Annotated in this window: 63 protein-coding genes and 2 tRNA genes (2 of these 65 cut by a window edge); 31 read left to right on the top strand and 34 right to left on the bottom strand. The window is 72.1% G+C overall.

Annotated elements, in window-relative coordinates; all coding sequences use genetic code 11:
* The 4 genes from U5911_RS06630 to U5911_RS06615 all read right to left on the bottom strand — a co-directional run.
* Window positions 1-163, bottom strand: partial view of a DMT family transporter gene (locus tag U5911_RS06630; RefSeq protein WP_336036168.1) — the start only. Its footprint begins 713 nt before the window's first position; the window shows 163 of its 876 coding nt (coding positions 1-163); it begins with the start codon at window positions 161-163; the stop codon falls past the left edge of the window.
* A 125-nt stretch (window positions 164-288) separates the two neighbouring features.
* On the bottom strand, window positions 289-882 hold the full coding sequence (locus U5911_RS06625) for a DUF7411 family protein (RefSeq protein ID WP_336036167.1): 594 nt from the start codon (window positions 880-882) through the stop codon (window positions 289-291).
* Window positions 883-884: 2 nt separating this feature from the next.
* On the bottom strand, window positions 885-1,238 hold the full coding sequence (locus U5911_RS06620; RefSeq protein WP_336036166.1) for a DNA-binding protein: 354 nt from the start codon (window positions 1,236-1,238) through the stop codon (window positions 885-887).
* Between the two features lie 101 nt (window positions 1,239-1,339).
* Window positions 1,340-1,795 carry a 30S ribosomal protein S19e gene (locus tag U5911_RS06615; RefSeq protein WP_336036165.1) on the bottom strand — a complete coding sequence of 152 codons (456 nt, stop codon included), beginning with the start codon at window positions 1,793-1,795 and terminating at the stop codon, window positions 1,340-1,342.
* Between the two features lie 199 nt (window positions 1,796-1,994).
* Between U5911_RS06615 and thiL the strand changes: the two genes are divergently transcribed.
* Window positions 1,995-2,855, top strand: a complete 861-nt coding sequence (thiL, locus tag U5911_RS06610; RefSeq protein WP_336036164.1) for a thiamine-phosphate kinase — start codon at window positions 1,995-1,997, stop codon at window positions 2,853-2,855.
* Between the two features lie 57 nt (window positions 2,856-2,912).
* Here the strand turns inward: thiL and U5911_RS06605 are convergent, their stop codons facing one another.
* From U5911_RS06605 to U5911_RS06595, 3 genes are all read right to left on the bottom strand, one after another.
* Window positions 2,913-4,022, bottom strand: coding sequence for a site-2 protease family protein (locus U5911_RS06605; RefSeq protein WP_336036163.1), 1,110 nt, complete (start codon window positions 4,020-4,022; stop codon window positions 2,913-2,915).
* Between the two features lie 263 nt (window positions 4,023-4,285).
* Window positions 4,286-4,537, bottom strand: a complete 252-nt coding sequence (locus U5911_RS06600; RefSeq protein WP_336036162.1) for a DUF7123 family protein — start codon at window positions 4,535-4,537, stop codon at window positions 4,286-4,288.
* Between the two features lie 270 nt (window positions 4,538-4,807).
* Entirely contained in the window at window positions 4,808-5,575 is a 768-nt protein-coding gene (locus U5911_RS06595) for a molybdopterin synthase (RefSeq protein WP_336036161.1), read from the bottom strand.
* 132 nt (window positions 5,576-5,707) lie between these two features.
* Between U5911_RS06595 and pyrH the strand changes: the two genes are divergently transcribed.
* The 3 genes from pyrH (at window position 5,708) to U5911_RS06580 (ending at window position 10,013) form a co-directional block, all read left to right on the top strand.
* A complete protein-coding gene (pyrH, locus tag U5911_RS06590; RefSeq protein ID WP_336036160.1) occupies window positions 5,708-6,454 on the top strand; it encodes a UMP kinase in 747 nt (248 codons plus the stop codon).
* Window positions 6,455-8,095 (top strand): lysine--tRNA ligase, encoded by a 1,641-nt coding sequence (lysS, locus tag U5911_RS06585; protein WP_336036159.1) that lies wholly within the window; start codon window positions 6,455-6,457, stop codon window positions 8,093-8,095. It abuts the gene before it with no gap.
* Window positions 8,096-8,219: 124 nt separating this feature from the next.
* Window positions 8,220-10,013: a site-2 protease family protein gene (locus U5911_RS06580; RefSeq protein WP_336036158.1), complete on the top strand. Its 1,794-nt coding sequence runs from the start codon at window positions 8,220-8,222 to the stop codon at window positions 10,011-10,013.
* Here U5911_RS06580 and U5911_RS06575 read toward each other — a convergent pair whose 3' ends face one another.
* Window positions 10,014-10,538 carry a PadR family transcriptional regulator gene (locus U5911_RS06575; RefSeq protein ID WP_336036157.1) on the bottom strand — a complete coding sequence of 175 codons (525 nt, stop codon included), beginning with the start codon at window positions 10,536-10,538 and terminating at the stop codon, window positions 10,014-10,016.
* Between the two features lie 102 nt (window positions 10,539-10,640).
* Here U5911_RS06575 and U5911_RS06570 point away from each other — a divergent pair, with 102 nt between their 5' ends.
* Together U5911_RS06570 and U5911_RS06565 are read left to right on the top strand one after the other, a co-directional pair.
* Window positions 10,641-12,179 (top strand): heme-binding protein, encoded by a 1,539-nt coding sequence (locus U5911_RS06570; RefSeq protein WP_336036156.1) that lies wholly within the window; start codon window positions 10,641-10,643, stop codon window positions 12,177-12,179.
* 234 nt (window positions 12,180-12,413) lie between these two features.
* Window positions 12,414-13,433, top strand: coding sequence for a mechanosensitive ion channel family protein (locus tag U5911_RS06565; protein WP_336036155.1), 1,020 nt, complete (start codon window positions 12,414-12,416; stop codon window positions 13,431-13,433).
* Between the two features lie 44 nt (window positions 13,434-13,477).
* Here U5911_RS06565 and U5911_RS06560 read toward each other — a convergent pair whose 3' ends face one another.
* Window positions 13,478-14,281 (bottom strand): CPBP family intramembrane glutamic endopeptidase, encoded by an 804-nt coding sequence (locus tag U5911_RS06560; protein WP_336036154.1) that lies wholly within the window; start codon window positions 14,279-14,281, stop codon window positions 13,478-13,480.
* A gap of 66 nt (window positions 14,282-14,347) precedes the next feature.
* Window positions 14,348-15,406 carry an aldo/keto reductase gene (locus U5911_RS06555; RefSeq protein WP_336036153.1) on the bottom strand — a complete coding sequence of 353 codons (1,059 nt, stop codon included), beginning with the start codon at window positions 15,404-15,406 and terminating at the stop codon, window positions 14,348-14,350.
* A 105-nt stretch (window positions 15,407-15,511) separates the two neighbouring features.
* Between U5911_RS06555 and U5911_RS06550 the strand changes: the two genes are divergently transcribed.
* The 3 genes from U5911_RS06550 (at window position 15,512) to U5911_RS06540 (ending at window position 17,468) form a co-directional block, all read left to right on the top strand.
* Window positions 15,512-16,423: an acyltransferase gene (locus U5911_RS06550; RefSeq protein ID WP_336036152.1), complete on the top strand. Its 912-nt coding sequence runs from the start codon at window positions 15,512-15,514 to the stop codon at window positions 16,421-16,423.
* Window positions 16,424-16,497: 74 nt separating this feature from the next.
* Window positions 16,498-16,755, top strand: coding sequence for a DUF7577 domain-containing protein (locus U5911_RS06545; protein WP_336036151.1), 258 nt, complete (start codon window positions 16,498-16,500; stop codon window positions 16,753-16,755).
* A complete protein-coding gene (locus U5911_RS06540) occupies window positions 16,752-17,468 on the top strand; it encodes an Nmad3 family putative nucleotide modification protein (protein WP_336036150.1) in 717 nt (238 codons plus the stop codon). Before U5911_RS06545 ends, U5911_RS06540 begins: the two co-directional genes overlap by 4 nt.
* Before the next feature lie 87 nt (window positions 17,469-17,555).
* Here U5911_RS06540 and U5911_RS06535 read toward each other — a convergent pair whose 3' ends face one another.
* Window positions 17,556-17,960, bottom strand: a complete 405-nt coding sequence (locus tag U5911_RS06535; protein WP_336036149.1) for a DUF7988 family protein — start codon at window positions 17,958-17,960, stop codon at window positions 17,556-17,558.
* Window positions 17,961-18,053: 93 nt separating this feature from the next.
* Between U5911_RS06535 and U5911_RS06530 the strand changes: the two genes are divergently transcribed.
* Window positions 18,054-18,533, top strand: a complete 480-nt coding sequence (locus U5911_RS06530; protein ID WP_336036148.1) for a hypothetical protein — start codon at window positions 18,054-18,056, stop codon at window positions 18,531-18,533.
* 202 nt (window positions 18,534-18,735) lie between these two features.
* Here the strand turns inward: U5911_RS06530 and U5911_RS06525 are convergent.
* Window positions 18,736-18,806: transfer RNA gene (locus tag U5911_RS06525), tRNA-Gly, on the bottom strand.
* Window positions 18,807-18,924: 118 nt separating this feature from the next.
* Here U5911_RS06525 and U5911_RS06520 point away from each other — a divergent pair.
* Window positions 18,925-19,731 (top strand): NAD+ synthase, encoded by an 807-nt coding sequence (locus U5911_RS06520; protein WP_336036147.1) that lies wholly within the window; start codon window positions 18,925-18,927, stop codon window positions 19,729-19,731.
* Window positions 19,732-19,764: 33 nt separating this feature from the next.
* Here the strand turns inward: U5911_RS06520 and U5911_RS06515 are convergent, their stop codons facing one another.
* Complete coding sequence (locus U5911_RS06515) at window positions 19,765-20,448, bottom strand: enoyl-CoA hydratase/isomerase family protein (RefSeq protein ID WP_336036146.1); 684 nt, start codon at window positions 20,446-20,448, stop codon at window positions 19,765-19,767.
* 59 nt (window positions 20,449-20,507) lie between these two features.
* Between U5911_RS06515 and U5911_RS06510 the strand changes: the two genes are divergently transcribed.
* From U5911_RS06510 to U5911_RS06475, 8 genes are all read left to right on the top strand, one after another.
* Complete coding sequence (locus U5911_RS06510; protein ID WP_336036145.1) at window positions 20,508-21,170, top strand: DUF7114 family protein; 663 nt, start codon at window positions 20,508-20,510, stop codon at window positions 21,168-21,170.
* A 44-nt stretch (window positions 21,171-21,214) separates the two neighbouring features.
* Window positions 21,215-21,286, top strand: a tRNA-Thr gene (locus U5911_RS06505).
* Window positions 21,287-21,452: 166 nt separating this feature from the next.
* Window positions 21,453-22,592: a site-2 protease family protein gene (locus U5911_RS06500; protein WP_336036144.1), complete on the top strand. Its 1,140-nt coding sequence runs from the start codon at window positions 21,453-21,455 to the stop codon at window positions 22,590-22,592.
* A 92-nt stretch (window positions 22,593-22,684) separates the two neighbouring features.
* The gene (locus U5911_RS06495) at window positions 22,685-22,861 is read left to right on the top strand and encodes a DUF7501 family protein (protein WP_336036143.1); all 177 of its coding nucleotides are present in this window, start codon (window positions 22,685-22,687) and stop codon (window positions 22,859-22,861) included.
* 410 nt (window positions 22,862-23,271) lie between these two features.
* Complete coding sequence (locus tag U5911_RS06490) at window positions 23,272-24,144, top strand: dihydrodipicolinate synthase family protein (protein WP_336036142.1); 873 nt, start codon at window positions 23,272-23,274, stop codon at window positions 24,142-24,144.
* A gap of 95 nt (window positions 24,145-24,239) precedes the next feature.
* Window positions 24,240-25,007 (top strand): DUF6517 family protein, encoded by a 768-nt coding sequence (locus tag U5911_RS06485; protein ID WP_336036141.1) that lies wholly within the window; start codon window positions 24,240-24,242, stop codon window positions 25,005-25,007.
* Window positions 25,004-25,156 (top strand): hypothetical protein, encoded by a 153-nt coding sequence (locus U5911_RS06480; RefSeq protein WP_336036140.1) that lies wholly within the window; start codon window positions 25,004-25,006, stop codon window positions 25,154-25,156. Before U5911_RS06485 ends, U5911_RS06480 begins: the two co-directional genes overlap by 4 nt.
* Window positions 25,149-25,619, top strand: coding sequence for a DUF7384 family protein (locus tag U5911_RS06475; protein WP_336036139.1), 471 nt, complete (start codon window positions 25,149-25,151; stop codon window positions 25,617-25,619). The genes U5911_RS06480 and U5911_RS06475 overlap by 8 nt, the downstream gene beginning before the upstream one ends.
* Before the next feature lie 17 nt (window positions 25,620-25,636).
* On the opposite strand, the gene rdgB is transcribed toward U5911_RS06475, so the two are convergent.
* From rdgB to U5911_RS06425, 10 genes are all read right to left on the bottom strand, one after another.
* Entirely contained in the window at window positions 25,637-26,191 is a 555-nt protein-coding gene (gene rdgB / locus U5911_RS06470; RefSeq protein WP_336036138.1) for an RdgB/HAM1 family non-canonical purine NTP pyrophosphatase, read from the bottom strand.
* Between the two features lie 43 nt (window positions 26,192-26,234).
* The gene (locus tag U5911_RS06465; protein ID WP_336036137.1) at window positions 26,235-26,507 is read right to left on the bottom strand and encodes a DUF5808 domain-containing protein; all 273 of its coding nucleotides are present in this window, start codon (window positions 26,505-26,507) and stop codon (window positions 26,235-26,237) included.
* 78 nt (window positions 26,508-26,585) lie between these two features.
* Window positions 26,586-28,163, bottom strand: a complete 1,578-nt coding sequence (locus U5911_RS06460) for a bifunctional N(6)-L-threonylcarbamoyladenine synthase/serine/threonine protein kinase (protein ID WP_336036136.1) — start codon at window positions 28,161-28,163, stop codon at window positions 26,586-26,588.
* A gap of 8 nt (window positions 28,164-28,171) precedes the next feature.
* The gene (locus U5911_RS06455) at window positions 28,172-28,306 is read right to left on the bottom strand and encodes a 30S ribosomal protein S27ae (protein ID WP_336036135.1); all 135 of its coding nucleotides are present in this window, start codon (window positions 28,304-28,306) and stop codon (window positions 28,172-28,174) included.
* A complete protein-coding gene (locus U5911_RS06450; protein WP_336036134.1) occupies window positions 28,306-28,629 on the bottom strand; it encodes a 30S ribosomal protein S24e in 324 nt (107 codons plus the stop codon). The genes U5911_RS06455 and U5911_RS06450 overlap by 1 nt, the downstream gene beginning before the upstream one ends.
* Window positions 28,630-28,733: 104 nt before the next feature.
* The gene (locus U5911_RS06445) at window positions 28,734-29,267 is read right to left on the bottom strand and encodes a GTP-dependent dephospho-CoA kinase family protein (protein WP_336036133.1); all 534 of its coding nucleotides are present in this window, start codon (window positions 29,265-29,267) and stop codon (window positions 28,734-28,736) included.
* Window position 29,268: 1 nt separating this feature from the next.
* On the bottom strand, window positions 29,269-29,466 hold the full coding sequence (spt4, locus tag U5911_RS06440) for a transcription elongation factor subunit Spt4 (RefSeq protein ID WP_336036132.1): 198 nt from the start codon (window positions 29,464-29,466) through the stop codon (window positions 29,269-29,271).
* Complete coding sequence (locus U5911_RS06435; protein ID WP_336036131.1) at window positions 29,467-30,045, bottom strand: DNA-directed RNA polymerase; 579 nt, start codon at window positions 30,043-30,045, stop codon at window positions 29,467-29,469.
* Window positions 30,046-30,411: a DUF188 domain-containing protein gene (locus U5911_RS06430; protein ID WP_418771527.1), complete on the bottom strand. Its 366-nt coding sequence runs from the start codon at window positions 30,409-30,411 to the stop codon at window positions 30,046-30,048. It lies immediately after the preceding gene.
* 11 nt (window positions 30,412-30,422) lie between these two features.
* Complete coding sequence (locus U5911_RS06425; protein ID WP_336036129.1) at window positions 30,423-31,661, bottom strand: translation initiation factor IF-2 subunit gamma; 1,239 nt, start codon at window positions 31,659-31,661, stop codon at window positions 30,423-30,425.
* A gap of 182 nt (window positions 31,662-31,843) precedes the next feature.
* Between U5911_RS06425 and U5911_RS06420 the strand changes: the two genes are divergently transcribed.
* The gene (locus U5911_RS06420) at window positions 31,844-32,830 is read left to right on the top strand and encodes a DUF5787 family protein (protein WP_336036128.1); all 987 of its coding nucleotides are present in this window, start codon (window positions 31,844-31,846) and stop codon (window positions 32,828-32,830) included.
* 1 nt (window position 32,831) lies between these two features.
* Here U5911_RS06420 and U5911_RS06415 read toward each other — a convergent pair whose 3' ends face one another.
* The 3 genes from U5911_RS06415 to U5911_RS06405 form a co-directional block, all read right to left on the bottom strand.
* Complete coding sequence (locus U5911_RS06415) at window positions 32,832-33,650, bottom strand: MBL fold metallo-hydrolase (protein WP_336036127.1); 819 nt, start codon at window positions 33,648-33,650, stop codon at window positions 32,832-32,834.
* Window positions 33,647-35,038, bottom strand: coding sequence for an ATP-binding protein (locus U5911_RS06410; protein ID WP_336036126.1), 1,392 nt, complete (start codon window positions 35,036-35,038; stop codon window positions 33,647-33,649). Before U5911_RS06410 ends, U5911_RS06415 begins: the two co-directional genes overlap by 4 nt.
* A gap of 143 nt (window positions 35,039-35,181) precedes the next feature.
* Entirely contained in the window at window positions 35,182-36,861 is a 1,680-nt protein-coding gene (locus U5911_RS06405; RefSeq protein WP_336036125.1) for a flippase activity-associated protein Agl23, read from the bottom strand.
* Window positions 36,862-36,992: 131 nt separating this feature from the next.
* On the opposite strand from U5911_RS06405, the gene U5911_RS06400 reads away from it, so the two are divergent.
* The 3 genes from U5911_RS06400 (at window position 36,993) to U5911_RS06390 (ending at window position 39,461) form a co-directional block, all read left to right on the top strand.
* Window positions 36,993-38,135: a thiolase family protein gene (locus tag U5911_RS06400; RefSeq protein ID WP_336036124.1), complete on the top strand. Its 1,143-nt coding sequence runs from the start codon at window positions 36,993-36,995 to the stop codon at window positions 38,133-38,135.
* A 79-nt stretch (window positions 38,136-38,214) separates the two neighbouring features.
* Entirely contained in the window at window positions 38,215-38,979 is a 765-nt protein-coding gene (locus U5911_RS06395; protein ID WP_336036123.1) for a glycosyltransferase, read from the top strand.
* Window positions 38,976-39,461: a GtrA family protein gene (locus U5911_RS06390; protein WP_336036122.1), complete on the top strand. Its 486-nt coding sequence runs from the start codon at window positions 38,976-38,978 to the stop codon at window positions 39,459-39,461. Before U5911_RS06395 ends, U5911_RS06390 begins: the two co-directional genes overlap by 4 nt.
* Before the next feature lie 132 nt (window positions 39,462-39,593).
* Here the strand turns inward: U5911_RS06390 and U5911_RS06385 are convergent, their stop codons facing one another.
* The 3 genes from U5911_RS06385 to U5911_RS06375 all read right to left on the bottom strand — a co-directional run bounded on the left by U5911_RS06385 (window position 39,594) and on the right by U5911_RS06375 (window position 44,480).
* Window positions 39,594-41,456, bottom strand: a complete 1,863-nt coding sequence (locus U5911_RS06385; protein ID WP_336036121.1) for a cation:proton antiporter domain-containing protein — start codon at window positions 41,454-41,456, stop codon at window positions 39,594-39,596.
* A 163-nt stretch (window positions 41,457-41,619) separates the two neighbouring features.
* A complete protein-coding gene (locus tag U5911_RS06380; RefSeq protein ID WP_336036120.1) occupies window positions 41,620-43,560 on the bottom strand; it encodes an AMP-dependent synthetase/ligase in 1,941 nt (646 codons plus the stop codon).
* Window positions 43,561-43,565: 5 nt separating this feature from the next.
* Complete coding sequence (locus U5911_RS06375) at window positions 43,566-44,480, bottom strand: MBL fold metallo-hydrolase (RefSeq protein ID WP_336036119.1); 915 nt, start codon at window positions 44,478-44,480, stop codon at window positions 43,566-43,568.
* A 259-nt stretch (window positions 44,481-44,739) separates the two neighbouring features.
* On the opposite strand from U5911_RS06375, the gene U5911_RS06370 reads away from it, so the two are divergent.
* Both U5911_RS06370 and serS read left to right on the top strand, forming a co-directional pair.
* Window positions 44,740-45,795: an inorganic phosphate transporter gene (locus tag U5911_RS06370; RefSeq protein ID WP_336036118.1), complete on the top strand. Its 1,056-nt coding sequence runs from the start codon at window positions 44,740-44,742 to the stop codon at window positions 45,793-45,795.
* A 54-nt stretch (window positions 45,796-45,849) separates the two neighbouring features.
* Window positions 45,850-47,229, top strand: a complete 1,380-nt coding sequence (gene serS, locus U5911_RS06365) for a serine--tRNA ligase (protein WP_336036117.1) — start codon at window positions 45,850-45,852, stop codon at window positions 47,227-47,229.
* On the opposite strand, the gene U5911_RS06360 is transcribed toward serS, so the two are convergent.
* Complete coding sequence (locus U5911_RS06360) at window positions 47,230-47,778, bottom strand: hypothetical protein (protein WP_336036116.1); 549 nt, start codon at window positions 47,776-47,778, stop codon at window positions 47,230-47,232.
* 89 nt (window positions 47,779-47,867) lie between these two features.
* Window positions 47,868-48,218, bottom strand: a complete 351-nt coding sequence (locus U5911_RS06355) for a nuclear transport factor 2 family protein (RefSeq protein WP_336036115.1) — start codon at window positions 48,216-48,218, stop codon at window positions 47,868-47,870.
* Window positions 48,219-48,306: 88 nt separating this feature from the next.
* Between U5911_RS06355 and U5911_RS06350 the strand changes: the two genes are divergently transcribed.
* The 3 genes from U5911_RS06350 (at window position 48,307) to U5911_RS06340 (ending at window position 49,512) form a co-directional block, all read left to right on the top strand.
* Complete coding sequence (locus U5911_RS06350) at window positions 48,307-48,855, top strand: DUF367 family protein (protein WP_336036114.1); 549 nt, start codon at window positions 48,307-48,309, stop codon at window positions 48,853-48,855.
* Window positions 48,852-49,286: a DUF488 family protein, N3 subclade gene (locus U5911_RS06345; RefSeq protein WP_336036113.1), complete on the top strand. Its 435-nt coding sequence runs from the start codon at window positions 48,852-48,854 to the stop codon at window positions 49,284-49,286. Before U5911_RS06350 ends, U5911_RS06345 begins: the two co-directional genes overlap by 4 nt.
* A gap of 82 nt (window positions 49,287-49,368) precedes the next feature.
* Window positions 49,369-49,512, top strand: a complete 144-nt coding sequence (locus U5911_RS06340; protein WP_336036112.1) for a 50S ribosomal protein L40e — start codon at window positions 49,369-49,371, stop codon at window positions 49,510-49,512.
* A gap of 10 nt (window positions 49,513-49,522) precedes the next feature.
* On the opposite strand, the gene U5911_RS06335 is transcribed toward U5911_RS06340, so the two are convergent.
* Together U5911_RS06335 and U5911_RS06330 are read right to left on the bottom strand one after the other, a co-directional pair.
* A complete protein-coding gene (locus U5911_RS06335; protein ID WP_336036111.1) occupies window positions 49,523-50,059 on the bottom strand; it encodes a GNAT family N-acetyltransferase in 537 nt (178 codons plus the stop codon).
* Between the two features lie 115 nt (window positions 50,060-50,174).
* Window positions 50,175-50,786 carry an MBL fold metallo-hydrolase gene (locus U5911_RS06330; protein ID WP_336036110.1) on the bottom strand — a complete coding sequence of 204 codons (612 nt, stop codon included), beginning with the start codon at window positions 50,784-50,786 and terminating at the stop codon, window positions 50,175-50,177.
* Window positions 50,787-50,894: 108 nt separating this feature from the next.
* On the opposite strand from U5911_RS06330, the gene U5911_RS06325 reads away from it, so the two are divergent.
* The 3 genes from U5911_RS06325 (at window position 50,895) to U5911_RS06315 (ending at window position 52,314) form a co-directional block, all read left to right on the top strand.
* A complete protein-coding gene (locus U5911_RS06325; protein ID WP_336036109.1) occupies window positions 50,895-51,074 on the top strand; it encodes a DUF5786 family protein in 180 nt (59 codons plus the stop codon).
* Between the two features lie 25 nt (window positions 51,075-51,099).
* Window positions 51,100-51,648 (top strand): endonuclease dU, encoded by a 549-nt coding sequence (locus U5911_RS06320; protein WP_336036108.1) that lies wholly within the window; start codon window positions 51,100-51,102, stop codon window positions 51,646-51,648.
* 69 nt (window positions 51,649-51,717) lie between these two features.
* Window positions 51,718-52,314, top strand: a complete 597-nt coding sequence (locus U5911_RS06315) for a uracil-DNA glycosylase (protein WP_336036107.1) — start codon at window positions 51,718-51,720, stop codon at window positions 52,312-52,314.
* Here the strand turns inward: U5911_RS06315 and U5911_RS06310 are convergent.
* On the bottom strand, window positions 52,311-52,970 hold the 3' portion of the coding sequence (locus U5911_RS06310) for a PhnE/PtxC family ABC transporter permease (protein ID WP_336036106.1). Its footprint extends 360 nt past the window's final position; only the last 660 of its 1,020 coding nucleotides appear in the window; its start codon lies off the right edge, out of view; its stop codon occupies window positions 52,311-52,313. The genes U5911_RS06315 and U5911_RS06310 overlap by 4 nt on opposite strands.

Here is a 52,970-nt window from a genome sequence, read left to right as displayed (position 1 = left end):
GACGGGTCGCCGCCGCGAACGGCACGTACCACGCGATGGCCGAGCAGTTCACGAAGAACGTGAGCACGGCGGCGTGCACGCCGTCGAAGTACCGCTTCAGCGCGAACAGCCACCCGCCCCAGATGCCGGCCGCCGCCAGCGCGTACGCGACACCGGGTTCCATCTACTCGGACCGAGACGCCGCCGCGAGAAGAGTGGTTCGAATCCGGCAGGCGTCCGGGGTGGGGCGTCGCCGCTGGTCGGCGGGTCGCGCTCCCCGCGGAGCCCGTGGACGGCCGATGGGTCGCGCTACTCGCGGAGCCCGTGGACGTACGTCTGGTCGTGGTCCGGGAACACGTCGCGGATGGCGTCCTCGCCGTGCTCCTCGCGGAGGACCGCGCGCAGCTCCGCCTCGTAGTCCGCGCGCGGGATCTCCTCGCTCGGCCCGACCTCCACGTCGAGTTCGGCGTCCACGAGCTTGTCGACGGCGCTCCGGCCGAACCCCACGAGCGGCGACAGGTAGTCGACGCCGTGGCGGTCCTCGAGGCTCTGGGCCTGCGCCCGCGAGACCGTCGGCACGCGGTCGTCGCGGCGCGTGCCGTCCGCGACCGCGTCGAAGTCCAGGTCCGCGACCGCCTCCAGGGCCTGCTCGTGGACGTGCTGGATGCCGTTGCGCGGGTAGCCGTCCTCGCGCATCTTCGCGACCGCCGTCTCGGCGACCTCGCGGTCGAGCTCCAGCGCCGTGAACGCGAAGCCCGCCGCGTCCGCGGCGCGCGCGGCGTGCTCGTACTCGTCGGTGACGCCGAAGTGCGCGGTCACGAGGGTCACGTCGTAGAACCGCTCGAGGACGAGCGCCGCGAGCGTGGAGTCCTTCCCGCCGCTGTAGAGCAACCCCGCCCGCATGCCTACCGGCGGCGGACGTTGAAGCTCTTGGAGTCGGGCGTGAGTTCGCTGAGCAGCTTCTTCATCTGCTCCTCGTCGATCTTGTCGCTCAGCCGCCCGGACTGCGCGAGCGCGAGGATCTGCTGTTCGGCCTGCTCGGCGAACTCCGGCTTGCTCATCTTGATGGTGTTCAGGCGCTTGCGCGCGCCGTCGGTGAGGTGCTGGCGGAGCAGCGCCTGCTTTTGCTGTTCGACCTGCTCGCGCTGGGCCTCGCGGGCGGCCTCCGCGTCGCCGCCGCCCTGTTTGCGCTCCTTGAGTTCCTCCATCTTCTGCTGGCGGAGCTCCTCGATTCGGTCGTCGTCGGGGCTGCCACTCATGGTACGTGAGCGTTGTCGGCGAAACCGGTTAATTGTAACGCACTACCACGGTAGCGCCGGCGCTGTCCGGTCGGGAGCGCGGAGAAGACAGCGGGCGGCGACTACGCGTAGCGCTCGAGGTCGGGGCGGTCGAGGTTCTCGAGGACGTCGCTGGCGGTGTCGTCGAGGAGGCTGCGGCCCTCCGCGGTGACGACGCGGCCGCGGTCGTGTTGCTGTTCGACGAGGCCCTCCTCCTCGAGCTGCTGGAGGACGGTGCGGACGACGTTCCGGGAGCTCGAGGTGCTCTTCGGCGGCGAGACCGTGTAGCGGTTGGAGCCGTCGCGGGTGTCGCCGTACGCGGTCGCGAGCCGCTTCACGCCGATGGGGCCGTCGACGGCGACCTTCCGCAGGACGCTGGCCGCGCGGCGCGCCCAGAAGTCGTCCTGCTCGGGGGGGAGTTCGCGGCCGGCGCCGGTCTTCGCGAACTGCGCCCAGTCGGGTTCGTCGAGTCGCTCCTCGAGGTCCGCGGCGAGCTCGTCGATGAGCTCGTCCGCGGGGGCGTCGTAGAGGGTTGCCATTGGGCGGATTTCACGTCGGATTCGTTTAAAGCCATCGTTAGGCGCTCGTTCCGGAGCCCAGCGGCGCGACGGACTCCGACGCACAGCGCTGGCACGCACCGGGTGGACCCTCGCAGTAGTGCGACAGTCGCGGCGATGCAGCAGTCGCGGCGACGCGGCAGTCGCGGCGTTTTTGCCGTCGGCCGCGAATCGTCCCTGCATGAACGAACGGGCGGCGCTGGACGTGGTCGGCGGCCTGGTGACGAACGCCGGCGACGACGCCGCGGTCGTCGGTGACACGGTGTTCACCATCGACATGCTCCACGACGACACGGACTTCCCGGCGGGGACGACGCGGTACACGGCGGGCTGGCGGTCGGTCGGCGCGTCGCTGTCCGACGTCGCGGCGATGGGCGCGGCGGCGACGGCGGCGGTCGGCGTCTACGGCGCGCCGACGTTCGACGAGGACGAGCTCGCGGCCTTCGTGACGGGCGCGCTGGACGTCTGCGAGGACGCGGGCGCCGAGTACGTCGGCGGGGACCTGGACGGCCACGACGAGTTCACGGTCGCGTCCGCGGCGATCGGCGAGACCGCCGACCCCGTCTACCGGCGCGGCGCGAGCCCGGGCGAGCGCGTGGTCGTCACCGGCGCGCTCGGCCGGACGGCGGCCGCCGTCGAGCTGTTCGACCGCGGCGACGCCGAGCGCGCGAACGACCTGTTCCGGTTCCGGCCGCGGGTGCGGGCGGGCCGCGCGCTCGCCGGCCACGCCACCGCGATGATGGACTCCAGCGACGGCCTCGCGCGGTCGCTACACCAGCTCGCGGAGGCCAGCGACTGCGGGTTCGCGGTCGACGGCGCCAGCGTCCCGGTCGCCGAGGACCTCCGCGGGCTCGTCGACGACCCGCTGGACGCGGCGGTGACCTACGGCGAGGACTTCGAACTCGTCGCGACCCTGCCCGGGGACGCGGTCGACGCGGTCCGGGACGCGACGGACGTGCCGGTCTCGGTCGTGGGCGAGGTCACCGACGACGGCGTCTCGATGGACGGCGACGCGCTCGCGGACCGCGGCTGGACGCACTGACGCGCCGTCTTCCGGTCGCGCTTCCGGAATCCGGCGGCGGTCCGGGAGTCCGGGGCGCTATCCGGCGATCTGGATGGGGACGGGCATGAAACAGAGCGCGCCGAGCACGAACGTGAGGACGCCGACGGCGACGCGGCGGCGGTCGACGGCGGCGTCGTCGACGGGCTGGGCGGTCCCGGCGAAGCTCACGACCGTCGTGAGGACGCCCCACAGCACCCAGATGCCGGCGGCGTCGCCGGCGTCGGCGACCAGCCACTGGTAGCCGGCGAGCGCGAACAGCGCGGTCGGGACCAGGGGCGCGACGCGCTCGGCGCGCTCGCCGACCAGCGCGCGGAGGACGTGGCCGCCGTCCAGTTGGCCGACCGGGATGAGGTTCAGGAACGTGATGAACATCCCGATCCAGCCGCCCATCACGACCGGGTTGATAGACTTCGACGGGTCGCTGTACGACAGCGGCTCGCCGACGGCGGTCGCGACGGCCTGCAGCAGCGGCGGGTACGCGAACCGGACTTCGACGGCGGACGGCGAGTCGACGATCGCCGGCGGCACCGTCACGGGCGGCAGCCAGAGGCCGACCGCGGAGACCGCGACGGCGGCGACGAGGCCGGCGATGGGGCCGGCGACGCCGATGTCGAAGAGCGCGTCCCGGTCGGGGATCTGGCCGCGCATGCGGATGACCGCGCCCATCGTCCCGAACAGCGACGGGAACGGGATGAAGTACGGGAGGGTGGCGTCGACGTCGTGGTACCGGCTGAGGACGTAGTGGCCGAGTTCGTGGGTGCCGATGACGCCCATCACGGCGAGGGTGAACGGGAGCGCGCGCACGATCTCCGGGGAGAACGGGTCGACGTAGTACCAGGTCGCGCCGACGTACAGCGTGGAGGCGAGCGTCGCGACGAACAGCGCGACGTTCGTCCACGGCACGCCGTCCTCGCCGGTCTCGTGGGGTTCCGCGACGAGGACGGTCTCGCCGGTGCGGCGGGCGAGCCTGACGTCGTAGCCGGACTCGCGGAACGCCGGCCAGACGGCCTCCATGAGCGTCTGCCGGTCGGTCACGGGGTCGCCGAAGTACAGGACCGCGTCGTCCCGCTGGCGGACCTCGTAGACGTCGAACACCGACGCGAAGGAGTCCGGGTTCGGGGCGCCGTCGGGCGGCTGAGCCGACATCACCGCGTGGTTACGGCCGCAGCCGTTTAAGCGCTTAGTCGTCGGCGGGACGGGCCGCGCGCCGGCGGTGGCTGGGCGGCGCGGCGAGCGCAGGAAGCGGGGGCCGGGCGGCGGCCCGTCGGGGGAGCGTGCGGTAGCGGGCGGTGCGGCGGTTTGGCGGGCGGTGCGGCGGTTTGGCGGGCGGTGCGGCGGTTTGGCGGGCGGTGCGGCGGTTTGGCGGGCGGTGCGGCGGGCGGGGATCGGGCGCGGACGTGGTCGGGCGGTCAGGCCGGCTGGACGCGCCACGTGGTGGCGCTCGTGTACGACCACTTCTCGATGTCCAGGTCGGTGGCGGACTGCGAGAGTTTCACCATGAGCGCGCCGATCTCCTTCGGGGAGAGGCCGACGTCGTCGGCGATGAACTTGCTCTTGAAGTAGAGCTCGCCGTCTTCGGCCTTCTCGCGGAGGTACGCCTTGAGGCGCGTCTCCTTGTCCGTCGGTTCCGAGTCGGCGGAGGGGGACTGGGTTGCGCTCATCTTCGAGTTCCCCTACCGACTCCGGGAGGTTATAAAGGGGTGAACGTTCGGGCAGATTCGCGACGTTTCACCCGGATATCGGTTTTGTCGGACGTTTTACGACTGTTTTAGAGACGATTAGACGTTTTATCGAGCTCTCTCGAACTTCGTTCCAGTTATTTTAATTCGGCACTAATGTCGGACGTGCGGCGGGCGGAACCGGTCGCGCACCGGCCGAAAACGGGGGTCGGACGCCCCTGAAATGAATCGTATCCGACACGACCGGCGGCGTCACTGCCGCTCGTGCTTCCAGAACTCGTCGGCGACGGTGACCTCCTTCTTGAAGATGGGGACGTCCTCCTTCAGGCGGTCGATTCCGTCCTCGACGGCGGCGAACGCCTCGCGGCGGTGGCCGGCGAGCACGGCCACGAAGACGATGTCCTCGCCGGCCTCGACGCGGCCGACGCGGTGGTGGAGGCGGACGTCGTAGACGCCGTCACGGGACTCGAGGGCCTCGCGGATGGCCTCGCGGCGGTCGGCGGCGACGCCCTCGTACTTCTCGAAGGTCAGCGACTCCGTGCGGTCGTCGTCCTCGTCCTCCAGTGCGCGGACGCGACCGGTGAACGTCGCGATGGCGCCCGCGTACTGCTCGCGGGGCGACGCCTTCAGGTCGGCGACGAGCGACGACAGCGTCTCGAACGGCTCCGCGGCCGCCACGGCGTCGACGGCGGCGTCGAGGTCCGGGTCCCCGGGGTCGAGGTCCAGCACCGCGTCCTCGACGTCGGCGTCGCCGACCGCCAGCTGGGGGACGCGGTTCGCGTCCGGGAACCCCACGAGGAGGGCGTAGTCGTGGTCGCGCGCGAGCTCGTCGAGCACGTCGTCCACCGAGCGGTCGCCGCCGACGCCCGTCCAGCCGTCGCCGACCACGTACGCGGTCCACTCCGGCGCGTCCGTCTCGCCGCGCCGCACGACGGCCGTGCGGCCGCGCTCGGTCAGGCGCTCCGCGAGCAGGTCCGCGACGCCGTCGGCGCGCGGTCCGACGATGCCGTGCAGTTGCATGCGTCGTACTCGGGCGCCCCGGCGCTTGTAGGTGTCGCCGGCCGGCGCGGACGGGACCGCGGCGGCGCGTCGCGACCGCGCGGCCGGCACTTGGCAACCCTTAAGGACGCTACAGGGCTACCTCGCTGTAGTATGCGTGTCGTGGTTTCTATCGGCGGCAGCGTCCTCGCGCCCGACCTCGCCCACGAGCGGGTGCAGGCACACGCCGCCGCCATCGAACGGCTGACCGACGCCGGCTGCGAGGTCGGCGCCGTGGTCGGCGGCGGGGGAGTCGCGCGGGACTACATCACGACGGCCCGGGAGCTCGGCGCGAACGAGATCGAGCTCGACGACATCGGCATCGACGTCACGCGCCTGAACGCGCGGCTGCTCATCGCCGCGCTCGGCGGCGAGGCCGCGCCCAGCCCCGCCGAGAACTACGAGACGGCCGGCGAGGCGATCCGGCGCGGCGACGTCGCCGTGATGGGCGGCGTCGTCGCCGGCCAGACGACCGACGCCGTCAGCGCGGCGCTCGCGGAGTACACGGACGCCGACCTCCTGCTGTACGCGACCAGCGTCCCGGGCGTGTTCAGCGCCGACCCCAACGAGGACGCCGACGCCGTCCACTACGAGGAGATGACGGCGGGCGACCTCGTGGACATCATCGCGGACATCGAGATGTCCGCGGGGTCGTCGGCGCCCGTCGACCTGCTCGCCGCGAAGCTCATCGAGCGCTCGGGCGTGCGCACCATCGTCCTCGACGGCACCGAACCCGAGCGCATCGTCGACGCCGTGCTGTACGGCGAACACGACGGCACCGACGTGATCCCGGAGGGCACCGCCGACCAGATGACGTACTGGGTGGACGGCGACGGCGCCGCGCTCGGCGACACCGAATAGATGCACCCCGACGACGACCCCTACATCCTCGGCGGCGAACACGGCTTCTGGGCGGACGTCGCCGCGGACCGCGTCCTCGAACGCGACCCCGAGGAGCCGATCGTCATCAAGGGCGGCATCTCGCCGTCCGGCGTCCCCCACCTCGGGAACATGAACGAGATCGTGCGCGGCTACCTCGTCGCGGCGGTCCTGCGCGAGCGCGGCTACGAGGTCCGGCAGGTGTTCACGAGCGACGACCGCGACCCGCTGCGGAAGCTCCCCCGGAAGCTCGCGGACCTCGACGGGAACGTCGTCGACCTCGGGGACGTCGACGCGGGCGCGCTCGGCCGGAACCTCGGCGCGCCCTACACCGCGATCCCCGACCCGTTCGGCTGCTGTGAGTCCTACGGCGACCACTTCGCGAACCTCATCCAGTCGTCGGCGGAGGCCCTCGGCATCGACGTGGAGATGGTGTCGAACACCGAACTGTACGAGGACGGCGACCTCGAGGCCGTCACGTCGTTCCTCCTGGAGCACCGCGCGGACGCCCGCGAGGTCCTGAGCGAGTACCAGGACAAGGTCGACGACGACTACGTCCCCTTCAACCCCATCTGCGAGCACTGCGGGAAGATCACGGAGACGGTGACGAGCGTGGACGTGGCGGCGGGCACCGTCGACTACGTGTGCACGGACGTCGAGGCCGGCGACCGCACCATCGAGGGCTGCGGCCACGAGGGCACCGCCACGCTCCGGGAGGGGAAGCTCCCGTGGCGGTTCGAGTGGCCGGCGCAGTGGCGCGTCCTCGGCGTCGACTTCGAGCCGTTCGGGAAAGACCACGCCGAGGGGTCCTGGCCGTCCGGGACGGACATCGCGCGGAACGTCCTCGGCGACGAGCCGCCGGTGCCGATGGTCTACGAGTGGTTCACGCTCGACGGCGAGCCGTTCTCGTCGTCGTCGGGCCACGTCGTCCTCGTCCAGGACGTGCTGCGGCTCGTCGAGCCGGAGGTCGTGTTGTTCTTCTTCAGCAAGGACCCCCAGCGCGCCCGGGACTTCTCCGTCGAGGGCATCGACCAGCTCGTCGACGAGTTCGACCGCATGGAGGCGGTGTACTTCGGCGAGGTCGACGCCGGCGAGGAGGAACGCGAGCGCGCCGAGCGCGTCTACCCGCTGCTCGTCGACGAGCCGCGCGAGGACCGCATCCGCGTGCCGTACACGTTCGCGGCGGTGCTCGGGATGACCGACGACCCGGACCTCCGCGAGGAGATCGCGCGCCGCGAGGGCCACATCCCCGAGGACGCGCCGCGGTGGGCGGTCGACGCCGCGCTCGAACGCGTCGAGCGCGCCCGGGAGTGGGCCCGCCGCACGGACAACGAGTTCAACTACGACCTCAAGCGCGCCGAGATCCCCGACCACGACTTCGACGCCGCCACGGAGGCCGCCCTCGACGACCTCGCGGACTTCGTGGAGGCCGAGCGCCCGGACGGCGACCGCCTCCAGGGCGAGATCTACGAGGCGGCGAAGCGCCACGGCGTCGACGTCGCCGACTTCTTCGCGGCGGGCTACCGGCTGTTCTTCGACGAACGGCAGGGCCCGAAGCTCGGGCAGTTCCTCGCGGAGCTCGACCGCGAGTTCGTGCTCCAGCGCCTCCGCCGCGAGGCGTGAGCGCTCGCGGCCCGACCCGGACGACCGGCGACCCGACCCGGACGACCGGCGGCCCGCCGTCGGTCGGTCCGCGGCGCCGCCGAGACCCAACCGCTTTTGCCGCGCGGCCCCTGAGCGTACGGTAATGGACCTCCTGACGGTCGCCCTCGTCGCCCTGCTAGCGTACTGGGTGGCCGCGTCGTGGGCGAAGTCCCGCGGCCTGCTACCGTCGTTCGTCAAGACGAGCGGCCCGATACTCACGCTGCACACGAAACGGGGGAAGCGCCTGCTGGACCGCGCGGCGGAGCCGAGACGCCTGTGGCGCGCGTGGGGGAACTTCGGCCTCGGCGTCGCGCTCGTCGTCGCCGCCGGCACGCTGTTCATGCTCGTGACGTCCGCGGTCGGCACGCTCGCGAACCCGCCGGAGCCGTCCGCGGTGAACCAGCCGCGGAACGCGCTCGTCATCCCCGGTGTCAGCGACTTCATGCCGCTGTCGGTCGCGCCCGAGATCGTCGCCGGCCTGTTCGTCGGGATGGTCGTCCACGAGTTCGGTCACGGCCTGATGTGCCGGGTCGAGGACATCGAGGTCGAGTCGATGGGGCTGGCGCTGCTGGCGGTGCTGCCCATCGGCGCGTTCGTCGAGCCGGACGAGGAGAGCCAGCGGAACGCCGACCGCGGCGCGCGAGCGCGCATGTTCGCGGCGGGCGTGACGAACAACTTCCTCGTCGTCGTGGTGGCGTTCGCGCTGCTGTTCGGCCCCGTCGCGGGCGCCGTCGGCGTCGCCAGCGGCGGCCTCGTCGGCGACGTCAACGACGCGTCCGCGGCGGCCGCGGCCGGCATCGGCGCCGGCGACCGCGTCACCGCCGTCGACGGCGCGCCGGTCGCGAACAACACCGAGTTCGAGGACGCGCTGGCGGCCTCCACCGACCGGACGGTGGCGGTGACGCTGGCGGACGGCGAGACCGTGTCGGTCGACCGCTACCTGCTCGTCGTCCACGTCGCGGAGAACGCGCCCTTCGAGGACGTCGACGACGACGCCGTGCTTGCGTCCGTCAACGGCACCGACGTCTACACGGAGGCCGGGCTGGAGGACGCCGTCGAGAACCACTCGGTGGCGTCGTTCGCGTTCGAGGACGGCACGACCGTCACCGCGCCCGCCGGCGCGCTCGCGACCGTCGTCCCGGACGGTCCGGCCGCAGACAGCGGGATGCCCGCGGAGACCGACGCCGTCGTCACGTCGCTGGCCGGCGAGCGCGTCACCTCGCGGGCCGACCTCCAGGCCACCCTCGACGACCTCGCGCCCGGCGAGACCGTCGACGTGGTCGCGTACGTCGACGGCGAACGCCGGACGTACGACGTGGAACTCGGCGAGCAGGACGACGGCTCCAGCTACTTCGGCGTCGTCATCGCGCCCGGCGTCAGCGGCCTCGCCGTCTCCGGGTTCGGCGCGCAGCTGTACCCCGCGGACGCGATGCACTCGCTCGTCTCCGGGGACGTCTCCGGGTCGCCCGCGCTGTCGCTGATGGTCGGCGGGAGCGACGGCGGCGTCGCCGGGTTCCTGCAGGGCGTGTTCGCCGCGCTGTTCCTGCCGCTGTTGAGCCTGCTCGACCCCACCATCCCGTTCAACTTCCCCGGGTTCGCGGGCCCGAACGCGAACTTCTTCGTCGTGTCGGGGGCGGTCCCCGACGTCGCGGTGTTCGCGTTCGCGAACCTCCTGCTGTGGACGGGGTGGATCAACCTCAACCTCGCGTTCTTCAACTGCATCCCGGCGTTCCCGCTGGACGGCGGGCACCTGCTGCGGACGGTCGCGGAGGCGGTGACGTCCCGGCTGCCGGTCGGCGACCGGCGCGCGGTCACGCAGGCGATCACCACGAGCGTCGGCCTGCTGATGCTCGCCAGCCTCGTGTTGATGTTCTTCGGGCCGCAGCTGCTGAACTAGCTACTCGTCGTCGAGGCCCATCCGCTCGGCGAACTCCTCGGGGGTGTCGGGCACGCGCTCGAAGTCGCCGAAGTAGTACTCGTGGTGGCGGATGACCTGTTCGGCGATCCACGCGGAGAACTGCTCGTCGAACCGCCACCCCTCGCCCGGGTCGGGGTCCTCGACCCGGAAGCGCTCGTCGGTCGCCAGCGCCGCGAACACGTGGTAGAACCCGAGGATGACGTCCGTGACGTCGTCGGCGGTCTCGCCGACCTCCGCGCGCTTGTCGGCGAGCTTCTCGCGGCCCGCGTCCGTGATCTCGAAGTACTTCCGGTCGGGCTCGTCCTCGACCTCGATGCGCTCGGCGTACCCCTCCTCCTCGAACTTGTAGAGGATGGGGTAGACGGAGCCGTACGAGGGCTCCCAGTGGCCGCCGCTGATGGTCTTGATCTCCTTGAGGAGCTCGTAGCCGTACCGGGGTTTCTCCTCGAGGAGCTCGAGCACGAGGTAGGAGACGAGTCCCTTCGGCGGACCGCTCTTGGGCATTCGGGCGGACGTTCCGCGGTTCGCGGGGAAAGCGTTTCGGTCGGGCAACCCCGCCGGCGCGGCTTCGGAAACCCCATTTAGCGGGAATCCGAAGGCCCGAGCATGGTAGACGCTCCACCCACCGACGAGGGCTGGTTCGCGCTCCACGACTTCTACACCGTGGACTGGGACGCGTGGCGGTCCGCGCCCGAGCGCGACCGCGAGGCGGCGCTGTCGGACGCCGAGTCGTTCCTCGCGCACCGCGAGGCGCTCGCGCGGGACGACGAGGGCGACTCGGCGGTGTTCGCGGTCACGGGCCACAAGGCCGACCTCATGTTCGTGCACTTCCGGGAGTCCCTGGACGCGCTCGACCGCATCGAGCGGTCGTTCGAGCAGACGGCGTTCGCGGCGTACACCGAGCAGGCCCACTCGTACGTCTCCGTCGTCGAGGTCTCGGGGTACACGGCCCCGGACTACTTCGAGGACCCGGCGTCCGTCGACGAGGGCGTCCGGCAGTACTTCGACTCGAAGCTCACGCCCGAGGTCCCCGGGGACACGTACGTCTCCTTCTACCCGATGAGCAAGAAGCGGGAGGCCGGCCAGAACTGGTACGACCTCCCGCTGGAGGAGCGCGCCGAGCTGATGGACGCCCACGGCGACCTCGGCAAGCAGTACGCGGGGAAGGTCTCGCAGGTCATCGCGTCCAGCGTCGGGCTCGACGACTGGGAGTGGGGCGTGACGCTGTTCGCCGACGACCTGACCGACATCAAGGACATCGTCTACGAGATGCGCTTCGACGAGGTGTCGGCGAAGTACGGCGAGTTCGGCGAGTTCTACGTCGGCCGCCGCTTCCCGCCGTCGGACCTCCCGGCGTACATGGCCGGCGAGGAGGTGCCGACGCCCGGGGACGGCGGCGACGGCCACCACGTCGAGGAGGACATCCACCACCACGCTGAGAGCGAGCACGCCCACGGCGGAGGCGGCGAGGCCCACCGTCACGCCGCCGACAGCGGTGAGGGCAGCCACCACGGCGGCGACCGCCACGGCGGCGACGGCGGCCACCACGACGGCGACGAGTCCGGCGACCTCCGCGGCGAACTCGCCGACCTCGACATCTACGCGGGACAGCCCCACGGCGAGGACGTCCACGCGACCGTCCTGTACTCGGAGGCCGACACCGACGACCTGTTCGAGGAGGTGAGCGGCCTCCGCGGGAACTTCGGGCACTACGGCACCCACGTCAAGACCGCGGTCTACGAGGGCCGCCAGACCGACCGCTGCGCGGTCGTCTCCATCTGGGAGACCGCCAGCGCCGCGGACACCGCCGCCGGCTTCCTCTCGGACCTCCCGGGCATCGTCGAGCGCGCCGGCGAGGAGTCCGGGTTCGGCACGATGGGGATGTTCTACGAGACGAAGCCCGAGCACACCGCGGACTTCGTCGAGAAGTTCGACAGCGTCGCGGACGTGCTCGCGGACACGGACGGGCACGTCGAGACGGACCTCATGGTGAACGTCGAGAACGACGACGACATGTTCATCGCGAGCCAGTGGCGCTCGAAGGACGACGCGATGTCGTTCTTCCGGAGCGACGACTTCAGCGACACGGTCGACTGGGGGCGGGACGTGCTCGCGGACCGCCCGCGGCACGTGTTCCTGCAGTAGCAGCCATCCACTACAGTAGCAACCATCCACTACAGTAGCAACCATCCACTGCAGTGGCAGCGAGCCCTCCCTCGCGGTTCGTCCAGCGGGACCCGAAGGCAGCGTCGCCCGCTCGGCCGTGCGCCGCGACGGCCGCTGAATGCCGCGCAGCGTCGCCCGCTCGGCCGTGTGGGTGCTACTAACTATCGCGTACGTACCCGGTAACAATACGCCGACTAGTCGCCGTTCTAGGGGATGTTCGCCCAGTACCTCATCCTGCAGGGCCAGGTGTCGGACGCCGTCGACCAGACCCTCGCGGACGTCGTCGCGTACCTGCCGACGCTCGTCGCCGCGGTCGTCATCCTGTTCGTCGGGTACGTGGTCGGCCGCCTCCTCGGCAGCCTCGTCACGCGAGTCGTCCGCCGCATCGGCATGAGCCGCTACACGGCGGGGACCGCCGTCGAATCGGTCGGCGACCACGACACCATCGCCAGCGCGCTCGGCACCCTGGTGTCGTACTACGTCTACTTCGTCGCGCTGGTCGCCGCCGTCGACGTCCTCGACATCGACCTGCTCACCGAGCTGCTCGCGGACCTCGCCGCGTACGTCCCCGTCATCCTCGGCGCGATCGTGGTGCTGGTCGTCGGGTTCGTCGTCGCCCGCATCGTCGGCGACGCCGTCACGGGCGTCGTCAGCGGCTTCCGCGTCGGACCCTACCTGCGCGGCACCCCCCTGGAGCGGTTCGGCGACGAGACCGGCGAGTTCGGCCGTCTCGTCGGGACGCTGGTCACGTACTACGTCTACCTGCTGACGCTGCTGGCGGTCGCCGACATCCTCGCGGTCGACGCGTTCTCGGCGTTCATGACCGAGGTCGTCGGCTACCTGCCGGCGCTGGTCGGCGGCCTCCTGGTGCTGGTCGTCGGCGTCTGGGTCGCCGAGCGCGTCGGCGGCCTCGTCCGCGAGTCCGGCGAGGGAACCGTCGTCGGCGTCGCCGCGGCGTTCGCGAAGCTGTTCGTCTACTACCTCGCGATCACCGTCGCGCTGAGCACCGTCGGCGTCAGCGTGGCGCCGCTGACCACGATGTTCACGGCGTTCGTCGTGGCGTTCTTCGGCGCGCTCGCGCTCGCGCTCGCCATCGGCGTCGGCGTCGCGGTCGGCCTCGGCGGCCAGGAGTTCGTCCGCGAGAACGTCGACGAGTGGGCGGCCGGCGTCGGGGACCTGACGGCCACCGAGGACGCCACGGAGGGCGGAGCGGAGGGCGCCGACCGGGACTGACGGGCGAGCGAGCGAACACCCCGACCGTCCACGGCCCGCGCGCTTCAGGCCGCGAGGGCGACCTGGGCGAGCGAGAGCAGGACGAGCGGGACGTGGAAGGTCGCGTGAGCGACCACGGCGGCCTCGAGGCTCCGGCGCCAGAACAGCCACCCGAAGACGACGCCGGCGACGGCGTTCAGGAGGACCGTGCGCGCGACGAGCGCGGGCGTGAGCGCGACGCTCGCGGCGAGCGCGGGCAGGTGGCCGACGCCGAACAGGGCCGCCGCGACGACGATCGCCGCCCACGCGACGCCGCGGGAGGGACCGGCCGCCGGCGACCCTCGGAGTCGCCAGCCGGCGAACGCCACAGCGGACATGACGCCGTACCGCAACAGGAGTTCCTCCGTGACGCCGCCGTAGAGGAAGCGCACGGGGACGTACGCGAGCACGCCGCCGAGCGTCCCGGCGTCCGCGCCGAGCGCGGCGAGGTCCTGGGCGACGAACGGCGCGAGCGCGACGTCGACGAGGACGACGGCGACCGACCCGGCGAGACCGAGACCGACCGCGAGACGCACCTCCTCGCGGAGGCGCGGCCACACCGCGTCGCCGCGCTCGACCCGCCGCGTCAGGTGCGACTCGAAACCGACCCTGGGCGCGGCGTACGCGCCGACGGCGCACGACGCCGCGAGCAACAACAGCGGATTGACCGCCGAGAGGACCGCGTACGTCGTCGCGGTGAGTTCCACCGGGACGTCCGCCGCGTCGGTCGTGCCGTACACCCACGCGACGAGCGCCGCGACGCCCGGGAGGCCCGCCGCGAACGTCGCGCCGAACCGTCGCGCGAACGACCCACGCGCTGTGTCTCCCATACCGGTCCGGGACTCCCGGCCGCGTCAAAACAGTTGCCGCTCGGAGGTGTCCGCCGGGACCGACCCTCAGTCCGCGGACCCGACGAGCCCCGCGTCCCGCAGGTCTTCTCCGTCGACGCTCGTGCGGTAGTCCTCCTCGCTCATGCCGTCGAAGCGGTCGACGCCGAAGTTCTGGGCGTACAGTTCGGCGACGCGGTCCTGCTCGTCGACGCCGAGCGGGGGCGTCTCGGGGGCGGCCGCCCACTCGTCGACGTCGGCCTTCGAGCGGAACGTCGGCGTGACGGTCGCGACCTCGTCGAAGCTCAGGAGCCACTGGATGGCGGCCTGCCCCATCGTGCGCTCGCCGTCCCGCTCGAGGAACCGCAGCTGTTCGATCTTCTCCCAGCCGGTCTCGTACCACTCGTCGGGGCGGAAGCCGCGGTGGTCGCCCTCGCCGAGTTCCGTGTCGGGGGTGACCTGCTCGTTCAGGAGGCCCGAAGAGTGTGGCACCCGCGGGATGAGCGAGGTCGACGAGTCCGACTGGCGGATCGTGTTCACGAAGTGCCGGTGGACGTCCTGTTCGAGGACGTTGCCCACGTACTGGACGCCGTCGAACCCCTCCTCGATGCCGAAGTCGCCCTCCGCGAGCCAGCCGATGGAGGGGCCGAGCGCGAGGCCGACGGCGTCCGCGACGCCGTCCTCGCGGAGCTCGTCGAGGAGTTCGAGGACGTCGTCGGTGAGTTCGTCGACGTTCGGGTTGTGGAGCTGGAGGTAGTCGACGTGGTCGACGCCGAGGCGCTCGAGGCTCCGCTCGACGGCGTCCTCGAGGTACTCGGCGTGCATCTCCTTCGGGAGTTCGCCGTGGCCCGCCTGGGGGTTGTTGTAGAAGTCGTAGCCGACCTTGGTGGCGACGGTCATCTCGTCGCCGCGCTCCGCGAGCACCTCGCCGAGGAGCTCCTCGCTGCGGCCGTGGCCGTAGACGTCGCCCGTGTCGAAGTACGTGATGCCCCGGTCGAGGGCGTACTCCACCAGTTCGAGGGCGTCGTCCTCGTCGCGGTCGCCCCACCAGTCGGTGCCGACGACCCACGCGCCGAACCCGACTTCGCTGACCTCGACCCCGGAGTCTCCGAGTTCGCGGTGTTGCATGGGTGGTACTTGGGAGGACTCGCACTTAGCGGGTGCGGTTCCGGCGGCACGGGCGTCGCCGCCGGGACGGAAACCACTATCAGTGCCGCAAGCAGAGGTAGGGGTATGACCAAGCGACACGTCTCCCTGCCGGACGACGCGGAGGCGACGCTCCGCGGGTTCGTCTCGGCGGTGGACGACCGGCTCGCGGCCGCGAGCGGGCCCGACGAGCTCGCGGACGCCGTGGCGGAGACGCTCGTGGACCTGCACGGGGACCGCGACGCCTACGAGGCCTGGCGGAACGACGAGTCCGTCTCGCCCGTGGAGGCGGCGCGCCTCCAGAACTACGACCCCCGGCACGCCACCCTCGAGTCCGAGTACTACGCGGAGAAAGACGAGGCGGCGTTCGCGCGCTCGAAGCCCCTGCAGTGGCTGTGGCGGCAGTTCGACGGCACGCCGCTGGCCGACAACGTGGCGTTCGCGCTGCGGTTCCGCCGGATGCTCGCCGGCCACCTGTTCGCGGACGTCGGCGACGACGTCCGGCTGTTCAAGGGCATCACGATGACGTACGGCCACAACATCGAGATCGGGGACAACGTCGTGGTCCACGACGACGTCCACCTCGACGACCGCGGGAAGCTCACGGTCGGCGACCGCGCGAGCGTCAGCGACGGCGTGCACGTGTACACGCACGACCACGACGTCGTCGACCAGACCGAGGTCGAGAACTACCACACGGTCGTCGGCGACGACGCCCGCGTCACGCAGGGCGCGATGGTGCGCGCCGGCGTCCGCGTCGGCGAGAACGCCATCGTCGGCGCGCGCTCGGTCGTGCAGGGCGACGTGCCCGACCACCACGTCGCGGTCGGCAGTCCCGCGAAGTCCGTCAAGGTCAAGCCCGGCTGGGAGTCGGTCGCCGACCCGGTCGAGGACGCCAACGAGAACCGGCAGGCCGAGCGCCGCATCGACGACGACCTGCCGGACGACCTGGACGCGTTCGACGAGTTCCAGCGCGACCTGTCGCCGCCGGACGCGTGACCGCCGGGCGGACGGCGCGCCGGCGGGCCGGCCCGGGGCCAAGGCTGAATAGGCTCGGCGTGCTAACGTCACGCATGGAGTGGGGGTTGTTCGTCGTCGCGGTCCTGCTCGTCGCGGCGCTCCAGTTCGCGGTGTGGCGGCGCCTCCAGCACGGCGACCTCGGCGCGTCCGAGTCGCGGCCCAGCACGGAGCCGCCGCGCGCAGCGGACCGACAGCACCGCGACGCCGACGCCGCAGGCGACCCCGACGTCCGCCTGTGTCCGGCCTGCGGCGCGCAGAACGACGCCGACTACCGGTTCTGCTGGGACTGCACGAGCGCGCTCCAGCCGTGACGCGCGCCGTCGCCGTCAACGTCGCCGCGAACACCAACCAGCCCGGCTTCCGCGGGCCGCTGCGCGCGGACGGCTCGTTCGTCTACGTCCCCATCCCGGAGTCCGAGCCGACGGCGGCGCCGGTGCCGACGTACGCCGACCTCGACCTCCCCATCGACCTGCCCGCGGACGTCCGGGAGACCCGCGTCCACCTCGACCCGTCGTTCGCCGAGTACCCCTGCTGCGAGCGGTACACGTACGGCGACCCCCACGGCGTGAAGGCCCGGCCTCTCCTCGACCTCGAGGCCGGCGACCGCGTGTACTTCTACGCGACCCTCGACGCCCCCGACCGGCCGCGGGACTGGATGGCCGCCGACTGGGGCGCCTACCTCGTCGGGGAGTTCGAGCTCGCCCGCGACCCCGTCGCCGGCGACGACTACGACGCGCTGCCCGCAGAGGAGCGCGCCGCGTTCGCGGGGAACGCCCACCTGCGACGCGACCCGTTCGACGCCGCGGTGCTGCTCGCCGGCACCGACGACTCGCGGCTCTACGACGCCGCGGTCCCGCTGAGCGGCGAGCGCGGCGTCGACGCCAACCGCGCGGTCACCGAGTGGTCCGGCGACTCCGGGAGGGGGCCGTGGTGGCGGCGGCCGCTGCGCTACGACAGCGACGGCCACGCCCGCCTCCGCGAGTGGGTCGACCGCGACCGCGACGCGTATCCGGCCGTCCGCTGACGCCCTCGAGTCGGCGGCGCCACCGGAGTCGCCGTCACGTCCGACACCGCCGTCACCTCGCTCAGCGCACTCCCACCGTCACCTCGCTCAGCGCACTCCCACCGTCACGTCGGTCGCATCGCGCTCGTACCGTCCGTCGTCGGTCACGCGGAACGCCGCGAGCGTGACGACGAGGCGGCCGTCCTCGAGGGTCGCGCGCAGCACCGGCCCCCTGCTCGTCACCGCGACGTATGGGGGCGCCGGGACGGGCGACGCCCGGAGCTCGCCGCCGGCCGCGTCGACGGCGCCGACGAGCACGCCCGGGAGCGCGTCCAGCACGCCGGCCGCCGCGAGGCAGTCCTCGAGGGGGTCGGCGACAGCGGCCGCGTCCGCCGTACTGTCGCTCGCCCACCGGCCGGCCACTGCGTCCGCGCACGCGTCGACAGCGTCGAGGACGTCGCCGCGTTCGGTGCGGACGTACTCGCGGGCGGCGTCGGCGTCCAGTCCAGACACGGGTGTCGCTGGGCCCGGTACCGGGAAGAGCGTTCCGGGCGGCGCTGCGCGGCGACGCGAAAGCACTTACGCGTCGCCGGAGACGTGCCGGCCATGCGCCGCCGCGCCCTCCTGAAAGCCGCTGCGGGAGTCACAGCGACCGCCGGTCTCGCCGGCTGCAGCCAGTTCGGGACGTCCGAGTCGTCCACGACCACCTCCGAGCAGTCGCGCGTCCTCGAGCGCGTCGTCCTGCGCGCGGACACCGACCGCGAGGAGCCCCTCACCCTCACCCTCACGTACGTCGACCCGGAGGGGGACAAGCACCGACCGCTCTGGGGGACCTACAGCGCGCCCGCGTCCGGGAATCTCTACCAGCTCAGCGACTTCGACGGGCACCCGGGCGTCTACAGCCTCACCGTCCACTCCCACGAACACGACAGCGTCGAGACGCTCGTCACGCACGCCGGCCCCGACGACCGCCTCCAGTTCGAGGTCGTCGTCCAGCGCCACGGCGCCGTCTGGGGGAACGTCGGCGACGCCGGCAACGAGGTCTCCATCCCCGGCTACAGCCCGGACGACGTCGGGCCGTCGTAGACTCGGCGGTCGCCGACAACAGCGAGTACGCGCGAGCGACGCATCGAGAGAACCCTCCCGAGCGGCTGTGCGCCGGCCGGGAATCCACCGGAAACGACCAGAACACCGAACGAACAGTCGTGCGCTGGCCGGGAGTCTCGCGAGCAAAGCGAGCGAGACGTCGGCCAGCCCACGAGCTGTCGAACGAAGTGAGACTGCGAAGTGCGCTGGCCGGGAATTGAACCCGGGCTATGAGCTTGGGAAGCTCATGTCCTACCACTAGACCACCAGCGCTCACCTCGACACTATCCGAGCGCCCCACTTGAACGTAGCGCTTCGGCCGGTGGACGTTCGTCCACGAATCCGCGGGCGGCGCCTGGGTTTTAGTCGGCTGACACCGAAGCCAGTGGCGATGACTGCACCAGACACTGTGGAGCCACTGGACCTCCGGTTCTCGGAGGCGGAGCTGGCCGCGCGCCGGGAGCGCATCGAGTCGTTCGTCGGCGACCGGCTGGCGGCCGCGGGCGCGGAGCGGGCGGTGCTCGGACTGTCGGGCGGCATCGACTCGACGACCGTCGCGCACCTGGCCGTCGAGGCGCTCGGCGCGGACGCCGTCCACGGCCTCGTGATGCCGGGCGCGGTGTCCAGCGAGCAGAACATGAGCGACGCCGAGCGCGTCGCCGAGACGCTGGGCGTCGAGTACGACGTCGTGGAGATCGACCCGTTCGTCGACCTCCTGACGGACCGCTACCCGGCCGCCGAGGGCGACCAGCTCGCGGTGGGGAACGCGCGCGCTCGCACCCGGGCGGTGCTGAACTACCTCGTCGCGAACCACGAGGACGGGCTCGTGCTGGGGACGGGGAACCGCACGGAGGCGCTCGTCGGCTACTTCACGAAGTACGGGGACGGCGCGGTGGACTGCCACCCCATCGGGAACCTCTACAAGATGCAGGTCCGCCAGCTCGCCCGCGACCTCGGGGTGCCCGAGGACCTCGTGACGAAGACGCCGACCGCGGAGCTGTGGGCCGACCAGACCGACGAGGAGGAGCTCGGCGTGGACTACGACACCATCGACGCGGTGCTCGCGTTGCACGTCGACGGGAACGTGCCGGCGTCCGCGACGGCGAGCCACCTCGGGGTCAGCGGGGACGTCGTGGAGACGGTCCGCGGCCTCCACGAGCGCAGCAGGCACAAGCGCGCCGTCCCGCCGGCGCCCTGACCGGGTGTCTGGGCCGGCGCGGCCCGCCGCCGGTCAGTCCTCGAAGGGGTCGGCGGCGAGCAGGCGGCCGAACGCCTCGGCTTCGCGGCGGTCCGTCGTCTCGCGGTCCGCGTCGTCGGCGAGGAGGGCGTTGAGTTCGCGGAGCGCCGCGGCGTCGTTGTCGGCGATCTCGTCGGCGACGGCTCGCGGGTCCTCGACGACGCGCGAGACGAGGCCGACGTCGCGGGCGGCGTCGGCGTCGACCGTGCGGCCGGACAGCGAGAGGTCGGCGGCGTGGGTCGCGCCGACCGCGCGCTGGAGGCGCCGCGTGCCGCCCCACGCGCCGAACAGGCCGAGGGTCACTCCGGTCTCCGCGAACGACGCGTCCGGCGTGGCGACGCGGACGTCGCAGGCCAGCGCGAGCTCCACGCCGCCGCCTCGGGCCGCGCCGTCCACGCCGGCGACCACGACGCTGTCGGCGTCCTCGATGGCGTTCATCGTGCGCTGGCCGCGGCGCGCGAACGCCGCGCCGCCCTCGCCGTCGAGCCCGCGGACGGTGTCGAGGTCGGCGCCCGCGCAGAACGCGTCGCCGGCGCCGTGGACGTACACCACGGGCTGGGCGGCGCCGGCGACGGCGTCCCGGAGGTCGTCGAGCGCGTCGGGCGTCAGCGCGTTCCGCGCGGCCGGGCGGTCGAGGGTCACCGCGCGGACCGCGTCGTCGTCCTGCACGCGAAGCATACCGGGGGTGGGCGGTGCTTTCCAAAGGTCTTTGCCGTTCCCGCCGCAACTTCCGCGTGATGGAGGAGGCCGAGCAGGCGCGGGCGGCCGCCCGGGACGCCGTCGCGGACATCGAACCCGACGGCCTCCGGGCGGTCATCGACGACCACGTCGCGTCGTCCTCGATGCTCCCCGGCGTGCTCGCGGTGCTGAGCGCGCGAGCCGTCGACGGCGCAGCCGACAGCGAGGCCGTCACGCGCCGGGCGGCGGGCGTCCAGCTCATCTACGAGGGGCTGCGCACCACGAGGGACCTCGTCGCCGAGGAGCCGTGGGCGCACACCGACGAGGACGACCCGGACAGCGACCTCGACGTGCTCGCCGCGGACGTCCTCGTCGCTCGGGGCTTCCGGCTGCTCGCGCGCACCGAGGCCGCCGGCCACGCCGTCCAGACCGTCCGCGAGTTCGGCCGCCACGAGACCGACAGCCAGGAGGACCGGACGCCGACGTCGCGGTCCCTCGAGGCGAACGTCTTCGAGCTCGCCGCCATCGCCGGCGGCACGGCGGCGGGCGGCGAGACGCCGCTGGCGCTCCGCCAGTACGTCGTCGGCCTCGCTGACGACGCCGACGTGCCGCTCCCGGACGCCCGCGAGACCCTCCCGGAGGAGGTCGAGGACGTCCTGGCGCGCGCCGGCAGCCAGGCGGTCGACGAACCGCTCAGCCCGACGTCTGCGGGCGACCACTGAATCGAAACGCCTAAAGAAGTCGCCGGCCCTTCCTTCGAGTGCGCGCCTGGGTAGCTTAGCGGTAAAGCGCGTCCTTGGTAAGGACGAGAGCCCGGGTTCAAATCCCGGCCTAGGCTCTTTCCGCGAGGGACTGTGCGACGAGCAGCCGCCGTCGCCGCGATTCGAGCCGGTCAGTCCCAGCGCGACTCCGGGGGCGACCGCCCGAGGTCGTCGAACTCCCGGCTTGGGCCCCGTTCTCCCTCGCCCGACGAACTAAGTGTTCGCGCGGCGACAACGACGAGTATGCGGAGTTACACGATCGCGAGCGTCTGGGGCATCCCGATCCGCGTGAACACGTCGCTGTTGATCTTCCTCCCGATCCTGGCGTGGCTCATCGGCAGCGGCGAGCAGATCGGGCTGTACGCCGGCCTCATCGAGGGGTTGACGGGCGTCGGGTTCGACGTCGACGTGCTCGAGGCGGGGTCGACGCCGTGGGTCATCGGCGTGGTGGCGGCGCTCGGGCTGTTCGTGAGCGTGACCGTCCACGAGCTCGGGCACTCGTGGGTGGCGCTGCGGTACGGCATCGAGATCGAGTCGATCACGCTGTGGATCCTCGGCGGCATCGCGTCCCTGAAGTCGCTGCCGAAGGAGTGGAACCGCGAGTTCTGGATCGCCATCGCCGGTCCGGTGTCGAGCGTGCTGGTGGCGGCGGTCTGCTGGGCGGTGCTGGTGGTGTCGCCGGCGTCCCTGGCGGTGCCGCGGTTCGTGCTCGGCTGGCTCGCCATCACGAACGTGGTGCTGGCGGGGTTCAACCTGCTGCCGGCGTTCCCGATGGACGGCGGCCGGATCTTCCGCGCGCTGCTGGCGCGCCGCCGGTCGTACGGCGCGGCGACCCGCATCGCGGCGCGCGTCGGCGTGCTGTTCGCGTTCCTGTTCGCCATCGTGGGCGTGCTGACGTTCCAGATCATCCTGCTGTTGCTCGCGCTGTTCATCTACGGCGCGGCGACGACGGAGTCCCGGACGGTGCTCGTGGACGAACTGCTGGAGGGCATCACGGTCGGGGACATCGCGACGCGCGAGCCTCCGACGGTGGCGGCGTCGACGACCGTCGCCGAGTTCGGCCGGCAGTTGCTCCAGGACCGCCAGGACGTCCACCTGGTGGTCGGCGAGTCCGGGGAGCCGGTCGGCGTGGTGGCGCTCCGCGACCTGAAGGGCGTGAAAGAGGGCGACCGCGAGACGGCAACGGTCCGGGAGGTGATGCGGGAGGTGCCGACCGTCGAGGCGGACGCGGACGCGTTCGACACCCTGGTGGTGCTCCAGCAGGCGGGCGGGAACGCGGCCGTCGTCGAGGACCGCGGCGAGTTCGTCGGCGTGCTCAGCGAGGGCGACTACTCGCACGCGCTGACGATCCAGCGGGGCTTCCGCGGCGGCGTCCCGGCGTGACCTAGAACGTCCTTCGAGGCTGCCGGGGACGTAGTATTCTGGATGTGCGTATTGGGGGAAGACGTAACACCCGTTCCGTGTTGTGTGATAGCATGCCACTCGAGACGGCCTGGGGCGACCCGAATCAGTGCCCGTTCTGTGGCGGCGACCTCCCCTCGCCGGGGAGCGGCTTCGTCGACCACGTCGACGACAACCCGGACTGCAGCGACGCCTTCGACGCGTGGCGCGGCCGCGTCGCGAGGGACGTCCCGCGCGGCTGGCCGGGGTGACGACGCGGACTCGCCCCCGAGGCGCCGTCGGGCCGACGGGTCGCCGACGCGCTCGGACTCGCGGTCCGCGGCCGCCTCGCGGTGCCGTTCGACGCGTTCCTCCACGCGCTCGGCGACCCGCCGACGTTGTACGCCACGGAGCACGCGACGAGCACGCCACCGACGAGCAGTGTGTCAGTCACGGGTCGGCGGGCAGGTAGTCCGGTCTCGAATTTACGGGTTACTCGCCGCCGACCGGGCGGGAAACGCGGGAAAGTGGGAGTGGGGGGAGTGCCGGACGCGCGGGGGGAGGATGGGAGAAGTCGACGCGCGTCCAGTTCGACCGATTCTCCCGGTGCATTATAAAGATTCGTCAGACGGAGCGCCCGCGGAGGGGAAACCACTACGGCGTCGGCCGCGTTGGCCGCGGTATGCACGGACTCGGTGTGCCGCTGGCGACTCCCTTCGAGGACGACGGCGCGGTCGACCACGCGGCGCTGGCGGACCTCGCGGCGTGGGTCGTCGAAGCGGGCGCGGACTTCCTGGTGCCCTGCGGGTCGAACAGCGAGGCGGAACTGCTGACGGCGGCCGAGCGCGCGGCCGTCGTGGAGACGGTCGCGGACGCCGTCCCCGGGGACGTCCCGGTGCTCGCCGGCACCGGCAGTCCCGGCCTCCGGGAGACCGTCGAGGCGACCCGGGCCGCCGCGGACGCCGGCGCGGACGGCGCGCTCGTCGTGACGCCGTTCTACTACGACCACGACCAGGACGGCCTGGCGGCGTACTACCGGGCGGTCGCGGACGCGTCGCCGCTGCCCGTCTACCTCTACAGCGTCCCGAAGTACACCGGCGTCGCGCTCGAACCGGAGACGGTGGGCGCGCTGGCCGCCCACGGGAACGTCGCCGGGATGAAGGACTCGTCGGGCGACCTCGCGGCGTTCCAGCGGACGCGGACGGCGACCGCGGACGCGGACTTCGAGCTGTTCGTCGGGAGCGGCGGCGTGTTCGCGGCGGCGCTGGACGCGGGCGCGGACGGCGGCGTGCTCGCGCTCGCGAACGTCGTCCCGGAGCGCGCCGGCGAGATCCGGGACCGCCACGTCGCCGGCGACGACGCGGCCGCCCGCGAGTGCAACCGCCGCGTCCTCGAACTCAACACCGCGGTCACGGCGACCCACGGCGTCCCGGGACTGAAGGCGGCGATGCGGTCGCGGGGCCTCCCGGCGGGCACCGTGCGGTCGCCGCACCGGCCCGTCGACGAGGAGACGGCCGCCGACCTCGCCGCCCTGGTCGAGGACGCGCTGCCGTGACCGCGCGGCGGAGTAAGCCGCTCCTACTCGAAGTAGTGTCTCATTACTGTCACTCTTCGGAAGGCCCTTAACGCCGCGGCGCCGGACGTAGCAGCATGGAACGACGCAGATTCCTCGGCGTCGCGGGCGCCGCCGGCCTGGGGGCGCTGGCCGGCTGCACGAGCGCGCTGGGCACCGTGGCGCCGCCGGACGTACCGCAGGACCAACTGGACGAGGGCGGCTGGACGCGGACCGACCGCAGCGAGGACACCGTCTTCGAGGAGAGCTACGGCCCCGTGGACGTCGTCGCGAAGTCCACGACGCTGACGTTCGAGGACGAACAGCTCGCCGCGGAGGTCACGGAGAAGACCCTCGGCCAGATCGAGGGACGGCTCGCCATCTACGCGGCCTCCCACATCAACTTCTCCCCGGACCTCAACAACCTCCCGGGGAACGTCGGCCGCGAGGAGGTCGTCGGCGAGGTCGAGGCCGCCGCGCGCGACCAGTTCGAACAGCGGATGCGGGACAACGGCCTCGAGAACGTCCGGGAGACCGGCGAGGAGGCCTTCCAGACGGACTCCGGGAAGTCCCCGGGCGTCACGACGTACGAGGCGACGTTCCCCGTCGGCGACATCGAGTACGACGCGGGCGGCGAGACGATGTCCATCGACGTCGGCGACATCGCGGTCGCGGGCGACCTCGCGGTGTGGAACGAGGGCGACTACGTCGTCGTCGCGGGCGGCGCGTACCCCGCCGAGAACTACGCCACCACCGAGACCGAGGAGCTCTCGGAGGCCATCACCGTGACCGTCGACGTCGACCTCGGGCTGACGCCCGACGAGTACCGCTCGGAGGTCCGGGGCCTGATGGCGGCGACGCGATGACCGCCTGGGCGGCCCTCTTCGAGCGCGCCGCCGCCTACGACGTGGACGTCGACGACGTCCGGGAGTCGCTCGCGGCCCACCGCGGCGGCGACCGGGGGCACGGCGAGCGCGACGAGCACACCGGACTCGACGAGGGCGGCGATGCCTGACGTGGACCCCGCGCGGGTCGTCGCGGACGCCGACGTGCTCGCGGCGGACCTGTTCGTGGACGGCGACGCGCGCGCCGCGCTCGACCACGTCCGCCGGCACTCCTGGGTCGACCTCGCGGTCAGCGGCCACCTCCTCGACGACGCCGAGGCCGTCGCCGCCGCGCTCGGCGACGCCGCGCTGGCCGCGGACTGGCGGGAGACCCTCGAGGCCGAGGCGGTCGTCGTCGACCACCCGGCGGGCGACCAGCCCGCGCTCGCCACCGCGCAGGCCAGCGGCGCCGCGCACGTCCTCGCCTACGACGAGACGCTGCGGTCGGCGCGGACCGCCGCCGAACTGAGCGGGCGCGTCGACGTCAGCGTGAAGGCGCCGGACGCGTTCGCGCGCCTGTTCGACCCAGAGGCGCTGTACGCGGCGGTCGTCGGCGGCGACTACCCCGGCCCGGACCGCGACCCCAGGGCCTGACTGCGGCGGTCGGACCGCTACGACCGGCGCTCGGCCAGCCAGTCCGCGAGCTTCGCGAGCGCGCGGCCGCGGTGGCTGAGCGCGTTCTTCCGGTCGGTGCCCATCTCCGCGAACGTCTCGCCGCCGTGCTCGAAGATCGGGTCGTAGCCGAACCCGCCGTCGCCGCGGGGCGCCACGAGCGTCCCCTGCACGCTCCCCGCGAACGTCTCCGTCGTGTCGCCGTCCGCGAACGCCACCACGCAGCGGAACGCCGCGCGGCGGTCGTCGAGGCCCTCGGCGAGCTGCCAGACGCGCTCCACGCCGAGCGTGTCCTCGACGTACGACGAGTACGGACCCGGGAAGCCGTCGAGCCCGCGCACGAACAGCCCCGCGTCGTCCACGATCACGGGGACGTCGTCGCCGCCGGCCTCGAAGGCGTCCTCGGCGCCGCGGGCCGCGATCTCCGCGAGGTCGCTGCTCTGGACCTCCACGTAGTCGTAGTCGTGTTGCTCGACGTCGTAGACGCCGTCGAGGTACTCCTCGGCCTCCCGGACCTTCCCGGGATTCGTCGTCGCGAACCGGAGCGTACGCATACCCCGACCTCGACGCGCAGCGAGTTGGAAGCGTCGGTTCCGGTCAGTCGTCGACGACGACCTCGACGGCCTCGTCGCGCTCGGCGTCGTCCTCGCCGCCGCCCTGCTGCTGGTGCCACAGCAGCGCGCCGGTGACCGCGACCACGACCCACGACCGCCAGTTCGCGAGGTTCAGCGTGTACCCGATGCCGAACGGCTTCTCCACGAGCATCCCCTCGCCGGGCTGCCAGTACGAGGACAGCATCCGGCTCAGCTCCGGGCGCTCGAAGTTGTACGGCACCCCGAACAGTTCGCCGCGGGACGGTTTGTCGACCATACCCGGTGGTTGGTCGGCGCCGCTCAAATCAGTTTGGGCGACGGCCCCGACCGCGGCCGGCTCGCCGCGACGGGGCGCCTACTGGTAGCGGCCCCGGCCCTCGATGGCGCGCAGCTGCTCGAGGACGCCGGGGTCGCCGGCCGTCCGGTAGGCGTCCTCGAAGGCCGCCACCAGGGGACCGGGGTCGTCGGCGGTGCCCGCGAGGCTCTGCTCGAAGACGTGGCAGTCCATCGCGTAGTCCTCGACGTCGTCCGTGTAGTAACCGAGGCCGAAGTCGATGAGGAACGTCCGGTCGTCGCCGCCGACCGCGGACAGGCGGACGTTCCGCGTGGTGGGGTCGCCGTGCACGAACCCGTCGGCGTGGACGGCCGCGAGGTGGCGGCCGACGTCACGGACGCGCGCCTCGCCGAGCGCGTCCCGGAGGTCGGCGTCGCCGACGCGCTGCAGGACGAGCGTCGCCTCCGGGACGTCGACGTCCCACACCAGGGGCGTCGGCACGCCGACGCGGCGCGCGTCGCTGGTCAGCCGGGCCTCCAGGACCGTCCGGTCGCGGCGCAGGCGCGCGTCGAGGGCGCCGTGCCGGTAACCCTTCGGCAGCCGCGCTTTCACCACGCGGTCGCCCTCGAAGCGCACCGTCGCCTCCGCGCCCTGCACCACGTCGCCGTCCGGCCGCGCCGGCGGCTCGGGGTCCCGCCACGTCACGTCAACCTCGTCCGGCCGGAACTGCGAGTCGATAGCCGAGTCCGCGACGGCGAGCGTGTCGCCGGCCGCCGCCATCTTCGCGCCGAGCACCGCGATCATCCCGGCGTTGTCCCGGAGGAACCGCGGCTCGGGCGCGTGGAACTCCGCGCCGCGCTGCTCGCACATCGCCGCGAGCATCCCGCGCAGGCGCTCGTTCTGGCCGACGCCCCCGCCGAGGACGAGCTCGTCGCGGCCGGTCAGCGAGAGCGCGCGCTCGCTGACCTCGGCGAGCATCGCGAACACCGTCTCCTCGAGGCCCCGGCAGACGTCCTCGACGGGCACTCCGCCGTCGTAGGCGTCCTTCGCGGCGCTCACGATGCCCGAGAACGAGAAGTCCATGCCCTTCACGACGTACGGGAGTTCCGTGTACTCGCCCGCCCTCGCGTGCTCCTCGACCTTCGGGCCGCCGGGGTGGCTCCAGCCGACGTGGCGCGTGAACTTGTCGAGGGCGTTGCCGACGCCCGTGTCCATCGTCTCGCCGAGCACGCGGTACCGGCCGTTCCGGTACGCGAGCACGTGGGCGTTCGCGCCGCTGGCGTTCAGGCAGACGGGCGCGTCGAACCCCGACTCGTGGCGGCCGATCTCGAGGTGCGCGACCATGTGGTTGACGCCGACGAGCGGCACGTCGAGGGTCTGGGCGAGCGCGCGCGCCGCCGACCCGACGATGCGCAGGCACGGCCCCAGTCCGGGCCCCCTGGAGAACGCCACCGCGTCCACGTCGCCGTCGGCCTCCTCGAGTATCTCGGCGACGACCGCGGGGATCGCCGACCGCATGTGCTCGGCGGCCTCGCGCGGGTGGATGCCGCCGCGCTCGGGCTCGTAGGCGTCGGACTCGACGACGACAGAACCGGTCCCGGAATCGTACAGCGCCGCGCTCGCACACCACGCAGTGCCCTCGATTCCGAGAACCCGCATCTACCGGGCTACTCCCACTCGGTGTAGCCGCACTTCCCGCAGTGCTTGCGGTCGCCGTGGTCCGCGAGGAACGTGTCGCCACAGCGCGGGCACGTCTCCTTCTCGGTCGTGCCGTCGTCGCCGTAGTAGTCGCCGCGCGGCATTATTCGGCCTCCTCCGCCTCGGCGTCGGCCTCGCCGTCGTCGTCGGCGCCGATCTTGTTCCGCTCGAGCATGTGCTCGTGTTCGACCTCCGCGGCCGCCTCCGGCGAGTCGTAGGTCTTCGCGCGGCCGATGGTCTTCCGCATCCCGAACTTCGTGTCGAGTTCGTGGACGACGACCTCCTCGCTGTCCTTGTCCAGCTTCGCCGCGAGGCTGTCCCGCACGGACAGCCGCGACGGCGTCGCGTCCTCGTGTTCGACCTCGAATTCGACCTCGGTCCGGTGGAGCAGCGGGTTCTCCTCCTGCTCCAGAATCTCGATTTCCATGGTCAGTTGTCCGTACATGGACGCGAAATAAGTAAAAGGATTTCGAAGGGCGGTTTCAGCCACCGAGACCCGCCGTCAGCCAGCCCTCGACCGGGCCGCCCGCGTCAGTCCACGATATCCCAGAACGCCCCGGTCGTCTCCAGGCGCTCGCAGAGCGCCCGGGCCCGCGCGGCGACCGCGCTCGTGACGTTCACGAGCACCATCCCCTCGCCGGGCTGGCCGTAGACGACGCTAGCGTCCGCGGGCGCGAGCAACACCGCGGGCAGCGTCGCCAGGTCCTCCTCGCCGGTCACGGACACCACGGTCGACCCGTCCGCGCGGACGGCGTCCGCGAGCGCCTCGAGGAGTTCGACGGACACCGTCGCCGGGTCGCTCTCGACCTCGACGGTGCGGTCGGCGTCCGGCCGCCCGCCGGCGACCGCCTCGGAGACCGCCTCGCGCTCGGTCTTCCCGTCCACGACGGCGACCTTCGGCGGCGCGCCTGCCTCGACGAGGTGGTACGTGACGACGTCGCCGACGGCGATCACGGGGCTGCCCGCGTCCGCCAGCAGGTCGTAGACGTCCTCGTAGACCGGCCCGAGCGGGTCCTTGAACGCGCCGCGGGCGTCCGGCGGCAGCGTCGCGGCCGCGCGAGCCACGCTACCGGACCTTCAGCGCGTACTCGCCCGCCTCCGAGACCTCCATCTTCTCTGCGATCTCGGATTTCTCGGGGTGGGTGATGACGACGTAGCCCGCCCAGTCCTCCGTGAGGCTCGTCGACGAGCAGTACGGGCACATCTCCTCGTCCGGTTCGACGATGCGGTGGCAGTCGTGGCAGGCCAGGCGGTTCGACGCCATCTACTCCGCCTCCCCGGGCGCGTCGCTGAGTTCCTGCTCGCGGTCCTCGCGCAGCCAGCCGTGCTTGCCGAGGCCGGGCTGTTTCGCGGTCAGCCCGATCTTCGACTCGCGGGGGTTGCGCTCGTCGATGCTCTTCGTGACGATGCGCGCCCGGACCGCGTCGCCGGTGCCGATGACGCTGTTCGACTCGCGGGACGCCAGCTGCTGGTTCTCCTCGTCGAACGCGAGGTACTCGTCGCTGATCTGGGAGACGTGCAGCAGGCCGTCGACGGGCCCGATGCCGACGAACGCGCCGAAGCTCACGACCTCGACGATCTCGCCGTCGACGACCTCCTGCATCTCGGGGTCGAACGTGACGGCGTCGAACTCCGCCTCGAAGTAGACGCCCGGGCGGTTCGGGAGCACCGCGCCCTCGCCGAGGTCGTGGACGGCGGTGACGGTGACGACGCTGCCGATGTCCTCGTCCATCCGTCCCTCCAGTTTGTCCTGCAGTAGCCGCTTCACGAGGTCCGGACTCACGTCCCCGAGGTGTTCGGGGGGGACCTCTACCGTGTCCTTCAGCCGTGCTCGCTTGTACATTTATGGTCGAGTGATGGTCAATTGATTCCGGCCCCTTAAATGGATTACCGGCACGCCGGCGTCGAGCAGCCGGTCCCGGAGCGGGGCGTCGTTCGTCACGACCGCGTCCACGTCGCCCGCGGTGGCGAGTTCGTAGAGCGCGTCGTCGGCGTACGATTCGGTGGCTGCCACGGTCGCACAGCGGTCCGCCAGGTCCGCCCCCACGCTGGCCGCCTTGCCCGCCTCGCCGCCGGTCGCGGCGAGCTTCTCGAGTTCCGCGCGGACGGCCGCGGGCACGACCGCCTCGTAGTCCTCGAGCAGCCGGTCGAGCTCCTCGAAGACGCGAACGCCGAACTCGACGGGCAGCATCAGCGCGTTGGCGTCCATGGCGACTCGCATCACCCCGTGAGCGTGCCGACGCCGATGAGCCGCCAGCGCGCGCCGACGCGGCGGTTGATGGCGATCTTCGACCCCTCGGGCGCGCACACCGGCCGCTTCAGCTGGACGTCGCACTCGCCGTCACGGGCGCTCGTCACGGAGCCGACCGTGGTCGCGGTGCCGACGGTGAGCATCAGCGGCTCGCCCGTGGAGATGTCCTCGACCTCCTCGCCCTCCTCGGCGCCGACGAGGCGCTCGAGGAGGTCGACCTCCATCGTGAACGAGTCCCACGTCGGCGGGAGCGTGCCCGGCGGCCCGGCGACCTGGCCGGCGAGCGCGTCGCCCTTCGTCAGACTCGGGTCGAGGCCCGTGCCGACGCCGAGCAGGCCGCCCGGCGACACCGAGTCGACGGTCTCGCCGCCGGCCTGGAGGCTGCGCACGCCGGTCGTCACGGGCCGCCACTCCGTCTGGCCGCCCTCCTCGACCTCGCGGCCGGGCCGGAGTTCGATGGCCTCGTCGGCCTCGAGTTCGCCCTGCACGAGGCTGCCGCCGAGCACGCCGCCCGTCAGGCCCTCCCACTCGGTGCCGGGCTTGTTGATGTCGAACGACCGCGCGACGTACATCCGCGGGTCCGCCGACGGGTCGCGGTCCGGCGTCGGTATCTCGCGCTCGATGGCGTCGATGACGAGGTCGACGTTGATCTCCTGTTCGGCGGAGACCGGGACGATGGGCGCGCCCTCCGCGACCGTGCCCTCGACGAACGACTGGATCTGATCGTAGTTCTCGCGGGCCTGCTCGGCGTCCACGAGGTCGACCTTGTTCTGGGCGACGACGATGTTGTCGATGCCGATGATGTCCAGCGCCATCAGGTGCTCCTCGGTCTGGGGCTGGGGGACCGGCTCGTTCGCGGAGACGACCAGCACCGCGCCGTCCATGATGGCGGCGCCGGAGAGCATCGTCGCCATCAGCGTCTCGTGGCCGGGCGCGTCGACGAACGACACCGTGCGCAGCACCTCCGTCTCGGTGCCGTGCTCGGGGCACGTCTCGGCGACCGTGTAGCACTCCGGCTCGTCGCAGTCCGGGCACCGCCGCAGCGTCGCGTCGGCGTACCCGAGGCGGATGGAGATGCCGCGTTTCATCTCCTCGGAGTGCTGGTCGGTCCACTCGCCGCTGAGCGCTCGGACGAGCGTCGTCTTGCCGTGGTCGACGTGTCCGACCAGTCCGATGTTCACCTCCGGTTGTCGGTGATTGCCTGCCATGTTCACAGAGTAATCTTGCGTGGATTTCGCCCCGAACGACTGATAAACCTACTGTTACGCGGTCGCCAGCCAGGGGCCGCCTCGCGCCGCGAGACGAGCGAACGCCTCCCGGCCACCGCCGTTGTGCGTCCGCGCCGGGCGGGACGCACCGTTTATCCTCGCCGGCCACGTACCGGGCGACCGTGCGAGAGTTCGGGTTCGAGCTCCGGCTGTGCGCGCACCTCGAAGCCGGCGGCGTCCCCGGCGTCGGCGAGCCGGGCGTGGTCGCGCGCCAGCTCGGGACGAGCGTCCACGAGGCCGGCGGCCGCATCGTCGACGCCGTCTGCGTGCTGCCGGGCCCGGCGTTCGACGACCGCGTCGCCCTGACGAGCGACGGGATTCCGCCCGCCGCGCTCGACGCTGACGTCCCGGTCGGCGAGTACGAGCGCGTCACCAGGGTGTTCGACCGGCCGCCGGAGCGCGCGCGAGCGCTCGCCGAGCACGGCGCCGACGCGGGCTTCCTGGACGTCGACCGCCGCGGCGGCCAGACGGTCGTCCGGCAGACCACCCGCTACCCGGACTGGGTCGGCGGCCTCGTCGGCGTGGAGAACAAGCCCGACCTCGGGCGGCCCGGCGGCCTCGCGCGCCAGCTCCGCCACGACGCCAGCCTCGGCGTGCTCGACTACGCCGTCGTCGCGACCGAGAGCCACGTCACGCGCGCCCACCTGAACCGGTTCCCGGACGAGGTCGGCGTCTGGCGCGTGGACTTCGACCGCGAGGACCCAATCGAGGTGATCCGCCAACCGGAGCGACTGGACGCCGAGGGACCGGGCCTGGAAGTCCTCGACGAGAGCGCCGGGAAGACCGACGTGTGGCCGGTGACCGCCGCGGAGAAGGCCCGGCAGCGCCGCCGCGTCGCCGAGCGCGCGTACGGCAAGGGCTGGCGGACGTACGACCGCCCGGCGTGCGCGAACGCCGACCGCGGCGCGGAGGCCGACGCGGCGGCGCTGCCGTTCTGCGCGTACAAGGACCGCCTCGTCGACGCCGCCGCGGAGTGCGGCCCCGACTGTCCGGGCTACGACCCGGCCGACCCGCCGGACGCCGACCTCGACGCCGAACGCGAGCGGAACACGCCGTGGCGCGCGGACGCCGGCGGCCGGCGGCGGCAGTCCGGGCTCGACCAGTTCTGACCTACAGGTCGAAGGACTCGCCGTCGACGGCGAGGTCGTCGTCGAAGGCCTCGTCGGCGGGGTAGAAGTGCGAGACGTGGACGACCCGGGTCGCTGTGGCGTCGAGGTCGTCGCCGAGCGCGAGCGCGCCCTCCCTGGTCATGTGCTTGGTGCCGAACGTCCGCGGCACGCCGTCCGCGTCGGGGTGGCGGCCGCCCTCCGGGTGGTAGTCCGCGAGGTGCGCGGGCACGATGCCGTCCGCGAGCAGGAGGTCGGGGTCCCGCATCGCGTCCAGTGACGCCTGCGGGACGTCGTAGGTGGTGTCCCCGGAGAGGGCGAGCTTCGAGCCGTCGCGTTCGACGACGACGCCGTAACACAGCAGCGGCGGGTGGTCGACGGGGACGAGGGTCACCTCGAAGCCCGCCGCCGCGAACGGTTCGAGCGGCGCGACCGGCACCGCGGCGACGTTGTCGAGGTAGTCGTACCGGCGGCGCACCGTCGCCGCGACGCTCTCCCCCGTGACGGGGTCGGTCTCGTCGGCCGCGTACACGGGCAGGTCGTCGAACAGCCGGTAGGCGTTCCCGAGGCCGTCCAGGTGGTCGAAGTGGATGTGGGAGACGACGCCGGCGTCCGGCAGCGTGACGTCCTCGCGGAGGAACTGGGAGCGGAAGTCCGGGCTGAAGTCAAGCAGGAGCGCGTCCTCCCCGTCGTCGGACGCGACGTGGACGGCGAACCGCGTGCGCTCGACGCCGCGCTCGCGGGCCGCCTCGCAGGTGTCGCAGTCGCAGCCCGGCGTCGGCGTCCCCGTCGTGTCCCCGGTGCCGAGCAGCGTGACCCTCATTCGGCGTCCCGGTCCCGGCCGTGGTCGTGGCCGTCGCCCTCGCCGTGGTCGTGGCCGTCGCCCTCGCCGTGGTCGTGGTCGTGGTCGTGCGCCTGCCCGCCGTTCGCCGCGGCGGCGTCCGGGTCGTCGATGGCCTCCTCGAGCGTGTCGAGGTTGCGGAGGTGGTCGCGGTCCTCGAAGTCCTCGACGGCGTCCACGAGGTCGGCCTGCGTGAGCGTCGTGCGGTCCTCCACGAGCGCGTCGAGGACGGCCTCCCGGAGCACCAGCCGGAGGTCGCTGCCCGTGAGGCCGTCGGTCTCCGCGGCGAGCTCCTGGGGGTCGAAGCCCTCGACGTCGAGTTCGCGCGTGACGACCTCCAGGATCTCCGCGCGCATCCCCTCGTCCGGCCGCGGGAACGACAGGATCTCGTCGAAGCGCCGCCACGCCGCCGCGTCCAGCTCGTCGGGGTGGTTGGTCGCGCCGATGAGCAACACGTCGTCGTTGACGAGGCTGACCTCGTCGATGGACTTCAACAGCGTGTTGACCGCGCGCTTGATGGCGTTGTGCTCGTCGCCGGTGCGCGTCGTCGCGACGAAGTCGAACTCGTCCATGAAGAGGATGCACGGCGACAGCCGCTTCGCCACCTCGAAGACCTTCTCGACGTTCTTCGCGGTCTCGCCGAGGTACTGGCTCGTGATCATCGACAGCTTCACCTCCACGAACGGCAGGTCGAGCTGGTGGGCGAGCCCGCGCGCGGTCGACGTCTTCCCCGTTCCCGGCGGCCCCACGAACAGGAGCTTCCCGATCTCGCTGAGGCCGATGGTCGCGAGGTAGTCCCGGTGCTCGATGGCCTTCGCCACCTTCGAGATCTCGGCCTCCTGCTCGTCGGTGAGCACGATGTCGTCGAGGGTGACGTCGATCTCCGCCGGCGACCGGACCTCCACGAGGTCCAGCATCTCCTCGTCGTCGCCGTCGAAGTACTCGCCGAGCAGGCCGTCGATGTACTGGGGGTCGGCCTGGACCGGCCGGTTCGCCTCGCGGGCGGCCTCGTAGTCCACGTCGAACTCGTCGTCGAGCACGAACGCCAGCACGGGGTTCTCGCGGACGCGGTCGGCGTCCGCGCGCTCGACGAACCAGTCGATGGCCAGTTCGTCGTCGACGAGGCTGACGTTCCCCGCGAACGTGTCCCGGTCCGTGAACATCAGCCCGGAGACGGCGTCCCAGGGGTCGTCGACGCCGCTGCCCTCGCGGACGGCGTCCTCGGTCGTCTTCGGCGGTCGCGGTACGCCGTCGTCGGCCCACAGCGCGCTCCGGTGGGCCGGCGGCAGGTCGTTCTCGTCGAGGTCCCCGTGCTTCTCGTAGACGCGAGCGGTCAACAGGAATTCGACGACGTCGAGCGCTGCAGTCACTAACCGTAAGCTATCCCCCGGGGGCGCATAAGGGCGTCGCAGTCGCCTCGGCGCTCCCGGTGAGCACTCGGACCGTCACGCGCTCGACGCCGCCGCGGACCGCGGACACCGTCACGCGCTCGACGCCATCGCGGACGACGGCGTCACGCCGTCGCGTTCTCGTGGACGTAGAACACCACCGGCCGCGCGTACTGGTAGCCCTGGTGGACGGACCGCGAGTAGCCGTGCTCGGCGAGGTCGACCTCCAGCTGGGACTCGTCGCTCTCGAGCATGACGACGACGGGGGGCTGCCGTTCGACGATGGTCTCGGACTGCAGCGTGCTGGAGACGTTCGACCCGTAGCGCTCGAAGTACCACGGCAGCGGCAGGCGGTCGAACCACCCCTCGTAGCCGCCGTGTGTGAGGTTCAGCGACACCGACCGCTCGTCCTCGGCGTCGTTGTAGAACTCCTCGCCGTAGAACAGCACGTCGACGCCGTCGTTGCGCTCGGAGGCCGCGTGGACCTCGCGGAGCGTGGGCTGCATCTCGCCGGACGGCTGGGCGTACTGCACGAGGGGGTTGTCCGGGCCCTGCGCGTTCGCGTACGTCGTCTGCGCGGCGACCGCGCCCGTGCCCGCGGCGGCGACCACGAGCACGATGGCCGCGGCGCGCGCGGCGGGCGCGTTGCCGGCGGCGACGGCGGCGCGGCCGCGCTCGAAGACGAGGGCGGCGCCGACGCCCGCGGGAACGGCGAGCGGGACGACGGCGTTGATCATCGACCACGCGGCCGAGATGTCCGCGACCGCCGGGTAGCCGTAGACGCTGAACGCGCCCCAGTACAAGCAGGCCGCGACGACGGGCCGCGGCTCGTCGGTGGCGTACCGCTCGTGGAGGAAGCCGACGACGGCGAACGCGACGAGCGCGGTCGCGCCGACCGCCAGCACCGTCAGGTCGTGTTTCAGGAACTCGACGTAGGAGTGCTGTTGCATGTCCGTCGACCCCCACAGCCGCATGAACTCGCTCCACGAGCCCAGGGTCGCCCGCCGCAGGACGCCGGGCAACAGTTCGGGGTTCCGCAGGCCCTCGTAGAGGCCGGGCTTCGGCGCGTAGAACGCCACCACGACCACGGCGAACTCGACGAGTGCGGCCCCGAGGTGGAGCTTGTACCGCCACGCCGCGCGGGCCGCGCGGACGGCGGCCGCCTTCGCGACGTCGAAGCGGCTCTCGTCGGCGGCGCTCGCGAGCACGAGGCGGCCGTCGAGGACGAGCGCGAGCGCGCCCAGCCAGCACACCGGGTAGAGGAGCGCGTTCTCCTTGGTGGTGAACGCGAGCCCGAACGGCAGCGCCGCCGCGTACAGGTACCGCGCCTTCCCGGTGTCGAGGGCGCGCACGAACAGCCCGAACGCCGCGAACATGAACGCCGCGAGCAGGAGGTCGTTGCGCATGAACCGCGAGTAGTACAGCAACAGGGGGTTGCCCGCGAAGAACAGCGCGACGGCGACGACCTCCGGCCGCGACAGCCGCTCGCGGAGCAGCCACGGCGTCACCACGAGACCCGCGCCCGCGACCGCGACCACCAGCCGCATCGTGAAGTCGGAGGCCCCGAGGAGGTCGAAGAGGACGCCGTTGACGTGCGGGAGGAACGGCCCGTGGATGATGGGGCGGTACGTCCACGCGCCGACGTCCATGTAGTGCAGCGTCCAGTGCGCGACCCGGGCCTCGTCCTGGTGGGCGACCCGCCAGCCGAGGTTCCAGACGCGCGCCAGGAGGGCGACGGCCGCGAGAGCGGCGAGCGCGACGGCGACCCGCCGGCCGGCGCGCCGGTCGCCACGGGACCGAGACATACCACGGCGTTGCGACGGGGGCGATAAACGCTTTCCGATGAGTGCGACCGGTGTCTCACTCCACGAGTAAACGGCCAGCAGGAGGCGCCGCGTTGTCTGAGGTTTAAGGTGTGTCGACGCAAGACGGAGGTATGGGAAGCGACACCACCCCGGTCATCGCGGCGGCGTACCGAACGCCACAGGGCAAGGAGGACGGCGCGTTCGCGGACGTCCGCAGCGAGGACCTCTCGGTCACGCTCGTCGACCACATCCTCGACGAGCACGGCCTCACCAGCGACCACGTCGACGACCTCCAGTGGGGCGTCGCCCAGCAGCGCAGCGAGCAGGACAACAACGTCGCGCGCGTCATCGCGCTCCTCTCGGACCTCGGCGAGGACGTGCCGGCGGCCTCGATCAACCGCTGGTGTGCGTCCTCGATGGAGGCCATCATGCGCGCCGCCGACTCCATCGCCGCTGGCCAGCGCGACGCCATCGTCGCGGGCGGCGTCGAGAACATGAGCCGGGTGCCGATGGACGGCGACTCCTACCAGTACCTCCACCCGGAGCTCTCCGAGCACTACAACGTCCCGGCGCTCCAGATGGGGATGACCGCGGAGGCGGTCGCCGAACGCCACGGCGTCAGCCGCGAACAGCAGGACGAGTACGCGCTCCAGAGCCAGCGGCGCGCCGCGGAGGCGACCGACTCCGGACGCTTCGACGACGAACTCGTGCCCGTCGAGACCGACGACGGCCTCGTCGAGGAGGACGAGGGCATCCGGCGGGACACCTCCATGGAGGCGCTGAGCAAGCTCCCGACCGTCTTCAAGAGCGACGGCACCGTCACGCCGGGCAACGCCAGCCAGATCTCGGACGGCGCGGCGGCGACGCTCGTCACGAGCGAGGCGTTCGCCGACGAGTACGGCCTGGACGTGCTCGCGCGCGTCGGCGACCACAACGTCGCTGGCGTCGACCCCGAGGTGATGGGCATCGGGCCGGTGCCGGCGACGAGGGGGCTACTGGAGCGCACCGGCCAGTCCATCGACGAGTTCGACCTCGTCGAACTCAACGAGGCGTTCGCGTCCCAGACCGTCTACTCGCGGGACGAACTCGGCGTCGACAACGAGCGGTTCAACGTCAACGGCGGCGCCATCGCCATCGGCCACCCCCTGGGCGCGAGCGGCGCGCGCCTCCCCGTCACGCTGCTCCACGAGATGCAGAAACGGGACGCCGAGAGGGGGCTCGCGACGCTGTGCGTCGGCTTCGGCCAGGGCGCTGCCATCACGTTCGAGCGGTAAGCCCCGGTCCCCGTCCGGCGGTCGGTCCGCCGGGCCGATACCACGAGATTCATACCGCTGTCCCGAGTCTCTCCGAGCGATGCGTTCGGTCGGCGTCGTCGTCCCCGCCTACGACCCGGACGTCGAGGCGCTCGTGGCGTACCTCGACGCGCTCCAGGAGACGCTGGACCCCCAGCGCCTGCACGTCGAACTCGACGCCGGGTCGGCGGCCGCGGTCGACGCCATCCGCGAGACGTCGGCGACCGTCAACAACGCCGACCGGCGGCGCGGGAAGGGCGCCGCGGTCACGGCCGGGTTCGAGGCGCTGGACACCGACGTCCTGGCGTTCGCGGACGCCGACGGCGCGACGCCCGCCGACTCCCTCGCGGCGGTGCTGGCGCCCGTGCTCGACGGCGACGCCGACCTCGCCGTCGGGTCGCGGCGCCACCCGGACGCCGAGGTCGCGAGCCACCAGACGTTCGCGCGGCGGTTCCTCGGCGACGGGTTCGCGTGGCTGGCCGGTCGCCTGCTCGACGTCAGCCTCTACGACTACCAGTGCGGCGCGAAAGCCGTCACGGCGGCGGGCTGGCAGCAGGTCCGCCCGCACCTCTACGAGGCGGGGTTCGCGTGGGACGTCGAACTCGTCGCCATCGCGGGCGCGCTCGACCTCCGCGTGACGGAGGTCCCCATCGCGTGGGAGGACCAGCCCGGGTCGACGGTGTCGCCGGTGCGGACGCCGCTGGCGCTGTTCCGCGCGCTGCTGGCGGCCCGCCACCGCGCGAAGCGGCTGCGGGACAGCACGCTCCACGAGGCGCTCGCGGCCCACCGCGACGAACCGCCCGCGCTCGTCGACCGGCACCGATGACGGCGGACGACCGGCTGCGTTCGGCCGTCCCGGACCGATTCGAGGCGCTGGCGTCGACGGTCCGGTTCGGGCAGTTCGTCTCCGTCGGCGCCGTCGGCGCTGCGTTCGACGTGACGACGCTCGTGCTGTTGACGTCGGCGTTCGGCGTGCCGGCGGCGTACGCGAACGTCGCCAGCATCGAGACGGCCATCCTCGTGATGTTCGCGGTGAACGAGCGCTGGACGTTCGCCGGCGAGGGCGCGATGGACGCGCGGTCGCTCGGCAGGCGGCTGCTGCGCTCGCACGTCGTGCGCGCCGGCGGGTCGACGCTCCAGTACGTGCTGTTCGTCGCGGTGTTCTACGGCGTGTCCGTGGAGCTCGCGGTCGCCGGCGTCGACCTCTGGCTGGTCGCCGTGAAGGGCGGCGCCATCGGCGTCGCGATGTTCGTCAACTACGTCTTCGAGAGCCTGTTCACGTGGCGCGTCCACGAGGACGACGCGTAGCACCCCACTGGTCGACGGGCCACGCGTCCGGTAGCCGACGCCCGGCACGCCGGTGGTCGACACTCGGCACTCCCGGGACGGTACGCGAGCGCGAGTGAGAGCGGCGCCGTCAGTCGTGGGGGAGCGGCGCCATCAGTCGTGGGGGTGACACCACTCGAGGGCGTCGCGGACCGCGTCCTTCCGCCCGAGGAACGTGAGGTGGTCGCCGCGCTGGAGCGTGAAGTCCCCGGTCGGCACCTGGTTGTCGCCGTCGCGGCCGACGAGCGCGATGATCGCGCCGTTCGGCAGCTCCTCGTCGAGTTCGTCGACCGTCTTCCCGATGATGTCCTCGGAGGTGACCTCGACCTCCTGGACGTCGCCGGCGCGGCCGATCTCGGTCATCCAGTTGGCGAGCGCGGGGCGCTCGATGAGGTTGTCGATTCCCCACGCGGTCGCCATCGACGACGAGACGGTGCGGACGCCGAGGTCCTCGAACGCGTCGACGTTGTCCGGGTTGTTCGCGCGGGCGATGATGGTGTCGGCGTCGAACTTCGAGTCCGCGAGCTGGGCGACGAGGAGGTTCACGTCGTCGTCACCGGTGGCGGCGACGACGATGCGGGCGTTCTCCGCGCCGGCCGAGCGCAGCTCCTCGGTGTCCGTGCCGTCCCCGTGGTGGACGGTGAACCCCTCGTTGCGCGCCCGTTCGACCATCTGTGCGTCCGATTCGACGAGGACGACGTTCTCACCGCGGTCTTCGAGGCGCTCGGCGAGCGCGCGACCGACGGTGCCGCCGCCGACGATGATGACACGCATTGGGATCACTTCGAGTGCTTCTGCGATGTGCCTGGCGAACCCTCCCTCGAAGACGACGGTCAGGAGGATGACGAGGAAGACGACGCCGACCAGGAGGTCGGCGGCCGGCTCCATGCCGTTGCCCTGCAGTTCGACCGCGAACAGCGTCGCGACCGAGGCGGGGATGATGCCGCGCGGCCCGACCGCGCTCATGAACGTGCGCTCGGCGAGCGTGTAGCGGTCGCCGCGCGTCGACAGGAGGACGCCGAGCGGCCGCACGAGCAACGCGACGACCGCGACGACGGCGAGGCCGCCGACGCCGAGCGCGAGGAGGTTCTCGAAGGACAACAGGGCCGCGAGCGCGATGAAGACGAACGAGAGGACGACCAGCGTCACGTCGCCCTTGAACGCCTCGATCTCCTCCTCGTACGGGAGGTCGGCGTTCCCCAGCACCATCCCGGCGGTGGCGACCGCGGCGATGCCCGCCTCGGTGCGCATGAAGTCGGCGCCGCCGTACGCGACGAGCGCGCCGGCGAGCACGACGAGGCGGGCGTTCTGCGGGGCGTTCCCCCGGGAGAGGTCGACGTGGTCGAGGAGGTACCAGACCGCGGCGGCGACGAGCAGTCCGAACAGCACGCCGACGCCCAGGCGGACGGTGAAGTCCTCGACGACCTGCGCCGTCGTGAACCCGGGGTTGTTGACGACGCGGAAGACGACGACGGCGAGGATGGCGGCCGTGACGTCGTTGACGACGCCCTCCGTCTCGAGGGCGGCGCCGACGCGGTTGCGCACGGGCACGATGTCGAGGATGGGCGTGATGACCGTCGGGCCGGTGGCGACCAGGAGGCTGCCGACGAGGAACGCCATGTCCCAGCGGGCGTCGAGGAACAGGCGGACCGCGAGCGCCGTCCCGAGCAGCGAGATGGCGGCGCCGATGGTGGTGAGGCGGACGGCGGCGCCCGGCGCCTCCCGGAGCTTCGAGAGCTTCAGGTGGAACGCCCCCTCGAAGACGATGATGGCGACCGAGAGGCCGACGATGCCGGACAGCGTCTCCGCGCCGCCGAGCGCGTCCAGCGTGACGACGCCCAGCACCTCGGGGCCGACGACGATGCCGGCGACGACGAAGAACAGCACGCTCGGCACCTGGAGGCGGTCGGCGAGCACCTGCGCGGCGACGCCGAGCGCGATGATGGTCGCGACCAGCGGGATGAGTTCGGAGCTCACGGCGACTCCTCCGGTGCCTGCATCGTCCCGTGGTTCACCGCCGCGACCCTTAAAGCGCCGGGTCGCGGCAGCGGCCGTCGCGCTGCCGGCTGGCGGTCGCGGCTGCCGGCGGACGGAAGGGCTTCCGGCGGGCAGTCGCGGCTGCCGGCGGACGGAGGGGCTGTCAGTCGTCGGCGTACATGTCGCCGATCTCGTCGGCGAACTTCTCGAGGATGTTCCGGCGCTTCTTCTTCATCGTTGGCGTGAGGAGGCCGTTGTCCTCCGAGAACTCCGTGGGGACGAGCCGGAACCGCTTGATCTGCTCGTAGGACTCGAAGCGCTCGTTGACCTCGTCGACGGCCTGCTGGATGCGCGCCTCCACGCGGTCGTCCCGGCAGACGCCGGCCGGGTCCTCGGGGAGGTCGACGTCGTTGCTCGCCGCCCACTTGCGGACGCCCTCGAAGTTCGGGACGATGACCGCGGAGACGAACTTCCGGTTGTCGCCGACGACCATCGCCTGCTCGACGAGCGGGTTGGCGGCGAACGCGTCCTCGATGGGGCCGGGCGCGACGTTCTTCCCCGTCGAGAGCGTGAGAATCTGTTTCGCGCGCTCGAGGAACCGGACGTAGCCGTCGTCGCGGATCTCGACGACGTCGCCCGTGCGGAACCACTCGTCGCCGTCGAGCTCCGCGAACGCCTGCTCGGTCTCCTCTTCGAGCCCCCAGTAGCCGTCGAACACCTGCGGGCCGCGCGCCAGGAGTTCGCCGACGTCGCCGTCGTGGCTGTCGCGCTGCTCGGCGCCGACCACCGACCCGTCGACCCGGAGGTCGGTCGCCGGGAGCGCCGGCCCGATGGTGCCGACCTGCGGGCGCTCGGGCGGGTTCACCGTGAGGACGGGGCTGGTCTCCGTGAGGCCGTACCCCTCGAGGATGGGGAGGCCCATGCCGTGGTACAGCGAGCACAGCTCCGGGGACAGCGACCCGCCGCCGGAGATGAAGAACTCAACCTCGCCGCCGAGGGCGTCCCGGACCTTCTCGAAGACGAGTTTGTCGGCGACCGCGCGCTTCGCGCGCAGCGCCAGCCCCGGGTCGTCGGTCTCGTGGTACTCGCGGCCGACGTCCGTCGCCCACTCGAAGATGCGTTCTTTCGTCGGGGACTCGGTCGCCTGCTCGCGGACGGCGTCGAAGAGCTTCTCGTAGACCCGGGGGACGCTCGTGCCCGACGTGGGTTCGCAGCGCCCGAAGTCCTCGCGGAGCGTGTCCGGGGACTCCGCGTAGCAGACGTGCGCGCCCGACGCGAACATCAGGAAGTGCCCGGAGAGCCGCTCGAAGACGTGCGCGAGCGGGAGGTAGGAGACGACCCGCGAGTCCGCGGTGATGGCGGGGACGTCGCCCCTGTCGGGGCGGGGGCCGAACCGCTTGCGGCACTGGTTGACGTTCTCGCGGAAGTTCCGGTGGCTGAGCGCGACGCCCTTCGGCTTGCCCGTGGTGCCCGAGGTGTAGATGAGGCTCGCGAGGTCCCCGTAGTCGCGGTCGTCGAGCCAGCCCTCGTAGGCGTCGCGGTCGTAGGCGTCCTGGCCGCGCTCGTAGACCTCGGAGAGGGGGACGGCGTCGTCGTCGGCGACGCGGTCCATCGTGACGACGAACTCGAGGTCGAGGGCGCCCTCGACCTCGCGGACGCGGTCGAGTTCGTCCTCGCCCTCGACGACGACGCCGGTGGCGTCGCTGTCGCCGAGCAGGTGCTCGACCTGCCGGGGGCTGGAGCTCGCGTAGACGGTGGTGACGGCGCCGCCCGCCGCGAGGACCGCGAAGTCCGACTGCGCCCACTCCATGCGGGTGTGCGCGAAGATGCCGACGCGGTCGCCGGCCGCGACGCCGAGGTCGCGGAAGCCGGCGGCGAGGTTGCGCACGACGTCCCGCATCTCGCCGTACGTGACGTGGGCGTAGTCGCCGTCCGGCGCGGGCGGGAACACGTCGGGGGTGAGCGTGCGGTCGTAGACGCCGCCCTTGTACCCCTGCGCGCGCCGGTCGGTGTACCGCGCCGCCGCGTCCTCGAACATTCGCGGGAGCGTCGTCTGCCCCGTCACCTCGTCCTCGTAGTCGCGTTCCGCCTCGCGGAAGCCCATGGGTGTCACTGGCTCTCGCGGGTCTTAAGGTAGTGGAGAACTCCGCGGACGTTCATCGCAGTTTCTTCGCGGGCCTTCCCCTCCCCCCAGACGTCGGCGACGTCGTTCGTCGCGGCGAGGTGGTCGACGGCGGCCGCCTCGCTGCCGCGCTCGACGACCTCGCGTTTCACGGTCTCCACCCAGTCGTCGAGGACCTGCTCGTACTGCCGGAGCACGGCGTCCACGTCCTCGGGGCCCGGGCCGAAGTGCGCGTACAGCAACACCTCGGGGTCGAGGCGGCGGATCAGCTCGACGTCGGTGATGCACTGCTGGAGGTCGAAGTTCGGCGGCGGACTCGTCTCCCGGACGCGGTCCTGGCTGGGCACCCAGATGCCGGCGGCGTCCGCCGTGAAGACGGCGTCGTCGGCGTGGTCCTCGAAGACGACCTGGTGGGGGGCGTGCCCGGGCACGTGGTGGGCGGTCACCTCGCGTGAGCCGAGGTCGACGGTGTCGCCGTCGGTGAGTTCGACGATTCGGTCCTCGGGCACCGGCTCCGGTTCGACGTAGTACTGCCACTGGTCGCCGACCGCCTCCTTGGTCCCCACGACCAGGCGCCCGGGGTCGACGAGGTGGGGCGCGCCGACCTCGTGGACGTAGACGTCCGCGTTCGGGCACTCCGCGGCGACGTAGCCGGCGCCGCCCGCGTGGTCGAGGTGGACGTGAGTCACCAGGATCGCCTCCAGGTCCTCGCGGCCGACCCCGACCTCCTCGAGCGCGTCGAGTACGCGCTCGTAGTTCGTGCCGATGCCCGTGTCCACGATGGCGGGCCGGTCGGCGTCCACCACGTAGACGGAGCCGTACTCGGCGGTGTCGTACATGCCGGTGTCCACGTAGGAGACGCCGGTGCAGTCCTCGACCTCGAAGACGTCGCCGATTGCCATACCGCCGACTCGGCGCGCGCGCCCGAAAAGCGTTCGCGTCCCGGCCGTCCGCCCCTCGCGAGACGCCAGTCCGTCCAGGGCCGTCCACCCCTCGCGAGACGGCACGCGTCGGTTTCGCCGTCGCTCCCGGCGAAACGGCACGCGTCCGGCCCTCCCGCCGATCCCGGCGACCGCACCGGAGAGCGCGGCGGGCCGTGCCTGACGGACCGCCTGCCGGCGCGGAAAGCAATATCTGGGTGCCGTCCCTTCGGTCGCCCGTATGGCGCTCTCGGTGTTGTTCGTCGTCGGCCTCGTCGCCGCGGTGTTCGTCGGGGTCAACGTCGGCGGGTCGTCGACCGGCGTCGCGTTCGGCCCGGCGACCGGCAGCGGCGCGCTGTCCATGCGCGCGGCGTCGATGCTGATGGCGGTGTTCGTGTTCGCGGGTGGACTCGCGGTCGGCCCCGCCGTCGTGGACACGCTGGGCACGGAGTTCGTGCCGGCGGAGTACTTCACGCTCGGGGCGTCCATCGGCGTCCTCCTGTTCATCGGCGTCGGCATCCTCGTCGGGAACCTCGCCCGCGTGTCCGTCGGCACCAGCCAGACCGCGGTCGGCGCCGTCGTCGGCATGGGCGCCGCCCTCGGAGTGCTCGACTGGAGCGTCGTCGGCGAAGTCGTCACGTGGTGGGTGGTCTCGTCCATCGGCGCGTTCTGGGTCGCGGCCGTCGTCGGCCGGTACTGGTACGACCGCATCGCCGCAGTCCTGGACTTCCAGTCGCCGGGCCGACGCCGCCTCGGCCAGGCGCTGACCGTCGGCGTCGGCTGCTACATGGCGTTCTCGGCGGGCGCGAGTAACGTCGCGAACGCGGTGGCGCCGCTGGTCGGGAGCGGCCAGCTCGGGATGACGCCCGGCGTGCTCGTCGGCGCCGCCGCCATCGGCGCGGGCGCGTTCGTGCTCGGACCGCGCACGATGGAGACGGTCGGGAACGACATCACGGACCTCCCCGTGGAGGCCGCGCTCGTCGTGGAAGTCGTCGCCGCCACCGTCATCACGGGCCTCTCGTGGGCGGGCATCCCGGCGAGCCTCGCCATCACCGCGACGATGTGCGTCATCGGCCTCGGCTGGGGGCGCGCGAGCCGCCGCATCCCCCTCGAGGAGACGCTGTCCGGCCGCGAACTCGACGCCGACGAGCGGGCGGCCTGGGAGGCCGACACCCTCGACCTCTACGACAAGCGGGTCACGAAGCGCATCGTCTCCACGTGGCTGGCGACCCCGGTCATCGCCGGCGTGCTCGCGTTCGTCGTGTTCGCCGTCGCCGACCACGCAGGGATGGTGTGAGGGCGTGACGGGGATGCGATACGTTCTTGCCGCGCGGCGCGCAACGTCGAGTAAATGCTGAGCAGACAGTACGTCCGCGAACACCCCGACGAGGTCCGGGCCGCCCTCGAGAAGAAGGGCGTGGACGCGGACCTCGACCGCATCCTGGCGGTGGACGAGGAGTGGCGCGAGCTGAAGGCCCGCGGCGACGAGCTCCGCCACGAGCGCAACGAGGTCTCCTCGACCATCGGCGAACTCAAGCAGGCGGGCGACGACGAGGCCGCCGAGGACGCCATCGAGCGCTCCCAGCAGCTCAAGGCCGAACTGGAGGACGTCGAGGCGCGCGCCGACGAACTCGAGGCCGAACTCGAGCGGAAGCTGCTGACGCTCCCGATGGTCCCCCACGAGGACGTCCCGGTGGGCGCCGACGAGACCGAGAACGTCGAGCGCCGCCGCGAGCTCTTCGACGACCTGCGGGACCTCCCCGACGAGGTCGTCCCGCACTACGACCTCGGCGAGGACCTCGACGTCCTGGACTTCGACCGCGGCGCGAAGGTCGCCGGCGGCGGCTTCTACTTCGCGAAGGGCGAGGGCGCGCGCCTCGAGCACGCCCTCGTCCAGTTCATGCTCGACGTCCACCGCGAGCAGGGCTACGAGGACGTCTTCCCGCCGATTCCGGTGAACTCGAAGGCGATGGAGGGCACCGGCCAGTTCCCGAAGTTCGTCGAGGACGCCTACCGCATCGGCGGCGACAACGACGCCGACTACGACGACGACGACCTCTGGCTGCTCCCCACGGCGGAGGTCCCGGTGACGAACATGTACCGCGAGGAGATCCTGCTCAGCGACGACCTCCCCATCAAGCACCAGGCGTACACGCCGAACTTCCGCCGCGAGGCCGGCGAGCACGGCACGGAGACCCGGGGGATCGTGCGCGTCCACCAGTTCAACAAGGTGGAGATGGTGAACTTCGTCGAGCCCGACGAGTCGTACGAGCGCTTCGAGGCGCTCGTCGACGAGGCCGAGGAGGTCCTGCGGCGCCTCGAACTCCCGTACCGCATCCTCGAGATGTGCACGGGCGATCTGGGGTTCACGCAGGCGAAGAAGTACGACATCGAGGTGTGGGCGCCCGCCGACGACATGGACGACGGCCCCGAACTCGGCGGCCGCTGGCTGGAGGTGTCGTCGGTGTCGAACTTCGAGGACTTCCAGGCGCGGCGCGCCGGCATCCGGTACCGGCCGGAGCGCCACGAGAGCGCGGAGTACGTCCACACGCTGAACGGCTCGGGGCTGGCGATTCCGCGCGTCGTCGTCGCCATCCTCGAGTACTACCAGAACGAGGACGGCACCGTCGACGTGCCGGAAGCCCTCCAGCCGTACATGGGCGGCACGGAGGTCATCGAGGGGTCGCCGAAGGTCGGCGAGAGCGCGCTCGGCGCCGGCGAGCGCGAGTAGTCACGGCGCTTCGACGACGGCCTCGAGTTCGGCGCCGAGCCCGAACCGCATCGGGATCCGGTGCGCGCCGGGCCGGAGGCACCGGTCAACGTGCTCGTCCCGCGGCGTCCCCCAGAGTTCGTAGTCGAAGTGAGCGGTGGTCCCCGGCGGGAGGTCCGAGAGGTCCAGTTCGCCGAGGAGCGCGCCGACGCCGTCGGCCTCGGGCGTCCAGCAGCCGGGTTCGGCCTGTTCGTACGCGGCGTCGGGGTCGAGCAACGCGACGTCGGCCGGCGGCTCGCCGAACCGCACCGGCGACCGCGGCGCGACCGACTCGCGTTCGTCGTCGGCCGGGCGCGCGTTCTCGTAGGTGACGCGGAGCGCGAGCGGCGACCAGTTCGTCGCCGCGGCCCGGCGCACCGCCGCGTCGAACCGGAACGGGTCGTCGGGCTCGCCGACGACGCGGACCGACAGCCGATACCGGGGGTCGCCCCGCGGCGCGCCGACGACGCACCCGGCGAGCGTCGCGCTGGCGCCGACGGCGGCGAGGAACCGCCTGCGCGTGCGTGCCATCGGACCGGTCGGTTCGCGGCGCGCCCGGAAACGCGTTGTCCCTGATGCGAGCGGCCGGTCGCAGTCCGGCGCCGGCGCGTCGGCCGCGCTCAGTCGGTCGTGGCGGTCGCGTCCACGTCGCTGGCGTACGTCCGCACCGCCGCGATGGCGCCGTCCGCGGTCTCGAAGACGTCGACGAACGCGAACAGTTCCCCCTCGGGACCGAGGAGGCGGCCGCGCGCCGCGACGCCGTCTGCGCCCTCGTAGACGGCGTCCACGACGTGGCTGGTGTCGGTCCGCGGCCGGTCGTCGCGCATGAACGCGACGAAGGCGTCCCGGCCGTCGAGCGTGCGGTCCGGGCGGACGTGCTGGAAGTCGGGCGCGAGCGCCTCGCGGAGCGCGTCGTAGTCGCCGTCGTCGATGGCGTCGTAGTACGTCTGCGCGAGCGCGGCGGCGTCCATGCTCGCAGCGTGGACGCGGCCGGACAAGAAACCGGGGGCGGCCCGGCGCGAGCGCGCCGCTTTAGTCCGGCCGGTGCGAACTGGGCGCGTGGACCTCCACGTTCGCTACGAGGGCGACGACGACCCCGCGAAGTGCACGGCGCGCAGGCTCGCGCGCTTCGACGAGGCCGTCCTGCACGAGTCCGCGCGGGCGACGCCGTACGGGGTGGTGTTGAATCCGCACGCGGACGTGGCGCTGTCGCCGGCGGACGCCGACCACGACCGGCTGGTGGCGCTGGACTGCTCGTGGGAGACCGCTGGGAGAGCGATGTTCGAGATGAGCGGCCAGCACCGCGCGCTCCCGTTCCTCGTCGCCGCGAACCCCGTGAACTACGGGAACCCGTTCCAGCTGAACACCGTGGAGGCGTTCGCGGGCGCGCTCGCCATCCTCGGGGAGCGCGAGCACGCCGAGCGAATCCTCTCGAAGTTCACGTGGGGGCAGACGTTCCTCGACCTGAACGAGGAGCCGCTGCGGCGGTACGCCGAGTGCGAGGACTCCGGCGACGTGGTCGCGGTGCAGGACGACTACCTCGCGGACGAGGAACCGGTCGGCGGCGAGGCCGCAGGCGAGGGAGACAGCGGAGGCGAGCGGGCGTGACCGGGGGCCTCGCGGACACGTACGTCGCGGCGCTCCAGCACGACACCGCCGACGTCCCCGGGGACGCGACGCTCGTCGGCGTCGTGCGGCGGCCGACGGGCTGGTTCTCGGCGGCCGTCGACGAGAACGCCCCGGCGCTCGCGCCGCCCGAACCGCTGCTCGAGGACGCCAAGGCCCGCGAGCGCGAACTCGAGGCCGACGGCGTCGGCGGCGCCGAGGCGAACCGGCGGGCGTGGCGGGGCGTCGACTTCGCGCAGCGGTACCGCGAGCACCTCGAGGGGGACGCCGACGCGCGGGACGCGCTCGGGGCCCTCGCGGCGCGGCTGGCGGGCGGCGAGTCGCTGGCGCTCGTCTGCTTCGAGAACACCGACGAGAAGCGCTGCCACCGCACGATTCTCCGCGACCGGCTGGCCGCCCGCCTCGAGGAGTGACTGCTGGTCGCCAGGCGCGGGCGGCGCGACCGGTCGCGGTCGTTCCTAAACGCTTAAACGCGTCCGCGGCGAATCCCGGCGCATGAGCCAGAGTATCGAGGAACGCCTGCTCGAGAAGCAGATCTGCATGCGGTGTAACGCCCGCAACCCGAAGCGCGCGACCGAGTGCCGGAAGTGCGGCTACAAGCGCCTCCGCCCGAAGGCCACGGAGCGCCGGTCTGCGTAACGCCCCGCGGTCAGCTCTCGCGCCACTCGTCCTCTAGGACCGCGTAGTACCGGACGTCCCGGTACTCGCCGTCGACGTAGACCTCGTCGCGGTGGACGCCCTCGAGTTCGTAGCCGAGCGTCTCCCAGATGCGCGCCGAGGCGTCGTTGCCCTCGAAGACGCGCGCGACGACGCGGTGGCGGCGGTGCTGGCGGAACGCGTAGTCGGTGGCGAGCCGCGCGGCCTCGGTGCCGTAGCCGTTCCCCCAGTACTGCTCGGCGAGGAAGATGCCGAGTTCGGCGCTCCCGTCGACGTCGTCGACGCCGTGGACGCCGACGGTACCGACGGGGTCGCCGTCGACGGCGACGACGAAGTTCACGTTGCCGTCGTCGGCGCTGGCGTGCTCCTCGTACCACTCGCGTTCCTGCCGTTCGGTGAGGGGGTTGCGGGCGGACAGGGTCGGCCAGACGGCGGGGTCGTTGAGGGTCTCCCGGAGGAACTCCAGGTCGTCCTCGCTGACCGCGCAGAGGTCGACGGTCTCGCCCTCGAGGAAGGGTCTGCCGGGCATACTCCGACGGACGCGAACCGCGGAGAAAAGGGTTCTCGTGGTGTGACAGCCGCTGGCAGACCAGCGGCGCGGCCGACGCTACTCCTCCGGGTACTCGGGCTCGCCGCGGCCGACGCTACTCCTCCGGGTACTTGGGTTCGCGGCGCTCGGCGCGCTCGAGCGCGCGCTCGACGACCGCGCGGACGTCGCCGTGGAACTCCCCGCCGTGGCCCGAGTACATGTCCTCGACGGTCGCCGGCATCCTGTCGAGGAGGTCGCGGATGCTGTCGACGAGTCGGTCGCGGGACTGCCCGGGGAGGTCGGTGCGGCCGAAGCTCCCGTCGTCGAACGCGCCGTCGTCGTGGACGACCACGTCCCCGGAGAACAGCGCGGTCTCGGAGACCAGCGAGACGTGGTCGGGGGCGTGCCCGGGCGTGAACACGACCTCGAAGTCGTCGCTGCCGACCGTCACGCGGTCCCCGTCGGCGAGTTCGTGCGTCCGGAGGTCGTGGGCCCCGTACGCGTACACGTCGGGGTCGAAGGCGTCCACGACCGCGCCGAGCGCCTCGACGTGGTCGCCGTGCTGGTGGGTGAGCACGACGCGGTCGAGGCCGTCGACGCGGCGGCGGACCTCGTCGACGACGCCGCCGTAGGCGCCCGCGTCGACGAGCGTCGTGCGGTCGCCGTCGACGAGGTAGGCGTTGCACGTGAACGACTCGGCGTCCCGCGTGACGTTGGTGACGTCCATGCGTCGACCGACGGCCGCGGGCCGTGTAAAACCGACGGGGTTTATGAGTGGTGACGCCCAATTCGGCGGGGGACTTTTCACCCGGGACCGCCTACGTTCGAGTGTACCATGGGTTTCGGGAGCTACGACGAGTCCGAACAGGAGAACCAGTCTCTCGACTCAGAGGACATCGACGCCGACGAGGGGCTCGACACGGCCGAATACGAGCACTCGGGGGACGTGAGCTACGAGATCGGCGCGTCGAACGACGAACTGCTCGACCGCCTGCAGGACATCAAGGGCGAGTAGCGAGTCCGCCCGAGGGGACCGTAGCGTGAAGTCCGGGACGCGCGCGCTCGGCGTCGCCGAGTCCTACCGCGGCCGCGAGTCGACGCTCGCCGGCGCGGTCGTGCGCGCGTCCCGCGTCGCCGACGGCTTCTCCTTCGCGTCGTGTACGGTCGGCGGCCTCGACGCCACCGACGCGGTCGTCGAGTGCTACGACCGCCTCGACCGCGAGGACGTCCGGTACGTGTTCGTCGCCGGCGTCGCGCCCGCGTGGTTCAACGTCGTCGACCTCTACGCCGTCCACGACGCCGTCGACCGGCCGGTGCTGTCCGTCTCCTTCGAGCGCAGCGAGGGGCTCGCGGACGCCATCGAGCGCGAGTTCGACGGCGCGGCGGCGGCCGACCGGCTCGCCGTCTACGACCGCCAGCCCGACCGCGAGCCCGTGGCCGTGAACGGCGAGCGCGTGTTCGTGCGGTCGGTCGGCTGCGACGAACCGCGCGAGGTCGTGCGCGCGTTCACGCCAGCGGGCGGCCGCCCGGAGCCGCTCAGGGTCGCCCGGCTCGCCGCGAGAGCCGGCGACGACTACGTCCGCGAGTGACGGGAGGACAGCGCCGCCCCGCGCGGCCGGTCTGTAACGCTTAACCACGCGGCCGTGGACGGGGGAGACATGAGCGACACCGAGGGCATGGACGGACTCGCGGTCACCGCCTGCGAGCGCTGCAGCGACCTCGTCGAGTCCCGCAGCCGAATCGTGAACGGCGACGGCCCCGCAGACGCCGCGGTGCTGTTCGTCGGCGAGGCGCCGGGCGCCACCGAGGACGCCGAGGGGAAGCCGTTCGTCGGGCGCAGCGGCGACGTCCTCGACGACGAACTCCGGGACGCCGGCCTCGCGCGCGCCGACGTCCGCATCACGAACTGCGTGCGGTGCCGGCCGCCCGAGAACCGCGACCCCACGAGCGAGGAGCTCGCGAACTGCCGGCCGTACCTCGAGCGCGAGGTCGAACTCGTCGACCCCGAGGTCGTCGTGACGCTCGGGAAGGTGCCCGGCGAGCACCTGCTCGGGCGCGACGTCGCCGTCACGAGCGAGACCGGCAGCGTCGAGCGCGTCGACCTCGGCGGCGAGCCCCGGGACGTCCTGGTCTGCCTGCACCCGGCGGCGACGCTGTACGACCGGAGTCAGGCGGAGGCGTTCACGAGGACCATCGAGAAGGCCGCGACGATGGCGGGCGGAAGCGGCGGGCAGTCCCGGCTCGGCGAGTTCTAGTTCTCCTGCTTGGGCTTGCTGGTGCCGAGCCACTTGCCGGGGTCGAAGAGGTCACGCAGCGCCTCGACGAACGTCTTCCCGGAGTGCTCGCCGGGGCGCAGCCGCGCGCGGATCCGCGAGGAGACGAGTTCGATGCCGAGCACGACGATGAAGACCATGATGAGGCCGGCGGCGGTCTGCTGGAACTCGAAGAGGTCCTGGCTGTTCCGGATCATCAGCCCGAGGCCGCCGGCGCCGACGACGCCCAGGGAGATGGCGATGCGGGTGTTGATCTCGAGGATGTACAGCGTCCACGCGATGAACGACCGCGAGACCTGACTCAGCATGCCGAAGCTGACGGTCTGGGTGCTGGACGCGCCCGTCGACCGGATCGCCTCGATGGGGCCCTCGTCGATCTCCTCGAGGTCGTCGGTGAACAGGCGGCCGAGGTTCCCGATGCTGTCGGTCGCGATGGCGAGCACCGCGGTCATCTGACCGGGCGGCCCGATGGGGATGTACAGGAAGATCCAGACGATGGCGGGGATGGCGCGGATGGCGCTCAGCGTCCCGCGGAAGATGAAGTTGAACGGGAACGGGATGACGCGCTCGCTGCCGAGCACGCCGAGCACGAGCGCGAGCGGGAACGCGAGCACGGTCCCCATGAAGCCCAACAGCAG

Source organism: Halobacterium yunchengense, assembly GCF_037031165.1.
Taxonomy (GTDB): domain Archaea; phylum Halobacteriota; class Halobacteria; order Halobacteriales; family Halobacteriaceae; genus Halobacterium; species Halobacterium yunchengense.
Note: the sequence above shows the minus strand (reverse complement) of the source record. Positions and strands in the feature narration are given on the sequence as shown.

What these genes read in the sequence shown, in the direction of transcription:
- U5911_RS06625 (WP_336036167.1), bottom strand. Translation starts at nt 882, where the DNA reads ATGCGGGCGGGGTTGCTCTACAGCGGCGGGAAGGACTCCACGCTCGCG.
- U5911_RS06620 (WP_336036166.1), bottom strand. Translation starts at nt 1,238, where the DNA reads ATGAGTGGCAGCCCCGACGACGACCGAATCGAGGAGCTCCGCCAGCAG.
- U5911_RS06615 (WP_336036165.1), bottom strand. Translation starts at nt 1,795, where the DNA reads ATGGCAACCCTCTACGACGCCCCCGCGGACGAGCTCATCGACGAGCTC.
- thiL (WP_336036164.1), top strand. Translation starts at nt 1,995, where the DNA reads ATGAACGAACGGGCGGCGCTGGACGTGGTCGGCGGCCTGGTGACGAAC.
- U5911_RS06605 (WP_336036163.1), bottom strand. Translation starts at nt 4,022, where the DNA reads ATGTCGGCTCAGCCGCCCGACGGCGCCCCGAACCCGGACTCCTTCGCG.
- U5911_RS06600 (WP_336036162.1), bottom strand. Translation starts at nt 4,537, where the DNA reads ATGAGCGCAACCCAGTCCCCCTCCGCCGACTCGGAACCGACGGACAAG.
- U5911_RS06595 (WP_336036161.1), bottom strand. Translation starts at nt 5,575, where the DNA reads ATGCAACTGCACGGCATCGTCGGACCGCGCGCCGACGGCGTCGCGGAC.
- pyrH (WP_336036160.1), top strand. Translation starts at nt 5,708, where the DNA reads ATGCGTGTCGTGGTTTCTATCGGCGGCAGCGTCCTCGCGCCCGACCTC.
- lysS (WP_336036159.1), top strand. Translation starts at nt 6,455, where the DNA reads ATGCACCCCGACGACGACCCCTACATCCTCGGCGGCGAACACGGCTTC.
- U5911_RS06580 (WP_336036158.1), top strand. Translation starts at nt 8,220, where the DNA reads ATGGACCTCCTGACGGTCGCCCTCGTCGCCCTGCTAGCGTACTGGGTG.
- U5911_RS06575 (WP_336036157.1), bottom strand. Translation starts at nt 10,538, where the DNA reads ATGCCCAAGAGCGGTCCGCCGAAGGGACTCGTCTCCTACCTCGTGCTC.
- U5911_RS06570 (WP_336036156.1), top strand. Translation starts at nt 10,641, where the DNA reads ATGGTAGACGCTCCACCCACCGACGAGGGCTGGTTCGCGCTCCACGAC.
- U5911_RS06565 (WP_336036155.1), top strand. Translation starts at nt 12,414, where the DNA reads ATGTTCGCCCAGTACCTCATCCTGCAGGGCCAGGTGTCGGACGCCGTC.
- U5911_RS06560 (WP_336036154.1), bottom strand. Translation starts at nt 14,281, where the DNA reads ATGGGAGACACAGCGCGTGGGTCGTTCGCGCGACGGTTCGGCGCGACG.
- U5911_RS06555 (WP_336036153.1), bottom strand. Translation starts at nt 15,406, where the DNA reads ATGCAACACCGCGAACTCGGAGACTCCGGGGTCGAGGTCAGCGAAGTC.
- U5911_RS06550 (WP_336036152.1), top strand. Translation starts at nt 15,512, where the DNA reads ATGACCAAGCGACACGTCTCCCTGCCGGACGACGCGGAGGCGACGCTC.
- U5911_RS06545 (WP_336036151.1), top strand. Translation starts at nt 16,498, where the DNA reads ATGGAGTGGGGGTTGTTCGTCGTCGCGGTCCTGCTCGTCGCGGCGCTC.
- U5911_RS06530 (WP_336036148.1), top strand. Translation starts at nt 18,054, where the DNA reads ATGCGCCGCCGCGCCCTCCTGAAAGCCGCTGCGGGAGTCACAGCGACC.
- U5911_RS06520 (WP_336036147.1), top strand. Translation starts at nt 18,925, where the DNA reads ATGACTGCACCAGACACTGTGGAGCCACTGGACCTCCGGTTCTCGGAG.
- U5911_RS06515 (WP_336036146.1), bottom strand. Translation starts at nt 20,448, where the DNA reads ATGCTTCGCGTGCAGGACGACGACGCGGTCCGCGCGGTGACCCTCGAC.
- U5911_RS06510 (WP_336036145.1), top strand. Translation starts at nt 20,508, where the DNA reads ATGGAGGAGGCCGAGCAGGCGCGGGCGGCCGCCCGGGACGCCGTCGCG.
- U5911_RS06500 (WP_336036144.1), top strand. Translation starts at nt 21,453, where the DNA reads ATGCGGAGTTACACGATCGCGAGCGTCTGGGGCATCCCGATCCGCGTG.
- U5911_RS06495 (WP_336036143.1), top strand. Translation starts at nt 22,685, where the DNA reads ATGCCACTCGAGACGGCCTGGGGCGACCCGAATCAGTGCCCGTTCTGT.
- U5911_RS06490 (WP_336036142.1), top strand. Translation starts at nt 23,272, where the DNA reads ATGCACGGACTCGGTGTGCCGCTGGCGACTCCCTTCGAGGACGACGGC.
- U5911_RS06485 (WP_336036141.1), top strand. Translation starts at nt 24,240, where the DNA reads ATGGAACGACGCAGATTCCTCGGCGTCGCGGGCGCCGCCGGCCTGGGG.
- U5911_RS06480 (WP_336036140.1), top strand. Translation starts at nt 25,004, where the DNA reads ATGACCGCCTGGGCGGCCCTCTTCGAGCGCGCCGCCGCCTACGACGTG.
- U5911_RS06475 (WP_336036139.1), top strand. Translation starts at nt 25,149, where the DNA reads ATGCCTGACGTGGACCCCGCGCGGGTCGTCGCGGACGCCGACGTGCTC.
- rdgB (WP_336036138.1), bottom strand. Translation starts at nt 26,191, where the DNA reads ATGCGTACGCTCCGGTTCGCGACGACGAATCCCGGGAAGGTCCGGGAG.
- U5911_RS06465 (WP_336036137.1), bottom strand. Translation starts at nt 26,507, where the DNA reads ATGGTCGACAAACCGTCCCGCGGCGAACTGTTCGGGGTGCCGTACAAC.
- U5911_RS06460 (WP_336036136.1), bottom strand. Translation starts at nt 28,163, where the DNA reads ATGCGGGTTCTCGGAATCGAGGGCACTGCGTGGTGTGCGAGCGCGGCG.
- U5911_RS06455 (WP_336036135.1), bottom strand. Translation starts at nt 28,306, where the DNA reads ATGCCGCGCGGCGACTACTACGGCGACGACGGCACGACCGAGAAGGAG.
- U5911_RS06450 (WP_336036134.1), bottom strand. Translation starts at nt 28,629, where the DNA reads ATGGAAATCGAGATTCTGGAGCAGGAGGAGAACCCGCTGCTCCACCGG.
- spt4 (WP_336036132.1), bottom strand. Translation starts at nt 29,466, where the DNA reads ATGGCGTCGAACCGCCTGGCCTGCCACGACTGCCACCGCATCGTCGAA.
- U5911_RS06435 (WP_336036131.1), bottom strand. Translation starts at nt 30,045, where the DNA reads ATGTACAAGCGAGCACGGCTGAAGGACACGGTAGAGGTCCCCCCCGAA.
- U5911_RS06430 (WP_418771527.1), bottom strand. Translation starts at nt 30,411, where the DNA reads ATGGACGCCAACGCGCTGATGCTGCCCGTCGAGTTCGGCGTTCGCGTC.
- U5911_RS06425 (WP_336036129.1), bottom strand. Translation starts at nt 31,661, where the DNA reads ATGGCAGGCAATCACCGACAACCGGAGGTGAACATCGGACTGGTCGGA.
- U5911_RS06415 (WP_336036127.1), bottom strand. Translation starts at nt 33,650, where the DNA reads ATGAGGGTCACGCTGCTCGGCACCGGGGACACGACGGGGACGCCGACG.
- U5911_RS06405 (WP_336036125.1), bottom strand. Translation starts at nt 36,861, where the DNA reads ATGTCTCGGTCCCGTGGCGACCGGCGCGCCGGCCGGCGGGTCGCCGTC.
- U5911_RS06400 (WP_336036124.1), top strand. Translation starts at nt 36,993, where the DNA reads ATGGGAAGCGACACCACCCCGGTCATCGCGGCGGCGTACCGAACGCCA.
- U5911_RS06395 (WP_336036123.1), top strand. Translation starts at nt 38,215, where the DNA reads ATGCGTTCGGTCGGCGTCGTCGTCCCCGCCTACGACCCGGACGTCGAG.
- U5911_RS06390 (WP_336036122.1), top strand. Translation starts at nt 38,976, where the DNA reads ATGACGGCGGACGACCGGCTGCGTTCGGCCGTCCCGGACCGATTCGAG.
- U5911_RS06380 (WP_336036120.1), bottom strand. Translation starts at nt 43,560, where the DNA reads ATGGGCTTCCGCGAGGCGGAACGCGACTACGAGGACGAGGTGACGGGG.
- U5911_RS06375 (WP_336036119.1), bottom strand. Translation starts at nt 44,480, where the DNA reads ATGGCAATCGGCGACGTCTTCGAGGTCGAGGACTGCACCGGCGTCTCC.
- U5911_RS06370 (WP_336036118.1), top strand. Translation starts at nt 44,740, where the DNA reads ATGGCGCTCTCGGTGTTGTTCGTCGTCGGCCTCGTCGCCGCGGTGTTC.
- serS (WP_336036117.1), top strand. Translation starts at nt 45,850, where the DNA reads ATGCTGAGCAGACAGTACGTCCGCGAACACCCCGACGAGGTCCGGGCC.
- U5911_RS06360 (WP_336036116.1), bottom strand. Translation starts at nt 47,778, where the DNA reads ATGGCACGCACGCGCAGGCGGTTCCTCGCCGCCGTCGGCGCCAGCGCG.
- U5911_RS06355 (WP_336036115.1), bottom strand. Translation starts at nt 48,218, where the DNA reads ATGGACGCCGCCGCGCTCGCGCAGACGTACTACGACGCCATCGACGAC.
- U5911_RS06340 (WP_336036112.1), top strand. Translation starts at nt 49,369, where the DNA reads ATGAGCCAGAGTATCGAGGAACGCCTGCTCGAGAAGCAGATCTGCATG.
- U5911_RS06335 (WP_336036111.1), bottom strand. Translation starts at nt 50,059, where the DNA reads ATGCCCGGCAGACCCTTCCTCGAGGGCGAGACCGTCGACCTCTGCGCG.
- U5911_RS06330 (WP_336036110.1), bottom strand. Translation starts at nt 50,786, where the DNA reads ATGGACGTCACCAACGTCACGCGGGACGCCGAGTCGTTCACGTGCAAC.
- U5911_RS06325 (WP_336036109.1), top strand. Translation starts at nt 50,895, where the DNA reads ATGGGTTTCGGGAGCTACGACGAGTCCGAACAGGAGAACCAGTCTCTC.
- U5911_RS06315 (WP_336036107.1), top strand. Translation starts at nt 51,718, where the DNA reads ATGAGCGACACCGAGGGCATGGACGGACTCGCGGTCACCGCCTGCGAG.